This window comes from Nitrospirillum guanabarense (assembly GCF_034653355.1).
Taxonomy (GTDB): Bacteria; Pseudomonadota; Alphaproteobacteria; order Azospirillales; family Azospirillaceae; genus Nitrospirillum.
On the sequence record NZ_JAYEER010000004.1, the window covers coordinates 1,946,061 to 2,003,731 of the forward strand.

The 57,671-nt window shown below is 68.1% G+C and carries 45 protein-coding genes and 6 pseudogenes (2 of these 51 cut by a window edge); 17 read left to right on the plus strand and 34 right to left on the minus strand.

The features are described 5' to 3' along the window. From UAA55_RS27045 to UAA55_RS27055, 3 genes are all read right to left on the minus strand, one after another. On the minus strand, window positions 1–68 hold the start of the coding sequence (locus tag UAA55_RS27045) for an RT0821/Lpp0805 family surface protein (RefSeq protein ID WP_322956723.1). Its footprint begins 310 nt before the window's first position; the window shows 68 of its 378 coding nt (coding positions 1–68); the start codon lies at window positions 66–68; its stop codon lies beyond the left edge, outside the window. Between the two features lie 2 nt (window positions 69–70). Continuing rightward, the gene (locus UAA55_RS27050; protein WP_322956724.1) at window positions 71–400 is read right to left on the minus strand and encodes a hypothetical protein; all 330 of its coding nucleotides are present in this window, start codon (window positions 398–400) and stop codon (window positions 71–73) included. A gap of 170 nt (window positions 401–570) precedes the next feature. Then, complete coding sequence (locus UAA55_RS27055; RefSeq protein WP_322956726.1) at window positions 571–2,811, minus strand: primosomal protein N'; 2,241 nt, start codon at window positions 2,809–2,811, stop codon at window positions 571–573. Between the two features lie 204 nt (window positions 2,812–3,015). On the opposite strand from UAA55_RS27055, the gene fsa reads away from it, so the two are divergent. From fsa to UAA55_RS27080, 5 genes and pseudogenes are all read left to right on the plus strand, one after another. Beyond that, the gene (fsa, locus tag UAA55_RS27060) at window positions 3,016–3,696 is read left to right on the plus strand and encodes a fructose-6-phosphate aldolase (protein WP_322956728.1); all 681 of its coding nucleotides are present in this window, start codon (window positions 3,016–3,018) and stop codon (window positions 3,694–3,696) included. Window positions 3,697–3,808: 112 nt separating this feature from the next. Next, window positions 3,809–4,519 (plus strand): DUF484 family protein, encoded by a 711-nt coding sequence (locus UAA55_RS27065; RefSeq protein WP_322956729.1) that lies wholly within the window; start codon window positions 3,809–3,811, stop codon window positions 4,517–4,519. Between the two features lie 103 nt (window positions 4,520–4,622). Next, window positions 4,623–4,932: pseudogene (locus tag UAA55_RS27070) on the plus strand (IS630 family transposase); the annotation flags it as partial. A 291-nt stretch (window positions 4,933–5,223) separates the two neighbouring features. Beyond that, window positions 5,224–6,186, plus strand: coding sequence for a tyrosine recombinase XerC (locus UAA55_RS27075; RefSeq protein WP_322956731.1), 963 nt, complete (start codon window positions 5,224–5,226; stop codon window positions 6,184–6,186). A gap of 11 nt (window positions 6,187–6,197) precedes the next feature. Then, window positions 6,198–7,100, plus strand: coding sequence for a DUF2167 domain-containing protein (locus UAA55_RS27080; protein WP_322956732.1), 903 nt, complete (start codon window positions 6,198–6,200; stop codon window positions 7,098–7,100). Between the two features lie 68 nt (window positions 7,101–7,168). Here the strand turns inward: UAA55_RS27080 and lpdA are convergent, their stop codons facing one another. From lpdA to zapE, 8 genes and pseudogenes are all read right to left on the minus strand, one after another. Beyond that, on the minus strand, window positions 7,169–8,584 hold the full coding sequence (lpdA, locus tag UAA55_RS27085; protein WP_322956734.1) for a dihydrolipoyl dehydrogenase: 1,416 nt from the start codon (window positions 8,582–8,584) through the stop codon (window positions 7,169–7,171). 229 nt (window positions 8,585–8,813) lie between these two features. Then, window positions 8,814–10,055: a 2-oxoglutarate dehydrogenase complex dihydrolipoyllysine-residue succinyltransferase gene (odhB, locus tag UAA55_RS27090; protein WP_322956735.1), complete on the minus strand. Its 1,242-nt coding sequence runs from the start codon at window positions 10,053–10,055 to the stop codon at window positions 8,814–8,816. Window positions 10,056–10,139: 84 nt separating this feature from the next. Next, window positions 10,140–13,078: pseudogene (locus UAA55_RS27095) on the minus strand (2-oxoglutarate dehydrogenase E1 component). A 469-nt stretch (window positions 13,079–13,547) separates the two neighbouring features. Then, window positions 13,548–14,423, minus strand: a complete 876-nt coding sequence (sucD, locus tag UAA55_RS27100) for a succinate--CoA ligase subunit alpha (RefSeq protein WP_004274388.1) — start codon at window positions 14,421–14,423, stop codon at window positions 13,548–13,550. Between the two features lie 2 nt (window positions 14,424–14,425). Then, a complete protein-coding gene (gene sucC / locus UAA55_RS27105) occupies window positions 14,426–15,622 on the minus strand; it encodes an ADP-forming succinate--CoA ligase subunit beta (protein WP_322956736.1) in 1,197 nt (398 codons plus the stop codon). A 225-nt stretch (window positions 15,623–15,847) separates the two neighbouring features. After that, the gene (gene mdh, locus UAA55_RS27110) at window positions 15,848–16,807 is read right to left on the minus strand and encodes a malate dehydrogenase (protein WP_088871985.1); all 960 of its coding nucleotides are present in this window, start codon (window positions 16,805–16,807) and stop codon (window positions 15,848–15,850) included. A 375-nt stretch (window positions 16,808–17,182) separates the two neighbouring features. Next, on the minus strand, window positions 17,183–18,436 hold the full coding sequence (locus UAA55_RS27115; protein ID WP_322956737.1) for a DUF2336 domain-containing protein: 1,254 nt from the start codon (window positions 18,434–18,436) through the stop codon (window positions 17,183–17,185). An 81-nt stretch (window positions 18,437–18,517) separates the two neighbouring features. Then, window positions 18,518–19,642 (minus strand): cell division protein ZapE, encoded by a 1,125-nt coding sequence (zapE, locus tag UAA55_RS27120; protein ID WP_322956739.1) that lies wholly within the window; start codon window positions 19,640–19,642, stop codon window positions 18,518–18,520. 322 nt (window positions 19,643–19,964) lie between these two features. On the opposite strand from zapE, the gene leuD reads away from it, so the two are divergent. Both leuD and leuB read left to right on the plus strand, forming a co-directional pair. Then, entirely contained in the window at window positions 19,965–20,579 is a 615-nt protein-coding gene (gene leuD / locus UAA55_RS27125) for a 3-isopropylmalate dehydratase small subunit (RefSeq protein ID WP_322956741.1), read from the plus strand. Between the two features lie 209 nt (window positions 20,580–20,788). Beyond that, the gene (gene leuB / locus UAA55_RS27130; protein ID WP_322956742.1) at window positions 20,789–21,898 is read left to right on the plus strand and encodes a 3-isopropylmalate dehydrogenase; all 1,110 of its coding nucleotides are present in this window, start codon (window positions 20,789–20,791) and stop codon (window positions 21,896–21,898) included. A gap of 177 nt (window positions 21,899–22,075) precedes the next feature. On the opposite strand, the gene UAA55_RS27135 is transcribed toward leuB, so the two are convergent. The 5 genes and pseudogenes from UAA55_RS27135 to UAA55_RS27150 all read right to left on the minus strand — a co-directional run bounded on the left by UAA55_RS27135 (window position 22,076) and on the right by UAA55_RS27150 (window position 24,173). Next, on the minus strand, window positions 22,076–22,270 hold the full coding sequence (locus UAA55_RS27135; protein ID WP_322956743.1) for a pentapeptide repeat-containing protein: 195 nt from the start codon (window positions 22,268–22,270) through the stop codon (window positions 22,076–22,078). Between the two features lie 67 nt (window positions 22,271–22,337). Further along, window positions 22,338–22,577, minus strand: a pseudogene (locus UAA55_RS31430) (pentapeptide repeat-containing protein); the annotation flags it as partial. A gap of 88 nt (window positions 22,578–22,665) precedes the next feature. Beyond that, window positions 22,666–23,367, minus strand: a pseudogene (locus tag UAA55_RS31435) (pentapeptide repeat-containing protein); the annotation flags it as partial. Window positions 23,368–23,513: 146 nt separating this feature from the next. Further along, a complete protein-coding gene (locus tag UAA55_RS27145) occupies window positions 23,514–23,774 on the minus strand; it encodes a hypothetical protein (RefSeq protein ID WP_040844662.1) in 261 nt (86 codons plus the stop codon). 57 nt (window positions 23,775–23,831) lie between these two features. Beyond that, window positions 23,832–24,173, minus strand: a complete 342-nt coding sequence (locus tag UAA55_RS27150) for an Mpo1-like protein (RefSeq protein WP_322956745.1) — start codon at window positions 24,171–24,173, stop codon at window positions 23,832–23,834. Between the two features lie 187 nt (window positions 24,174–24,360). On the opposite strand from UAA55_RS27150, the gene UAA55_RS27155 reads away from it, so the two are divergent. Further along, on the plus strand, window positions 24,361–25,380 hold the full coding sequence (locus UAA55_RS27155; protein WP_322956746.1) for an aspartate-semialdehyde dehydrogenase: 1,020 nt from the start codon (window positions 24,361–24,363) through the stop codon (window positions 25,378–25,380). A gap of 172 nt (window positions 25,381–25,552) precedes the next feature. On the opposite strand, the gene UAA55_RS27160 is transcribed toward UAA55_RS27155, so the two are convergent. Beyond that, entirely contained in the window at window positions 25,553–26,077 is a 525-nt protein-coding gene (locus tag UAA55_RS27160) for a hypothetical protein (RefSeq protein WP_322956747.1), read from the minus strand. Between the two features lie 223 nt (window positions 26,078–26,300). Here UAA55_RS27160 and UAA55_RS27165 point away from each other — a divergent pair, with 223 nt between their 5' ends. Beyond that, window positions 26,301–27,188, plus strand: coding sequence for an HpcH/HpaI aldolase/citrate lyase family protein (locus UAA55_RS27165; RefSeq protein WP_322956748.1), 888 nt, complete (start codon window positions 26,301–26,303; stop codon window positions 27,186–27,188). Window positions 27,189–27,215: 27 nt separating this feature from the next. Here UAA55_RS27165 and UAA55_RS27170 read toward each other — a convergent pair whose 3' ends face one another. The 3 genes from UAA55_RS27170 to UAA55_RS27180 all read right to left on the minus strand — a co-directional run bounded on the left by UAA55_RS27170 (window position 27,216) and on the right by UAA55_RS27180 (window position 30,133). Beyond that, window positions 27,216–28,232 carry a hypothetical protein gene (locus tag UAA55_RS27170; protein WP_322956749.1) on the minus strand — a complete coding sequence of 339 codons (1,017 nt, stop codon included), beginning with the start codon at window positions 28,230–28,232 and terminating at the stop codon, window positions 27,216–27,218. 54 nt (window positions 28,233–28,286) lie between these two features. After that, window positions 28,287–29,312: a hypothetical protein gene (locus tag UAA55_RS27175; RefSeq protein WP_322956750.1), complete on the minus strand. Its 1,026-nt coding sequence runs from the start codon at window positions 29,310–29,312 to the stop codon at window positions 28,287–28,289. Between the two features lie 65 nt (window positions 29,313–29,377). Then, complete coding sequence (locus UAA55_RS27180) at window positions 29,378–30,133, minus strand: GNAT family N-acetyltransferase (protein ID WP_322956751.1); 756 nt, start codon at window positions 30,131–30,133, stop codon at window positions 29,378–29,380. 351 nt (window positions 30,134–30,484) lie between these two features. Here UAA55_RS27180 and sdhC point away from each other — a divergent pair, with 351 nt between their 5' ends. From sdhC to UAA55_RS27215, 7 genes are all read left to right on the plus strand, one after another. After that, window positions 30,485–30,883, plus strand: a complete 399-nt coding sequence (sdhC, locus tag UAA55_RS27185; RefSeq protein WP_198924759.1) for a succinate dehydrogenase, cytochrome b556 subunit — start codon at window positions 30,485–30,487, stop codon at window positions 30,881–30,883. Between the two features lie 16 nt (window positions 30,884–30,899). After that, a complete protein-coding gene (gene sdhD, locus UAA55_RS27190) occupies window positions 30,900–31,298 on the plus strand; it encodes a succinate dehydrogenase, hydrophobic membrane anchor protein (protein WP_322956752.1) in 399 nt (132 codons plus the stop codon). Between the two features lie 12 nt (window positions 31,299–31,310). Next, entirely contained in the window at window positions 31,311–33,098 is a 1,788-nt protein-coding gene (sdhA, locus tag UAA55_RS27195; RefSeq protein ID WP_322956753.1) for a succinate dehydrogenase flavoprotein subunit, read from the plus strand. Window positions 33,099–33,124: 26 nt separating this feature from the next. After that, window positions 33,125–33,907: a succinate dehydrogenase iron-sulfur subunit gene (locus UAA55_RS27200; protein ID WP_040844278.1), complete on the plus strand. Its 783-nt coding sequence runs from the start codon at window positions 33,125–33,127 to the stop codon at window positions 33,905–33,907. Window positions 33,908–35,284: 1,377 nt separating this feature from the next. Beyond that, complete coding sequence (locus tag UAA55_RS27205) at window positions 35,285–36,901, plus strand: hypothetical protein (protein WP_322956754.1); 1,617 nt, start codon at window positions 35,285–35,287, stop codon at window positions 36,899–36,901. A gap of 86 nt (window positions 36,902–36,987) precedes the next feature. Then, complete coding sequence (locus UAA55_RS27210; RefSeq protein ID WP_322956755.1) at window positions 36,988–39,660, plus strand: hypothetical protein; 2,673 nt, start codon at window positions 36,988–36,990, stop codon at window positions 39,658–39,660. A gap of 8 nt (window positions 39,661–39,668) precedes the next feature. Beyond that, entirely contained in the window at window positions 39,669–42,320 is a 2,652-nt protein-coding gene (locus UAA55_RS27215; protein WP_322956756.1) for a hypothetical protein, read from the plus strand. Here the strand turns inward: UAA55_RS27215 and UAA55_RS27220 are convergent. After that, on the minus strand, window positions 42,304–42,630 hold the full coding sequence (locus UAA55_RS27220; RefSeq protein ID WP_145620540.1) for a hypothetical protein: 327 nt from the start codon (window positions 42,628–42,630) through the stop codon (window positions 42,304–42,306). The genes UAA55_RS27215 and UAA55_RS27220 overlap by 17 nt on opposite strands. A 255-nt stretch (window positions 42,631–42,885) precedes the next feature. Here UAA55_RS27220 and UAA55_RS27225 point away from each other — a divergent pair, with 255 nt between their 5' ends. Next, window positions 42,886–45,573, plus strand: a complete 2,688-nt coding sequence (locus UAA55_RS27225; protein WP_322956758.1) for a hypothetical protein — start codon at window positions 42,886–42,888, stop codon at window positions 45,571–45,573. Here UAA55_RS27225 and UAA55_RS27230 read toward each other — a convergent pair. The 13 genes and pseudogenes from UAA55_RS27230 to UAA55_RS27290 all read right to left on the minus strand — a co-directional run. Continuing rightward, complete coding sequence (locus UAA55_RS27230) at window positions 45,570–46,589, minus strand: hypothetical protein (RefSeq protein ID WP_322956759.1); 1,020 nt, start codon at window positions 46,587–46,589, stop codon at window positions 45,570–45,572. The two genes, UAA55_RS27225 and UAA55_RS27230, sit on opposite strands and share 4 nt — an antisense overlap. Window positions 46,590–46,591: 2 nt before the next feature. After that, window positions 46,592–47,164: a septation protein A gene (locus tag UAA55_RS27235; RefSeq protein ID WP_145611286.1), complete on the minus strand. Its 573-nt coding sequence runs from the start codon at window positions 47,162–47,164 to the stop codon at window positions 46,592–46,594. Further along, window positions 47,164–48,672, minus strand: a complete 1,509-nt coding sequence (locus tag UAA55_RS27240) for an AMP nucleosidase (protein WP_145611285.1) — start codon at window positions 48,670–48,672, stop codon at window positions 47,164–47,166. The genes UAA55_RS27235 and UAA55_RS27240 overlap by 1 nt, the downstream gene beginning before the upstream one ends. A gap of 199 nt (window positions 48,673–48,871) precedes the next feature. Continuing rightward, window positions 48,872–49,840 (minus strand): catalase family peroxidase, encoded by a 969-nt coding sequence (locus tag UAA55_RS27245; protein ID WP_322956760.1) that lies wholly within the window; start codon window positions 49,838–49,840, stop codon window positions 48,872–48,874. Window positions 49,841–49,889: 49 nt separating this feature from the next. Continuing rightward, on the minus strand, window positions 49,890–51,038 hold the full coding sequence (gene ftsY, locus UAA55_RS27250) for a signal recognition particle-docking protein FtsY (protein WP_416235249.1): 1,149 nt from the start codon (window positions 51,036–51,038) through the stop codon (window positions 49,890–49,892). Then, a complete protein-coding gene (gene mtaB / locus UAA55_RS27255) occupies window positions 51,035–52,363 on the minus strand; it encodes a tRNA (N(6)-L-threonylcarbamoyladenosine(37)-C(2))-methylthiotransferase MtaB (protein ID WP_322956762.1) in 1,329 nt (442 codons plus the stop codon). The genes ftsY and mtaB overlap by 4 nt, the downstream gene beginning before the upstream one ends. Beyond that, window positions 52,360–53,205 (minus strand): diaminopimelate epimerase, encoded by an 846-nt coding sequence (gene dapF, locus UAA55_RS27260; RefSeq protein ID WP_145611283.1) that lies wholly within the window; start codon window positions 53,203–53,205, stop codon window positions 52,360–52,362. The genes mtaB and dapF overlap by 4 nt, the downstream gene beginning before the upstream one ends. An 88-nt stretch (window positions 53,206–53,293) precedes the next feature. After that, complete coding sequence (locus tag UAA55_RS27265; protein ID WP_145611282.1) at window positions 53,294–53,761, minus strand: GtrA family protein; 468 nt, start codon at window positions 53,759–53,761, stop codon at window positions 53,294–53,296. A 4-nt stretch (window positions 53,762–53,765) separates the two neighbouring features. Further along, complete coding sequence (locus UAA55_RS27270; protein ID WP_145611281.1) at window positions 53,766–54,734, minus strand: glycosyltransferase family 2 protein; 969 nt, start codon at window positions 54,732–54,734, stop codon at window positions 53,766–53,768. A gap of 24 nt (window positions 54,735–54,758) precedes the next feature. Next, on the minus strand, window positions 54,759–56,447 hold the full coding sequence (locus tag UAA55_RS27275) for a hypothetical protein (RefSeq protein WP_322956763.1): 1,689 nt from the start codon (window positions 56,445–56,447) through the stop codon (window positions 54,759–54,761). Window positions 56,448–56,549: 102 nt separating this feature from the next. Beyond that, the gene (locus UAA55_RS27280; RefSeq protein ID WP_322957773.1) at window positions 56,550–56,924 is read right to left on the minus strand and encodes a pentapeptide repeat-containing protein; all 375 of its coding nucleotides are present in this window, start codon (window positions 56,922–56,924) and stop codon (window positions 56,550–56,552) included. A gap of 57 nt (window positions 56,925–56,981) precedes the next feature. Then, window positions 56,982–57,074, minus strand: a pseudogene (locus tag UAA55_RS27285) (pentapeptide repeat-containing protein); the annotation flags it as partial. 203 nt (window positions 57,075–57,277) lie between these two features. Next, window positions 57,278–57,671, minus strand: a pseudogene (locus tag UAA55_RS27290) (pentapeptide repeat-containing protein); its annotated part runs 230 nt beyond the window's last position; the annotation flags it as partial.

Sequence of the window (57,671 nt, forward strand, 5' to 3'; positions counted from 1 at the left end):
TTGCCGCCGCCATGGCCGAACTGCGAACCGGCCAGACCGCCCAGCAGGGCGCCCACCACCGTGCCCACGTTCAGGCCGACGGCGCCACGGTCGCACCGCCCCTGGTCGATGCCGACATCGGCGGCGTAGAACTCGCGGTAATGGGGGAGCGGCGGTCGACATAGCGGGGCGGCGGGCCCCGGCGATCGTCGCGCCAATGGTCGTCCCCGCGGTGATCGTCCCGCCAGCGGTCGTCATCCCGCCGGTCGTCCCCACGGTGGTCGTCATGCCAATCCCGGTCCTGGTAGCGGTAGCCCGACGCCTCCGCCCAGGGCGGCGGATCGGCCCAGGCCGGCAAGGTGGCGCCCAAGGCCACGACGGCGGTCGCGGCGGCGGCGATGAGACGGGAAGAGCGCTTCATGATGGCCTTCGTTTCTTCCGATGCTTGGGTGACGGCAAGTCACCGATAGTGGTCGTACCAGCGACATTATGACGCCGATCGTGGCGACCATGGGGCACCGACGACCGCCCCGCCATCTGGCTTTCCGGATTACGCGGAAAAGCCAGGTAAGCCGCCCGAGAAGCCGCGCCTTACATGAAGCTATACGGGTCGACATCCACCTGCACCCGCACCGCTGCCGGTATGGGCACGGCCCCCAGCCAAGCCTGCAGCAGCGGCTGCACCGCCACGCCACGCGCCGTCTTCAGCAGCAGGCGGCGACGGTGGCGTCCGCGCAGCAGGGCCAGCGGGGCGGGGGCCGGGCCCAGCACCAGCACGTCGTCGCCCTGGGGTGCCGCGCGGGCCAGGTCGCGGGCCAGCTTGTCCACCTGGCGCTCATCCTCGCCGGAAATGATCAGGGCCGCCAGCCGGCCGTAAGGCGGCAGGTCCATGGCCCGGCGCTGGTCCGCCTCCGCCGCCAGGAAGGCGTCGCGGTCGTGGGCGGCCAGCGCCCGCATCACCGGATGCTCCGGCATGTGGGTCTGCAGGAAGACGCGGCCCGGCCGGCTTTCGCGGCCGGCGCGCCCCGCCACCTGGTGCAGCATCTGGAAGGTGCGCTCCGCCGCGCGCAGGTCGCCGCCGCCCAGGCCCAGGTCGCCATCCACCACCCCCACCAGGGTCAGCATGGGGAAATGGTGGCCCTTGGCCATGACCTGGGTGCCGATCAGGATGTCGACCTTGTGGGCGCGCACCTCCTCGATCACCGTCTGGATGGCGTGCGGGCCGATCAGCGTGTCGCTGGTCATCAGCGCCACGCGCGCCTCGGGGAACAGCTGCGCCACCTCCTCCGCCACCCGCTCCACGCCGGGGCCGCAGGCGACGAAGGAATGCTCCGCCTCGCAGGACGGGCAGGTCTCGGGCAGGCGGTCGGTGTAGCCGCAATGGTGGCATTGCAGCCGGCGGCTGAGGCGATGTTCCACCAGCCAGGCGGTGCAGTTGGGGCATTGCAGGCGGAAGCCGCAGCTGCGGCACAGGGTCAGCGGCGCGTACCCCCGGCGGTTCAGGAACAGCATGCTCTGCTCCCCCGCCGCCAGCGTTTCCGTCATCGCCTGCGTCAGGATGGGGGACAGCCAGTGGCGGGCCGGCGGCCGGCTGTCGGGCCGGCGCAGGTCGATCAGGGTGACCTCGGGCAGGCTGGCGCCACCATGGCGGGCCGGCAGGTCGATGCGGCCATAACGCCCCGTCTCCGCGTTCGTCAGCGTCTCCAGCGACGGCGTGGCGGACACCAGGGCCACGGGGATGCCGCCGAGGAAGGCGCGGGCCACCGCCATGTCGCGGGCATGGTAGATGACGCCGTCCTCCTGCTTGAAGGCGGCCTCATGCTCCTCATCCACCACGATCAGGCCCAGATCGGGATAGGGCAGGAACAGGGCGGAGCGGGCGCCCACCACCACCGGCGCCTCGCCATTGGCGATCGCCCGCCAGGCGGCGCGGCGATGGGTGCCGGCAAGATCCGAATGCCATTCCACCGGCCGCACGCCGAACCGCCGGGTGAACCGGTCCAGCCACTGGCTGGAAAGGGCGATTTCCGGCAGCAGCACCAGGGCCTGGCGCCCCAGGCGCAGGCAGGTGGCGATGGCCTCGAAATACACCTCGGTCTTACCGGAGCCGGTGACCCCGTCCACCAGGGTGGCGGAATAGGCGCGGGCATCCACGGCGGCGCGCAGCGCGTCGGCCGCCGCCGCCTGGTCCGATGACAGCTCCGGCCCCGCCATGTCGGCGTCGGGGATGGGCGGGCGCGGCTGGGCGCGCAGGACCACGGGCGTCAGCAGACCTGATTCCGCCAGGCCGCGGATGACACCGATGCCGCAGGCGGCATCGCGCGCCAGATCGGCCGGGGTCCGGGGCGGCCCGTCCTCCTCCATCAGCGCCAGCACGCGGCGGCGCGCATCCGTCATCTTGAAGCCCGGCGGCGGCGATTCGCCGGATGGCAGATAGGCCAGCAGCTGCTTGGGTTCCTCCAGCGCCGCCGACACGCTGATCGCCATGCGCAGCACGGAGCCGGGTGCCGACAGGGTGTAGGCCGCCACCCAGTCGACGAAACGCCGCGACACCTCCGGCATGGGCGGCAGGTCGAAGCGGCGGATGACGGGCTTCAGGCGGTTGGCCGCCACACCCGCCTCCCAATTGTCCCCTGGACCGCCCACGGCCCAGACGACGCCGAAGACGTGGCGGGGGCCCAGCGGCACCTCGACATAGGCGCCGGCCTCCAGCTCCATGTCGTCGGGAACGCGGTAATCGTAGGGGCTGGCCAGGGGCAAGGGCAGCAGGACGCGTACCCGCCGCACCGGTGGGGCCGCCGTCTCCATCCCGCTTGCCGTCAACAGATCCATGGCCTTGCTGTTACCACCGGGCACCCCTTGGGCGCCACCGTTCCCTATATGATCTTATATAGGGAACACGCCTCCAAGCGCGCATGCCCCCCATCCCCTGGCCCGCCATTTCAGCCCGTGCACCCCGGTGCGGCCTCCGCTAGAGTGCCGGCCAACCCGGGGGCGGGCCCCGGTCCTTGATCCAGATCTTGAGGGCATTCCCCCATGAAGTTCTTCGTCGATACCGCCGACATCAACGATATTCGCGAGCTGGCCTCCACCGGCTTGCTGGACGGCGTCACCACCAACCCGTCGCTGGTCGCCAAGTCCGGTCACAGCAGCTTCATCGACCTGATCGCCGAGATCTGCGACGTGGTGAAGGGCCCCGTCAGCGCCGAAGTCGCCTCGACCGATTTCGAGACCATGCTGAAGGAAGGCAAGCACCTGGCCAAGATCGCCCCCAACGTGGCGGTGAAGGTGCCCCTGACCCCGGCCGGCCTGAAGGTCTGCCACCACCTGTCGCAGGAAGGCACCATGGTCAACGTGACCCTGTGCTTCTCCGCGGCGCAGGCCATCCTGGCCGCCAAGGCCGGCGCCACCTTCGTGTCGCCCTTCGTCGGCCGCCTGGACGACATGGGCCAGGACGGCCTGGGCCTGATCGAAGAGATCGTCACCATCTATGACAATTACCCGGACTTCACCACCGAGGTCCTGGTCGCCTCCATCCGCAACCCCATCCACGTCACCCAGTCGGCCAAGATGGGCGCCCACGTGGCCACCATGCCGCCCTCCGTCATCCGTCAGCTGTTCAACCACGTGCTGACCGACAAGGGCCTGGCGCAGTTCGTTGCGGACTGGGCCAAGACCGGGCAGACTATCCTGGATCAGCCGCTGCCGACCCGCTGATCCCTGTCGCGTTCCAGCGGATGCCGAGACCGGCCCGCCCAGCGATGGGCGGGCCGGTTCGCGTTTGAGCCATTGGGACGCCGGGCGACCGGCCTGAAGGGAAGAGCAGCATATGGGCGGCAAGACACCGCACAGCGCCTTGGGCGACGCCCTGACCGCGGAGGATGTGGCGACATACCTGCGTGAGACGCCGGATTTCCTGCAGCAGCATCCCGACGTGGTCCACCACCTGATCCCGCCCGCCGAGAACCGGGGCAACGGGGTCGCCGACCTGCAGCACTTCATGCTGCTGAAACTGCGGCGCGAGGTGGCCGACCTGACCGCCCAGCAGGAGGAACTGATCGCCACCGCCCGCGCCAACATCAACAACCAGAACCGGGTGCATGCGGCGGCCCTGTTCCTGATGGACGCGCAAAGCTTCGACCAGCTGATCCAGACCATCACCACCGACCTGGCCGTCCTGCTGGATCTGGACCTCGCTTGCCTGGTGATGGAGCAGCCGGAGGACAACCGCCTGGTGCTGCATGCCGAGCGCAACGGCCTGCAGCTGGTAGAAACCGGCGCCATCAGCCAGTGGATAGGCAAGCGCGACATCATCCTGCGCGGCAACATCCAGGGAATGGCCGAGATCTACGGCCCCGCCGCCCCCATCGTGAGATCGGAAGCGCTGGTACGCCTGCAGATCGCCCCCGACGCGCCCGCGGGCCTGCTGGCCTTCGCCTCGCGCGACGCCGACCTGTTCCACCCCGGCCAGGGTACCGAACTGCTGAGCTTCCTGGCCCGGGTGGTGGAACGGTGCATCAAGGGTTGGTTGGCTCTTTGAGTTGCCTCAAGCGCCGGCGGGGCAACCGCCCCTTGGCTTATCCTCCCTTTCCGGTTCACTTCGCTTCCCGGAAAGGTCCGGCGGCCCCAGTCGGGGCCTATAAGGGGAGGTGATCGGGCGCCGCATGCAACGCCACCGGCATCAGGCGCTCATCCGCTTCCTCAACGCCATCGAGACCGAGGTGCCAGTCGGCAAAGGCGTCCACGTCATTCTCGACAACTACGGCAGCCACAAGCACCTGAAGGTGCGCGCTTGGCTCGACCGGCATCCGCGCTTAGTGTTCCATTATAGGCTGCCATCAAACGCTTCCCTGCCGAAACCAACGAAAATCCCCGCCCTTTTTCATGGTTCCCGACCCGGATAAAATCATCGTCGCAGTGCGATGCGGGGTCATAGTTAGAGAAAACGATTAAACGAGAACAGTGGGAAAAAGATGAAGTTGCGGCATTTCCTTCGAGGGATGGCAGGGCTTTTGATCGGAGGTCTGCTCGGCACAACATTGGGCTTTTTCGGGCCTATATTATTTGGGCTTTCAATAAGTTACATGGAAAATGACTATACTGACAATGGGGCGGGGTTCCTCGTTATATTGACGATGCCGCTGGGCGCAATCTTGGGCGCGGTATCCGGTCTGTACTTCACCACATCGCGAGCGCCCTGCAATGGGACACATCCGTCAGATTCGATTCACTAGAGAGATCATCATGACCAAGCCCCCCGCCTTGGGATATTCCTGCGCGCCCGACGTGGCGGCGGTGCTGGAGGAGTGGCGGCGCTGGCTGACGTCGGAGAAGACGGCGTCGCCCCACACGCTGCGTGCTTATCAGGGTGATGTCGCGGCCTTCCTGTCCTTTCTGACGGAGCATCTGGGCCGGGCGCCCAGCCTGAATGATTTGGGCGGGGCGCAGCTGGGCGACTTCCGCGCCTGGCTGGCGGCCCGCGCGGGTGAGGGCGCCATCGCCGCCAGCCGGGCCCGCGCCGTTTCCGGCGTGCGCAACCTGTTCCGTTGGCTGGACCGGTCGGGCCGGCTGCACAACCCCGCCATCGGCCTGCTGAACGCGCCCAAGGTGAAGCGCCCCATCCCCCGCCCCCTGACGGTGGACGACGCCGGCATCCTGCTGGCGGAATTGTCCGACATCCCCCAGGCACCTTGGGTCGGCCTGCGCGACCGCGCCTTGTTCACCCTGCTCTACGGCTGCGGTCTGCGCATGGATGAGGCCTTGCGCCTGACGAGGGCCGAAGCGCCGCTGGACAGCGACACCCTGCGGGTCACCGGCAAGGGATCGAAACAGCGCGACGTGCCCGTCCTGCCCGCCGTGCGCCAAGCACTGGCCGCCTATATCGAGGCCTGCCCGCACCCCCTGCCCGCCAGCGGGCCGCTGTTCGTGGGGGTGCGCGGCGACCGGCTGAACGACCGAGTGGCGCGCCTGGCCATGCAGACCCTGCGGCAGCTGTTGGGCCTGCCCGACACCGCCACGCCGCACGCCCTGCGCCACAGCTTCGCCACCCACCTGCTGGGCGGCGGCGCCGATTTGCGCGCCATCCAGGATCTGCTGGGCCATGCCAGCCTGTCCACCACCCAGCGCTACACCGACGTGGATGCCGAGCAGCTGCTGTCGGTCTATGAGACGGCGCACCCCCGGGCCCGACGCGGCAACCGCTCTTGAGGACTGGCCCCATGCGGCTGATGAGATTGCTGGCCCCGCTGCTGTGCGCCGCTCTTTTGAGCGTCACCCCGCCGGCCGCCGCTACGGATGAGACCCCGATCTCGCTGGCGGACAAGGCCGTCACCCTGACCCCCAGCCCCGCCTTCCAATACGTGGCCGGTGCCGACACCCAGGATTTCCTCAGCCGGCATTGGCAGGGCCGACCCCTGGCCGGCGGTGCCGGGCTGGGCCTGCTGGTACCCGCGGGAGCTGACGCCAATCCCGCCTGGCTGGTGGCCTTGAGCTATGACGGCGGCGGCCATGTCAGCGACCTGGACGCCGGCCGGCTGGACGCCGACGCCCTGCTGGCGGCGCTGAAGTCCGGCGACGCCGGCGGGCTGCCCCTGGCCGGTTGGGCCCGGCCGCCCCTGTACGACAGGGCCAGCCACACCCTGATTTGGGCCGCCCGGCGCCAAGCGGACGGCGGTGCGGTGGACGGACTGGATTATCACATCCGCCTGCTGGGCCGGCGCGGGGTGCTGGGCCTGGACATCGCCGCCCGCATGAACGACCTGCCCGCCATTGAAGGCCAGATGCCGGCGCTGCTGTCGATGGTTCGCTTCACACCAGGCAACGGCTATCGCGATTACGTGCCTGTCGCCGATCGGTCCGTCACCCTGGGGCTCGGCGGGTTGGTCGCCGGCGACGCGCTGGTGAAGGGCGGCCTGCTGGACCATCTATGGAATGGCATCCGCAGCCAGAACTTCATCTATCTGCTGGCCGTGCTGGTGGTGATGCTGCTGGCGCCGCGCCTGCGCCATCGCTTGGGTCCCAGGACACCGGCTCCGCCGCAGGCGCGGCAGCCCCCCGCCCCACCGCCACCGCCATCGCCCAGGCCGGCGGACCATGATGGGCCCAAAGGCCCTTGGTCCTGAAGGCAAAACGGCGCCGGGGTGAGCCGGCGCCGTTTCCGCATTCCCACAGGAGAAGGCTTACATAAGGCTTACATGTGGATGGTGCGGCCCAGTACGCCCAGGGCCGCTTCCTTGATGGCCTCGGTCAGCGTGGGGTGGGCGTGGCTGGTGCGGGCGATGTCTTCGGACGAGGCGCCGAATTCCAGGGCCAGCGCCAGCTCCTCGATCATCTCACCGGCCGAGGCGCCGATGATGTGCGCGCCCAGCAGCTTGTCGGAGTGGGCGTCGGCCAGCAGCTTCACGAAGCCCTCGGTGGCCTGCATGGAGCGGGCGCGGCCGTTGGCGGTGAAGGGGAACTTGCCGACCTTGTAGGTCACGCCCTCGGCCTTCAGCTGCTCCTCCGTCTTGCCGACGGCGGCGATTTCCGGCCAGGTGTAGACCACGCCGGGGATGGCGTCGTAGTTGATGTGGCCGGACTGGCCCGCCATCACCTCGGCACAGACCACACCCTCTTCCTCGGCCTTATGGGCCAGCATGGCGCCGGCGATCACGTCGCCGATGGCCCAGATGCCGGGCACGTTGGTGCGGAAGTGGTGGTCGGTCTTCACGCGGCGGCGCTCATCCAGTTCCACGCCGACCTTGTCCAGGCCCAGGCCCTCGGTGTAGGGGCGGCGGCCGATGGCCACCAGCACCACGTCGGCCTCGATGGTCTCCGACGTGCCGCCGGCGGCCGGCTCGACCGTCAGGGTGACGCCGGTGTCGCCGGCCACGGCCGAAGTGACCTTGGTCGACAGCTTGAAAGTCAGGCCCTGCTTGCCCAGGATGCGCTGGGACTGCTTGGAGACCTCACCGTCCATGCCGGGCAGGATGCGGTCCAGGAACTCCACCACCGTGACCTGGGAACCCAGGCGCTGCCAGACGGACCCCAGTTCCAGGCCGATGACACCGCCACCGATGACCACCAGGCGCTTCGGCACGCCGGCCAGCTCCAGGGCGCCGGTGGAGGAGACGATGCGCTTCTCGTCGATGGTCACGCCCGGCAGGGGCATGACGTCGGAGCCGGTGGCGATCAGGATGTTCTTGGCGGTGACGGTCTCGGTGGAGCCGTCCTCCTTGGTCACCGTCACCTGGCCTGGGGCGGCGATGCTGCCCCTGCCGGTGTAGCGGGTGATCTTGTTCTTCTTGAACAGGAATTCCACGCCGGTGACGTTGGACTTAACCACGTCGTCCTTGTGCTTCATCATCGTCGGCAGATCGAGCTCGACGCCCGAGACCTTGACGCCGAAGTTGCCCAGGGAGTGGGACGCTTCCTCGAACTTCTCGCTGGCCACCAGCAGGGCCTTGGAGGGGATGCAGCCCACGTTCAGGCAGGTGCCGCCCAGGGTCTTGCGCATCTCGACGCAGGCGACCTTCATGCCCAGCTGGGCCGCGCGGATGGCCGCGACATAGCCGCCGGGGCCGCTGCCGATGACGACGAGATCGAATTGGGTAGTGATGGTGGTCATGTTCGTGTTCCCTCAGGCGCCGGGCGAAGTCTGTCCGACCTCAAACGCCGGCGGGGCATCCGCCCCTTGGCTCATCCTCGTTGCGCCCTTCGGTGCTCGCTGCGGCGGCCGCGGTCGCGGCCTAGTCGCTACGCTCCGGGTGAGGTGCTTGAGGCGTTGGCGGTGATTGTTGATCTGAGCGGTCAGGCAGTCAGCAAACGGGGGGCCGAGAGGCCCCCCGTCCGTCGGATCAGACATCCAGCAGGATGCGTTCCGGGTTCTCGATGCATTCCTTGACACGCACCAGGAAGGTCACGGCCTCGCGGCCGTCGATGATGCGGTGGTCGTAGGACAGGGCCAGGTACATCATCGGACGGATGACGATCTGGCCGCCGACGACCATCGGACGCTCCTGGATCTTGTGCATGCCCAGAATACCGGACTGCGGGGCGTTCAGGATGGGCGAGCTCATGAGCGAGCCGTACACGCCACCGTTGGAGATGGTGAAGGTGCCGCCGGTCATGTCCGCGATGGACAGCTTGCCATCGCGGGCCTTCTTGCCCAGCTCGTTGATCGTCTGCTCGATCTTGGCGAAGCCCATCTGGTCGGCGTCGCGCACCACCGGAACCACCAGACCGGTCGGCGTGCCCACGGCCACACCGATGTCGTAGTAGTTCTTGTAGATGATGTCGGTGCCCTCGATCTCCGCGTTGACCGCCGGCAGCTCCTTCAGGGCGACCAGGCAAGCCTTCACGAAGAAGGACATGAAGCCCAGCTTCACGCCGTGCTTCTTCTCGAACTGGTCCTTCAGCTCGCCACGCAGCTTCATCACGTTGGTCATGTCCACCTCGTTATAGGTGGTCAGCATGGCCGCGGTGTTCTGGGCGTCTTTCAGGCGGGCGGCGACCGTCTGCCGCAGGCGGGTCATGCGCACCCGCTCCTCAAGGTCGGCGCGGGCGCGCGGGCCGGCCGGGGCCTTGGCCACGGGATTGGGGGCGGCGGCGACCGGGGTCGGGGCGGCCTTCGGCGCGGCCAGGTGGTCGATCACGTCGCCCTTGGTGACGCGGCCGTCCTTGCCGGTGCCGGCGATGGTGGCCGGGTTCACGCCGGCGTCGGCGGCGATCTTGGCGGCGGCGGGCATCACGCCGGCGGCGCCGTTGGTGGCGGGGGCGGCAGCCGGGGCAGCGGCGGGGGCCGGCGCGGCGGTCTTGGCCGGAGCCGGAGCCGCGGCGGGAGCGGCCGCGGCGGCGACGCCACCCTCGGTGATCACGCCCAGGACGGCGCTGACACCCACGTTGGCGCCTTCGGCGGCGCGGATTTCGCCCAGCGTGCCGGCGGCCGGGGCGTTGACTTCCAAGGTGACCTTGTCGGTCTCCAGCTCCACCAGCGTTTCATCCGCCTTGACGCTGTCGCCAACCTTCTTCAGCCACCGCGCGACCGTCGCTTCCGACACGGACTCGCCGAGGGTGGGCACCAGGATTTCCGTCGCCATGTTTTTGGGACCTTGGTTCGTTTCTAACAGAGGGTTTCAGAATAAAATCATTCCGGGGCCGCAACGGGCCCCGGAACGTCTGGATCAAGCGATGGTCAGCGCTTCGTCCAGGAACTTGGCCAGTTCCTGGTTGTGGCGCTTCAGCTGGCCGGCGGCCGGCGAGGCGGCCTCGGCGCGGCCCACGTAGGACGGACGGCCCGCCTTGTGGTTCAGTTCCTTCAGCACGCCCTCGATGCGGCGGTCGACGAAGCTCCAGGCGCCCATATTGGCGGGCTCTTCCTGGCACCACACCACCTCGGCGTTGGGGTACTTGGCCAGTTCCGCCTTCAGGGCGTCGTGCGGGAACGGGTACAGCTGCTCCAGGCGCAGGAAGGCCACGTCCTTGACACCCCGGTTCTCACGCTCCTGGAACAGGTCGTAGTAGACCTTGCCCGAGCAGAGGACGACGCGGCGGATCTTCGCCGGCTCGACCAGGTCCACGCCAGTCTCATACAGGACGCGGTGGAACGACTCGTTGCCGGTGAACATGGCCAGGTCGCTGACGCACAGCTTGTGGCGCAGCAGCGACTTGGGGCTGAAGACCACCAGCGGCTTACGGAACTCGCGGTTCACCTGGCGGCGCAGCACATGGAAGTAGTTGGCCGGGGTGGTGCAGTTCACGATCTGCCAGTTGTCCTCGCCGGACAGCTGCAGGAAGCGCTCCAGACGGGCGGAGCTGTGCTCCGGGCCCTGGCCCTCATAGCCGTGCGGCAGCAGCATGGTCAGGCCGGACATGCGCAGCCACTTGCTTTCGCCCGAGCTGATGAACTGGTCGATGATGGCCTGGGCGCCGTTGACGAAGTCACCGAACTGGGCTTCCCAGAGGACCAGGGCGTGCGGCTCGGCCAGCGTGAAGCCGTATTCGAAGCCCAGCACGGCCGCTTCGGACAGCGGGCTGTCGTGCACCTCGAACCGGGCTTGGTCGCCACGGATGTGGTCCAGGGGAACGTACTTGGCCTCTGTGGTCTGGTCGACCAGCACGCAATGGCGCTGCGAGAAGGTGCCACGGCCCACGTCCTGGCCGGACAGGCGCACCGGCACGCCTTCCACCAGCAGGGTACCGAAGGCCAGCGCCTCGGCCGTGGCCCAGTCCAGGTCCTTGCCGGTGGCGAACATCTCCTGCTTGGCCTTGAGCTGGCGCACCACCTTGGCGTTCACGTCCACGCCTTCCGGCACGGCGGAGATGGCCTTGCCCACTTCCTGCAGCAGGTCCATGGACGCGGCGGTCTTGCCCTTGCGGTCGTCGTCCTTGGCGGCGCTCAGGCCCTGCCACTTGCCTTCCAGCCAGTCGGCCTTGTTCGGCTTGTAGGTGGTCGACGCCTCGAACTCCACTTCCATGGCCTTGTGGAAGTCCTTCACGAAAGCGTCGGCCTCCTCGGGCGTCACCACGCCCTCGCGCACCAGCTGCTGGGCGTACAGCTCACGGGTGGTGGGGTGGCTGCGGATCGCCTTGTACATCAGCGGCTGGGTGAACGCCGGCTCGTCGCCTTCGTTGTGGCCCTGACGGCGATAGCAGACGATGTCCAGCACCACGTCCTTCAGGAACTTCTGACGGAACTCCACGGCGATGCGGGTCACGTGGATCACCGCCTCGGGATCGTCGCCGTTGACGTGGAAGATCGGCGCCTGGATGGCCTTGGCCACTTCCGTCGGGTACGGGCCGGAACGGGCGTACTGCGGGGCGGTGGTGAAGCCGATCTGGTTGTTGGTGATGATGTGGATGATGCCGCCGGTGCGGTAGCCCTTCAGCTCGGACAGCAGCAGCGTCTCCGGCACCAGACCCTGGCCGGCGAAGGCGGCGTCGCCGTGCAGCAGCAGGCCGATGACCTCGGCGCGCGCCTCATCCGTCGGCGGCATGGTGGAGCGCTGGACCTGCTTGGCGCGAACCTTGCCGCAGACGACGGGGTTCACCACTTCCAGGTGCGACGGGTTGGCCGTCAGCGACAGATGGATGGAGTTGCCGTCGAACTCGCGGTCAGCCGAGGTGCCCAGGTGGTACTTCACGTCGCCCGAGCCCTGCACGTCCTCGGGATTGGCGGCGTTGCCCTGGAATTCGGAGAAGATGGCCTTGTACGGCTTGTTCATCACGTTGGCCAGCACGTTCAGGCGGCCGCGGTGCGCCATGCCGATCACCAGTTCCTTCAGGCCCAGCTGACCGCCGCGCTTCAGGATCTGTTCGATGGCCGGAATCCAGACCTCACCACCCTCCAGGCCGAAGCGCTTGGTGCCGGTGTACTTCAGCTGCAGGAAGCGCTCGAAGCCTTCGGCGGCGGTCAGGCGCTGCAGGATGGCCTTCTTGCCCTGGACCGTGAAGTCGGTCTGGTTGCGGATGCCCTCGATGCGTTCCTGGATCCAGGCCTTCTGCTCCGGATCCTGGATGTGCATGAACTCCACGCCGATGTGGCCGCAATAGGTGCGCTGCACCGCGTCCACGATCTGACGCAGGGTGGCGGTCTCCATCCCCAGCACGTTGTTGATGAAGATCGGGCGGTCCAGGTCGGCGTCGGTGAAGCCGTAGGTCTTGGGGTCCAGCTCCGGGTGCTCGCTGCGCTTTTCCAGGCCCAGCGGGTCCAGCTTGGCCATCAGGTGGCCGCGGACGCGGTAGGCGCGGATGAGCATCAGGGCGCGGATGCTGTCCAACTGGGCCTGGCGCAGCTGCTCGGGCGTGATGCCCCCCCAATGGCGTTACTGGCCACGGCGCCGTTGGCGGCCGGGGCGGCGGCGCCATTGGCACCCTTGGCGCCCTTTGCCGGAGCGGCCGGTTTGGCATCGGGATCGGGCACGCCGATGACGGCGGCCTTGTTGGGCGCCCAGCTCGCCCCCTGGATTTCGCCCAGCACGACGCGGGCATCGTCATCCAGCCCGGCGAAGAAGCTGCTCCAAGAAGGATCGACGGAGGCCGGATCCTGCAGGTAGCGGGCGTAAAGCTCGGCGACGAAGGTCGCGTTGCCGGCGAAAAACAGGGAGCTTTGATCGGTTACCATGGCGCTCTGCGCTTGATCTGGGAGGGATAGGGCGCCCGCGTCTATGTGGCAGGCGTCCCGATGGGACCGAAATTCGCGTTCTTTTACGCCATGATACCTGCGCCTTCAATATGCGACGGCGGTGGGGCCGTTGCCACGAAAACGCCTACCACGCATAAGAAACGCCCAGTTCCCGCAACAAAAGCATCGGGCTCTGGAAAACCCTGAACCTTTGTTGCGCAACGCTGGGCAACGTGACCATCACGACGTCGGCACGCACCCATCAAAATTATCGATGTGCACGCTAACAATGAGGTGGCACCAGCATCCCACGGGGTCAAGCGACGCAGGGGAGGCGATGCCTCATGCCAGCCATGGAAAAACGGCGGCCCCGGGTGCCAGACATGCGCTGGGGCCGGTGCCGCCGTTCCTCCTCGGGGGCGGCCCGGTGACCCGGAGCCGGCCCATCATTTCAACCGAAAGGCCGGTATCAGCCCTTCAGCGCCTTCAGCATGGTGGAACCCAGGCTGGCGGGGCTGTCGGCGACATGGATGCCGGCGGCGCGCAGGGCCTCGACCTTGAAGTCGGCCGTGTCGTTGCCGCCGGAGATCACGGCGCCCGCGTGGCCCATGCGGCGGCCCGGGGGGGCCGTGCGGCCGGCGATGAAACCGACGACCGGCTTCTTCGTCTTGCTGTCGCGGATGAACTCGGCGCCGTCGACTTCCGCCGAACCGCCGATCTCACCGATCATGATGATGCCCTCGGTCTCCGGGTCGTCGAGGAACAGCTGCAGGCTGTCCACGAAGTTGGTGCCGTTGACCGGGTCGCCGCCGATGCCGATGCAGGTGGTCTGGCCCAGGCCGGCCGCGGTGGTCTGCGCCACGGCCTCATAGGTCAGGGTGCCGGAACGGCTGACGATGCCGATCTTGCCACGCTTGTGGATGTGGCCCGGCATGATGCCGATCTTGCACTCGTCCGGGGTGATGACGCCGGGGCAGTTCGGACCGATCAGGCGGGTCTTGGACCCGGCCAGGGCGCGCTTCACCGTCACCATGTCCAGCACCGGGATGCCTTCGGTGATGCAGACCACCAGCGGGATCTGGGCGTCGATGGCTTCCAGGATGGCGTCGGCGGCGAAGGGCGGCGGCACATAGATCACCGACGCGTTGGCGCCGGTGGTGTGCACGGCCTCGGCCACGGTGTCGAACACCGGCAGGTCGAGGTGGGTGGTGCCGCCCTTGCCGGGGGTCACGCCGCCAACCATCTTGGTGCCGTAGGCGATGGCCTGTTCGGAGTGGAAGGTGCCCTGCGCGCCGGTGAAGCCCTGGCAGATCACCTTGGTGTTCTTGTCAACCAACACGGCCATGATTACGCGGCCTCCTTCACGGCCTTGACGATCTTTTCAGCGGCGTCGGCCAGGTTGTCGGCGGACAGGATCGGCAGGCCGGACTCGGCCAGGATCTTCTTGCCCAGCTCGACGTTGGTGCCTTCCAGGCGGACGACCAGCGGAACATGCAGGCTGACCTCACGGGCCGCCGCCACCACGCCCTCGGCGATGACGTCGCAGCGCATGATGCCGCCGAAGATGTTGACCAGAATGCCTTCGACATTCGGATCGGACAGGATGAGCTTGAACGCGGTGGTCACGCGCTCACGGGTGGCGCCGCCGCCCACGTCCAGGAAGTTGGCCGGCTCGCCGCCGTACAACTTGATGATGTCCATGGTGGCCATGGCCAGGCCGGCACCGTTCACCATGCAGCCGATGTTGCCATCCAGCTTCACATAGTTCAGGCCGTGCTTCGTGGCCTCGGTCTCCGACGCCTCTTCCTCGCTCTCGTCACGGAGCTCTTCGATGTCCTTGTGACGGTAGAGGGCGTTGTCGTCGAAGTTCATCTTGGCGTCGAGGGCGATGATGTCACCGGCGCCGGTCACGACCAGCGGGTTGATCTCGACCTGCGAGGCGTCCAGTTCCACGAACGCCTTGTACATGGCGGACAGGAACTTCACGGCGGCGCCGACCTGCTTGCCTTCCAGCTTCAGGCCGAAGGCGATCTGGCGGGCGTGGTAGCCCTGCAGGCCGCCGACCGGGTCGATGGCGACCTTGACGATCTTCTCGGGGTGGCTGTGGGCCACTTCCTCGATTTCCATGCCGCCCTCGGTCGAGGCGATCACGGTCACGCGGGAGGTGGCGCGGTCCAGCAGCAGGGACAGGTACAGCTCGCGCTTGATGTCGCAGCCTTCCTCGACATAGAGGCGCTTGACCTCCTTGCCTTCCGGACCGGTCTGCTTGGTCACCAGCGTGTGGCCCAGCATTTCCTTGGCGTTGGACACGACGTCGTCGATCGACTTCACGACGCGGACGCCGCCCTTGCCCTCGGGGTTCTCCTTGAACCGCCCGGCGCCACGGCCGCCGGCGTGGATCTGGGACTTCACGACCCACACGGGGCCGCCCAGGTCCGTGGCCACGGTCTTGGCCTCTTCGGGGGTATAGGCAACGCCGCCGCGGGGAACCGCCACGCCGTATTTCTTCAGCAGGCCCTTGGCCTGGTATTCATGAATGTTCATTCGGGGATCGCCCGCTTCCGGTTGGGAAACGGCCTCGCATGATTGCGGCCGATCGCGGGGCCAACCCCGCGCCGCGGGCACTGTAGAGAGCAATGCCGGGGCGATCAACCGCGTAAAGTGACGGAAGGATGGCTGCGGACGCTATTCCGGTATCTCTTTGCCAAATGGCCCCGCCTGCGAGAGGCGGGCGGGGCCATCCACACCGTCATACCGGAACCCGAACGATCAGCCGGCGACCTTGGCGGTGACTTCGACCAGCTGCTGCACGGCGGCGACGGACTTCTCGAAGTTGGCCTTCTCCTCGGCGTTCAGCTCGATCTCGATGATCTTCTCGACGCCGCCGGCGCCGATGATCACCGGCACGCCGATGTACAGGCCGTCCACGCCGTACTGGCCGGTCAGCTTGGCGGCGCAGGGCAGCACGCGCTTCTTGTCCTTCAGGAAGCTCTCGGCCATGGCAATGGCGGAGGCGGCCGGGGCGTAGAAGGCGGAACCGGTCTTCAGCAGGCCGACGATCTCCGCACCACCGTCACGGGTGCGCTGCACGATCTGGTCCAGCTTCTCCTGTGTGGTCCAGCCCATCTTCACCAGGTCGGGCAGCGGGATGCCGGCGACGGTGGAGTAGCGGACGGAGGGAACCATGGTGTCGCCGTGGCCGCCCAGCACGAAGGCGGTGACGTCCTCGACCGAGACCTTGAACTCGTCAGCCAGGAAATGGCGGAAGCGGGCGCTGTCCAGCACGCCGGCCATGCCCACCACCTTGGCGGGGTCGAAGCCGGTGACCTGCTGCATCAGGCCGACCATGGCGTCCAGCGGGTTGGTGATGACGATGACGAAGGCGTCCGGAGCATGCTCCTTGATGCCCGCGCCGACGCTCTTGATCACCTTGGCGTTGATGCCAACCAGGTCGTCGCGGCTCATGCCCGGCTTGCGCGGCACGCCGGCGGTGACGATCACCACGTCGGCGCCGGCGATGCCGGCATAGTCGGAAGCACCGGTCAGGGTGCTGTCGAACCCTTCCACGGGGGCGGCTTCGGCGATGTCCAGCGCCTTGCCCTTGGCGACACCCTCGAAATCAGGGATGTCGAACAGGACGATGTCGCCAAGCTCCTTCAGGCCGGCCAACAGGGCCAGGGTGCCGCCGATCTGGCCGGCGCCGACCAGCGCGATCTTCTTGCGTGCCATGGTTGGGTTCCTCGAACTTTGGGTTGCGAATTTGGGTTCAACAATAAGGCGCTAACGAAACAGGGGACCGCGCCGCCCAGGGCTGAAGGCGTCGGGCGGAAGTCCCGGAAATTCGCCGTGCGGGGGTCCCAGGCGCCCAGGCGCCCGGCCTTCGGGGCCCGAGGAACGAGGGAACCCGCAGGCGGGCTGATTAGCCTGAATCCGCCTGCCGGGCAAGGCGCCCCGTACACGATCAGGCGCGCGCGTCGCCCATGGCAGGCTCCCTGCAAAAGGTATGGTTCGGAACCAAGGGCCGGGCGCACGATCGCCAACCCCAGGTGCAGCTTGCTGCGGCGCACCGCCGGGGCCCCCGTCGCGGCGGGCGGCCTGCGGCAATCACTTCGGCGCGATATCGAACAGCTCCAGGTGCCAGTGCATCTCGACGTCGGTCATGGGGTAGTCCGTACCCAGCCGCGCGTTCAGCAGCTTGCGCGGGGCGATTCCAGCGCCCCGAGCCTGCAGGGTGCGGGCGCCGCGCATGGAAAAGCCCGCCCGCCAGGCCAGCGCCGTCACCGCCTTGGGGCTTTGCGTCGCCAGGATGCGGCGCACGGCGTCCACCGGCACCCGCGCCATCAGCGCCACCGCCGCTTGGGCGAAGTCGCGATCGCCCCAGCTGAGGGCGTCGCACACCACATCTTCGTTCAGGCCGCCGGAGGCCGCCAAGCGCGCCGCCTTGTCCCCCGCGCCCTCCGGCTTGCCGTAGCCGGCCGCCCAGTCCAGCCGACGGGAGGCGGCGGCCACCACCGCCTCCACCCCCGCCTTGTCCAGCCCCTGCCCCGCTAGGCCGTCGCGCAGGGCATCCTCCACCGCGCTGGCCAGGCGCTGCGACACCTCCGCCGGGCCGGCGGGCGGGGGTGGCGGCGCATTTGGATCAGGTACCTCTTCAGGGGGCACGCCGCCAATGGGCATGTGGCCCCGCTCCGCCAGCAGGCGGCGGGCCTTGGGCGACAGGTCGGCGCCGGGGTTGCCGGCAAGGGTGGCCCAGGAGCCGTGGTCGCCCATCGCCACCACGGCGTCGCCCACCGGCCGGGACACGGTGCGCCGGCCGGCCACCGCCTCCACCACCCATGGCTCGGGCCGGCGGGACAGGATATCCAGCAGTTCCTCGTCCGACAGGGCCATGCACCAGCGCAGCACCGGGCCCGCCACGTCGCTGGCCACGTCGCGGGCCAGGGTGACGGCCAGCTTGGGCGGGGCGCATTCCACGTCGGCCAGCGCGCTGGACAGCGCCGTGCGTACGCGGATGACCTGGTCGGCGGCCAGCAGTTCCAGGGCGGCGAAAGCGACGTCGCGCACCGCCCCCACCTCGGGCCGGGAAAGGTCGGGCAACAGGCGGGTCAGTTTGTCCGCCAGCAGCGCCCGCACCCGGTCGCTGGGGTCGCGGGCCAGGCGGCCGAAGGCGCGCACCGGCGTCATGGCGTTGGTCACGACGGCGCCGCGCACCCGCTCGTCATCATCATCGGCCAGGTAATAGAGGAGTTCGGGCCGGGTGTCGGGGTTGTTGGCCAAGGCCACGCGCGCCGCCACATCGCCCCCGGTGGCCACCGTCTTGGCGGTCTCATAGTCGATGGACGGCTTGGACGGCGACACAAGCTGCCTCCGGCTGGATCACGGGGTGGAAGCCCACCTTACCATGTCGGTCGGGGAACCGTCAGATCCGGTGGATCGCCCTTAAGTGAGATGCCCAGCCGCCAGATAATCCTCTGACTGCATTTCCATGAGGCGGCTGACGGTGCGCTGGAATTCGAAGGCGTGCTGGCCCTCGGGGTAGAGCTGCCCGGGGGCGGCCTCGGCCGCCATGATCAGGTGCACCTTGTGCTCATAGAGGGCGTCGATGAAGGTCATCAGGCGCTTGGCCTCATTGCGCAAGGACGGGTCCAGCATGGGCACGCCGTCCAGCAGCACGGTGTGATAGTGCGTGGCGATGGCCAGATAATCGCCGGGGCCCAGCGGTTGGCGGCACAGCTCGTCAAAGGTGAACCAGGCGACACCCTTGGCCTGGCGCGGCACCGGCAGCTTGCGCCCCTGCACCATCAGGTGGGTGGCGGTGGGCTGGGCGTCCGTCAGCTCCCCGAAGGTCTTCTCCAGCGCCGCCGTCGCGGCCGGGCCCAGCGGGTCGAAATAGACCTGGCGGCCGCGGATGCGGGCCAGACGGTAGTCGCGCGCCCCCTCCAGATGCAGCACGTCCAGCTTTTCCTTCAAGAGGGCGATGAAGGGCAGGAACAGGTCGCGCTGCAGGCCGTCCTTGTACAGGTCGTTCGGCGCCCAGTTGCTGGTCGCCACCACCACCACGCCCAGGTCGAACAGGTGGGTGAACAGCCGGCCCAGGATCATGGCGTCGGCGATGTCGGTGACATGGAATTCGTCGAAACACAGCAGCCAGGCCTGGTCGGCGATGGTGCGCGCCAGTTCCGGCAGCAACTCATCCGCCCCGTTCCGGCGCAGGTCAGGACGCTGCCGCAGGCTGTGCAGGGATTGATGCACCTCCTGCATGAAGGCGTGGAAATGGACGCGGCGGCGGCGCAACACGGGCGCCGTCTCATAGAACAGATCCATCAGCATGGACTTGCCCCGGCCCACGTCGCCGTAGATGTACAGGCCCTGGGGCGCGGGGTCCGGCCGCCGCGCCAGGCCGAAGCGGGCGCGCCAGCCGGACTGGCCCTGGGCCGGGCGGTAATCCCGCAACGCCTGGTACAGGCTCTGCAGCTTTTCCGCCGCCAGTTCCTGGGCGGGGTCGTCCTTCAGCGTGCCGGTGCCGCGCCGGGCGCGGTAGACGGACAATGGGCCTTCAGACATGGGGGCCTTCAGACATGGGGACCACCGGATTGCTGGGACAAGGGGCGGTTCCTCATAGCGAAACTGCCCGTGGCCAGCAACCGGCCGGCTATCAACGCACCCCTGCGCCGCCCGGCCCTGGCACCGAAGCGCCCCGGTTCCCACGGCATGCAGGCGCAATATAAGTTCGCAAATCGACCCATTGCCGTACTTCCCTTGCGTTTCGGTGGGGGCTGTCGCGCGTTAACGCGTCATCGCGGGTGGTTGTTGGCCTCATCCGCCTTGTGGCAGAAAGGGACAGCGTCACCCGTATTCCCGTATTGTAGTCACCGGACGAGAGCCCATGGACAAGTTCACCATCCTGACCGGCGTCGCCGCCCCCCTGCCGATCCAGAACATCGACACGGACATGATCATTCCGGCGCGGTACCTGAAGACCATCAAGCGCACCGGTCTGGGCAGCGGGCTTTTCTCCTCCCTCCGTTTCAACGAGGACGGCAGCGACCGGGCGGACTTCATCCTGAACCAGCCGGCCTACCGCAAGGCCAGCATCCTGGTGGCGGGCGACAACTTCGGCTGCGGCTCATCCCGCGAGCATGCGCCCTGGGCCCTGCTGGACTACGGCATCCGCTGCGTCATCGCCCCCAGCTTCGCCGACATCTTCTTCAACAACTGCTTCAAGAACGGCATCCTGCCCATCGCCCTGCCGCAGGACGTGGTGGACCGGCTGATGGGCGAGGCGGAGAAGGGCGCCAACGCCACCTTCACCGTCGATCTGGAAAAGCAGACGATCACCACCCCGGATGGTGAGAGCGTGGGCTTCGATGTGGAGCCGTTCCGCCGCCACTGCCTGCTGAACGGCCTGGACGATATCGGCCTGACCCTGCAGCAAGTCAGCGCCATCGACGCGTTCGAGGCGCAGCAGCAGACGGGCCAGCCCTGGCGCTGGGCGCGCTGAACGCCCTCGTGATCATCCTGTGACGGCGGGAGGCCCGACGCCTTGGCGTGGTCTCCGGTTGAAACGGGGGGTTGGCAGGATGCCGGCCCACCCGTATTTTCGCTAACCAATATCCGAAGGCCGCATACACGGCCGGCCGCCGGCCCAATCCTGAAAGGGAACCCGGCAGCCGCGGCGACGCCGCCCCATCCGACAAAAAGGGTTCATCCATGGCCGCTTACTCTCTTCTCATGCTGCCGGGCGACGGTATCGGGCCGGAAGTCATGCGCCAGGTCCGCCGTGTCATCGACTGGATGGCCCGTCGCCGCGGCCTGGAGTTCACCGTGTCGGAAGGGCTGGTCGGCGGCTGCGCCATCGACGCCCACGGCGTGCCCCTGTCCGACGAGACCATGGCCCAGGCCCTGGCCGCCGACGCCGTGCTGCTGGGCGCCGTGGGCGGCCCGAAGTGGGATGGCGTCAGCTTCGACAAACGTCCCGAGGCGGGCCTGCTGCGCCTGCGCAAGGAGATGGAGCTGTTCGCCAACCTGCGCCCGGCCGTGGTGTTCGACGCCCTGGTCGACGCCTCGACCCTGAAGCCCGAGGTGGTGCGCGGCCTGGACATCATGATCGTCCGCGAACTGACGGGCGGCGTCTATTTCGGTGAGCCGCGCGGCATCGAGGATCTGGGCAACGGCGTCCGCCGGGGCGTGAACACCCAGGTCTACACCACCCCGGAAATCCACCGCGTGGCCCGCGTGGCCTTCGAGCTGGCGCGCAAGCGCGGCAACAAGGTCTGCTCCTGCGAAAAGCGCAACGTCATGGAATCCGGCCTGCTGTGGAACCAGGAGGTCACGGCCCTGCACACGGCGGAGTACAAGGATGTGGAACTGAGCCACATGCTGGCCGACGCCGCCGCCATGCAGCTGGTGCGCAACCCGAAGCAGTTCGACGTCATCGTCACTGACAACCTGTTCGGCGACATCCTGTCGGACGAGGCCGCCATGCTGACCGGTTCCATCGGCATGCTGCCCTCGGCCTCGCTGGGTGCCGCTGACGCCGGCGGCCGCCGCAAGGCCCTGTACGAGCCGGTGCACGGCTCCGCCCCCGACATCGCCGGCCGCGACGTCGCCAACCCCATCGCCTCGCTGCTGAGCTTCGGCATGGCGCTGCGCTACTCCTTCGACCGGGGCGAGGAAGCCGACCTGCTGGACCGGGCGGTGCAGAACGTCCTGAAGGGCGGCATGCGCACGGCCGACATCATGTCCCCAGGCATGGCCCGCTGCTCCACCAGCGTCATGGGCGACAGCATCCTGCGCGAGTTGGACAAGCTGGTCGGTTAAACCAGCCCCAAACCGAAAAGGCCCGGAGCGGCGACGCCCCGGGCCTTTGTCCTTTCAGCCCTTCCCGCCGTTGCAGCCTGCGACCGCCGGCGCCGGGGATTTTGGGGCCGAGGCCCCTGGATCGGGGATGAGCCGAGCCACCGGATGGCCACGCCCGGCATCCGAGGGAACGGCGAACTACCGGGATCGAACCTGGCCCGTGTTGGCCCCGTCCAGGACGATGCCGTCCAGCTGGGCGTCGCGCATGTCGGCACCGCTCAGGTCCGCTTCGCGCAGCACGGCGCCGCGCAGGTTGGCCCCCCGCAGGTTGGCGCCCCGCAGGCGGGCCCGGGTCAGGCGCGCCGGCCATTTGCGGGTCCGGCTGCTCGGCACTTTCCAGCAAGCCCAGGTTGGCGTTTTGCAAGTCGGCGCCGTTCAGGTGGGCCCGTTCGAAATTGGCGCCACGGGCGTCCACGCCCACCAGCACCGCGTCCTGCAAGTCGACGCATTCCAGATCGGCCATGACCAGGGACGACCCCGTCAGCACCAGGCGGCGGGCCACGGCGTAGGCCATCTTGGCCGCCGTCAGGTTGCGCCCCGAAAGGACCAGCCCGGTCAGGTCGCGGCCCGACAGATCCGCGCGGGCGCCGGAGCGGCCAGCGGCGGCCACCCAGGTCGCATGGTCCTCCACCACCTCCATCACGGGCCGGACGGTCTCCCCCCTCGCCCGGCAGGACGGCGCCCTTGCCGCGCAGCCGGCCGATCAGGCTGGATTCCATGATGGCGCCCCGGAAATTGGCGTCTTCCAGAATGGCGTCGGTGAAGATGGTGTCGGTCAAGAGCGCGCCGGCGAAGGAGGTGCCGTGCAGCTTGCTTTCCGAAAGGTTGGCGCCCTGCATGTTGGCGCCCTTGAAAACGGCGCCCCGCAGGTCGGCGCCTCGCAAATCCACCCCCGCCAGGTTGGCGTCGGTGAAATCGGCGTTCAGGGTCCAGGCGCCGTTCATGCGGCTGTCGGCCATGTCGGCGCCGATGGCGATGGCCGAGGTCAGGTCCGGGATGCGGCCGTCGAAGGTTTCCGGCAGGGGCTTGCCGCCGCGATAGACGGCCAGCACCGCCTCGCGCACGTCCGCCTCGCGCATGCGGGCCTTGGTCAAATCGGCGCCGCGCATGCTGACCCCGCGCAGGTCGGATTTCGAAAGGTCGGCCTGGCGCAGGCAGGCGAGGCGGAAATCGCAGGCGAAGAGGGACGCGTTGCGCAGCCGCGTGCCCACCAGTTGGGCCTGGTCCAGGCGGCTGCCCGTCAGATCCGCGTCGGTCAGGTTCAGGGTGGACAGGACGGCGCCGCGCAGGTCGTGCAGGACGAAGGCGAAACGGGCGCCACCGATGCGCCCCTCGATCAGCCGTTCATGCTTGCGGGCCGCCTCCATGACCTCGGCCGGGGTGGCCCGCCGGAACTCAAACCCGTCCTGGTACTGGCGTTCAGGATGCATGCGGCCTAGCCACCCGACTTACCTCTATCGCCCCCAGGAGCAGGTGCGTTGACTACATTGTTGCACCGGCGCCGGAGTTTTTAGAAGCGGATTCACCCGGTATTTACAAAAAGAAACCGTCTTTAGCGCGCAACAAACTTACCGTTTCACGAGACGAACTTGCGGCAATTCTCGACCATTGTGCCATATAGTGCCCTAATCAACTCTGACGGGCGTAACCGGCCGAAAGGGATGTTCTCCACCGCGTACTCCACCAGCACTTCTGGCGGTTTGACCGGCACGATCTCAAAGCCCGCCTTGCGCAAGCCGTCGACTACAGCTTGGGCCTGCTTCGTATAATTTTCGTTAAAGAAGGTCTTGTCCGCGCGCTTGATGGCTTGGGCGATGGTATCGACGATCTGAGCCAAGGCGGCTTATCCTTTGGTGGCGGGCCCGGAGTGAGGGGAAGATTGTGTGAAGGGCCGTCAGCGGTCGATGCCGTGGCGGCGCAGCTCGGGGCCCAGCCGCCCGGCCACGAACAGGAAGAACATGCGGAAGTCGCTGACCATTGACCACAGCGGATAGCTGAAGGTGGCCGGCCGGTTGTGCTCCACGAAGAAGTGGCTGATCCAGGCGAAGAGATAGCCGCAGACGGGGGCGGCGGCGAAGAAGCGCCAGTCGCCCGATACCACACCGGCCAGCAGCGCCAGCAGCGCCAGGCCGGTGCCAACGAAGTGCCAGGCCCGCGTGGCCGGCAGGGCGTGTTCACCCAGGTAAAAGGGCCAGAACGCGTCATAGGTGGCGATGTGGGGTTCGTGTACCGTCATGGTCTTTCCTCCCTGTCTTCGGGCCTAATCTCCGGACGCGCGGGCCCGCGCGGGGCGGCACTGACGCCTGCGCGCTTGCAAAGCCCGCCGGCCCGCCTTAAGTCTCCGCCGAATTAGACCAGAGGGGGCCCCGCCCCCGCAAGCGGCCCGCCCCCTGGTCCCCGCCAGAGATATGAGGAGCATGGCCATGGGCTATAAAGTCGCCGTCGTGGGCGCCACGGGCAATGTCGGGCGCGAGATGCTGCAGATCCTGGCGGAACGGGAATTTCCGGTGAGCGAGGTGGTGGCCCTGGCGTCGGAACGTTCCATCGGGTCGGAAATCAGCTTTGGCGACGATGACCTCCGCGTCCAGGATCTGGCCAAGTTCGACTTCACCGGCACCGACATCGTGTTGTCATCGGCTGGCGCCAAGGTGTCCGCCCAGTTCGCGCCCAAGGCCGCCGCGGCCGGCGCCGTGGTCATCGACAACACCAGCCACTTCCGCATGGATCCGGACGTGCCCCTGGTGGTGCCGGAGGTGAACCCCGAGGCCATCGCGGGCTACAAGAAGAAGGGCATCATCGCCAACCCTAACTGCTCCACCATCCAGATGGTGGTGGCGCTGAAGCCCCTGCACGACCTGGCCCGCATCCGCCGCGTGGTGGTGTCGACCTACCAGTCCGTGTCGGGCGCCGGGAAAGAGGCGATGGACGAGCTGTTCACCCAGACCCGCGCCATCTATGTGAACGACCCCGTCGAGAAGAAGCAGTTCACCAAGCAGATCGCCTTCAACGTCATCCCCCACATCGACGTCTTCATGGAAGACGGCACCACCAAGGAGGAGTGGAAGATGACGGTGGAGACCAAGAAGATCCTGGACCCGTCCATCAAGGTGACGGCCACCTGCGTGCGCGTGCCCGTGTTCATCGCCCATTCCGAGGCGATCAACGTGGAGTTCGAGAACCCCATCAGCGCCGACGAGGCCCGGGCCGCCTTGCGCCGGGCCAAGGGGGTCTCCCTCATCGACCACCAGGCCGACGAGGGCTATGTCACCCCGGTGGAGGCGGCCGGCGATGACCTGGTGTTCATCAGCCGCCTGCGCGAGGACTTCACGGTGGAGAACGGCCTGAACCTGTGGGTGGTCTCCGACAACCTGCGCAAGGGTGCGGCCCTGAACGCCGTGCAGATCGCCGAGCGGCTGGTCAAGGATCACTTGGGCAAGAAATAGGGTTTGGTCTCCGGACCAGCAAAAAGGGCGCCGCCTCGACGAGGTTGGCGCCCTTTTTTCATTGGCTGGGTGCCTTCAGACGTGTGAACCCGCCGACCTGTCGCCCCAGTCCGTGAGAAAGGCCGCCGCCAGGGACGGCGCGATCAACTGGGAACGCCTGGGGCTTCTCCTCTCAGGACTGCTTGGCCGTCACTTCCAGTTCGCAGACGGGCGAAGCCATGCCGCGCGCCGACAGGCGGACATGCATGCCCTGGGCGTCACGCACCTTCAGCGTGGTGGCGGCGCCGGCGGCCAGGTCCATGGTGCGGCCGGCCGTGGCCACCGTGCTGTCGGTCAGGATGTATTCCAGGGTGCAGCGACGGTTGCCGATGTTGCGGAACAGGGCGTCACCCGGGCCGCTGATCTTGAAGCCGAAGCTGCGGCCGTCATTGAAGTCCAGCCGGCCGGCGCAGGGACTGCCGGCGCCCACCACGCATTCCACGTCGCGCGGCGGCGCCTTGGCGTTGCCCACCAGGCGCGGGTCGCGCAGCAGCGGCTGGTTGGCGGTCACAGGCTCCCCCGCCCCGGGCGCGCCTTCCTGGGGCGGAGGAGCGGCTTGGGCCAAGGCGCCGCCGGCGGCCAGGCACAGCAGGCCGCCCAGCAAGGCGCCACGATGCATTGCGGAAAGGGCGGGCGGACGGCGGGTACGCGACAGCATCGGGGAACGGCTCCTCGTGGCAATGGACCGTGCCCCAGGGACGGGAGCGGACGGCCTGTCCTAGGGGTAGCCCCGCCGCAGCCTATGGGCAAGCCGCATGACGCGGGACAAAGGGACGCGAAGCCTGTTACCACGGATGGCAGGCCGCCAGCCGTCGCCTCCATCACAGGCTGGCGTCATGCTGCCCCATTCCCACCGCCCTTTCTTGTACGAGCCGCCTCCCATGTCCCCGACCGCCCGCCCCCGCCGCTCCGCCCTGTACATGCCGGGGTCCAACGCCCGCGCGCTGGAGAAGGCGCGCGACCTGGACGCCGACGTGCTGATCCTGGATCTGGAGGACGCGGTGGCGCCGGACGCCAAGGAGCTGGCGCGCCGGCAGGTGCTGGCCGCCATCGCCGCCGGCGGCTTCGGCCGGCGTGAAGTGCTGATCCGCACCAACGGCCTGGACACGCCCTGGGGCCATGCCGATTTGGCCGCCGCCGCCCGGTCCGGCGCCGACGGCGTGCTGATCCCCAAGGTGGAGTCGGACGAGGCGGTGCGCCAGGCCGACCGGTTGCTGGCCGCCCATGGCGCACCCCGGGAACTGGCCCTGTGGGTCATGATGGAAACCGCCCTGGGCATGCTGAACGCCAGGGAGGTGGCGGGGGCCAGCCCGCGCCTGGCCGGCCTGGTGCTGGGCACCTCGGATCTGGCCAAGGAGTTGCACGCCCACCACACGCCCATGCGCCTGCCCATGATCACGGCCCTAGGCCTGTGCCTGCTGGCGGCCCGTGCCCACAACCTGGCCATCCTGGACGGCGTGCACCTGAACCTGGACGATGACGCCGGCCTGGAGGCCAGCTGCCGTCAGGGGGTGGAACTGGGCTTCGACGGCAAGACCTTGATCCATCCCAAACAGCTGGCGGCCGCCAACGCCGCCTTCGCCCCCGACGCGGCATCCCTGGACCACGCCCGCCGCATCATCGCCGCCCATGCCGAGGCCATGGCCCAGGGCAAGGCCGTGGTGCTGGTGGACGGCCGCCTGGTGGAAGCCCTGCACGTGGCCGAGGCCCATCGCCTGGTGGCCCTGGCGAAGGCGATTGAGGCCGGCATAGACCTACCCGCTCCTTGATCTCTCCCGCTCAGAAAACCCGTACGCTCAGGTGTCCCCCTTCGTGGCGCGGCGTTCCACAGTCACCGGCTGGATGGCGTAGCCGCCGAAAGCCGTCAGCGCCGCCCGCATCGTCGACCAGGCCCAGTTCTCGGGTTTGCCGTCGTTCAACCTGAACCACCCGATGTAGTTCATGGAATAGCCCGGCTCGCGGAACCCCATTTTGTTCAGCTTGCGGCCCACCGCCGCCGTGATCACGCGGCGCAGGGCTGGATTGGCCTCCGCGGACTCGATCTCGCACGGGATCACGGGCTCATTCGTCTTACTGCATTGGATATGAAACTCGCCCCAATTGAAGGTGACGGCCCGGCGACCGGGCCCGGTCACCCCCAGCAGCCACATGTAGGCATCACTGATCTCCTTGATGTTTTGCCTGGCCAGGGCCTCGGCCTTTCCGGCATCCATGGGTATCGATTTCAACGGCGCGGGCAGCTGTGACTCATCCTCGGTGTCCGCGCCCTCGACTTCGCAACCTTCCTGCAGATCCTTCTGGGAACGGTCGTTGAACGCGATCTCCCCGCCGTAGTCGCGGCCGGCGGGGTTGCGCGGGGGGCAGGCCACCGCCGGGTAAGATCCGGTCACGGTCTCGATATCCCCCAGTCCCACGTCGTAACCACCGACCAGCGTGGCGACCATGAAACCGGCCAGCTTGTCGTTGGGCCATTCCGACGGGTCCAGGCGCGCGACGAAATTGCCGGTCTTCCGGTCGGGGGCGTAGCCCAGTTCCTTCAGGTTCGCCCGCCGCCTCTTGGTCAAGGCATGCCGCATCCAAGGCTGCCCCCGGGGACCCGCCGCCTCGCAGGTGACGACCGTTTCATGAGGCGCCCGCCGGCACTGCACGAACTGGTCGCCGTCGTGCGCCTCCACCGCGGCGCCGCGCCCATCCATCTGGTCGGCATGCGCCAGGACGGCGACCGCCTTGGCCAATGTCTGCTCAGGCGCTTCCTTCGCCCGAACTTCCGACGTGATCGCAAAAGCCATCATCAGGCCCGCGACGACGATCATCACGCCCTTCATTGAAATCCCCTTTGATCGGTCTGACCATTAACGAGCGGGCCATTAACGAGCGGGTTTAGAGGTGAGGCGCTCCACCTGCAGCGGCAGGAAGGCATAGGTGCCGAACGCCGTCAGCGCCGCCTGCGCCAGCGTCTCCGCGACGGCCTTGGTGCCGTCACCGGCGGCGCCTGCCTTGAGGGGAAAGACCTGAGCGTAGTTCAGGGAGTAGCCGGGCTCGAGGAACCCCAATTTCTTCAGCCGCCGTCCGACAGCCGGTGTCAGCACGGGCTTGAGCCGGGGATTGATGTCGGCGGACACCACCTCGCACTGCATCGAGGGATCCTCCGCCTTCAGGCACTGAATATAAAAGTCGCCCCAGGAAAAAATGGCGATGTGATGCTCCGGCCCGGTGCCTTCAGCCACCCAGTCCACCGCCTCGGCGATGGCCTTGTATTGCCGGGAGATGACATCCGGCGCGTCGTCCGGCATGGCCGGCGGTCGCGGCAAAGGCTTCTGATCCCCTTCATCCTGCGCCTCCAGACGGCACCCCTGCGCCACGTTCTTGACCTTGGTGCCGAGGAGCACGACAGCCCCGCCATATGGATTCCCGGAAGCGACGCGCGCCGGGCACTCGGCGGCGACAAACCAGCCATATTGCATTTCAGTGTCCTGGCCACTGCTGCCATAACCGACATCCAGGGCATGAACCATGAAGGCCATCAACAGCTTGGGCTCGGGTGGCGCGTCCCATCGCCGGATGAAGTTTCCCGTCTGCCGGTCGGCGGCGAAGCCCAGCTCCTTCAAGGCCGCCCTGCGTTCCTTGGTCAGGACATGCCGCATCCAGGATTGCCCGCGGGTTCCCGCCGCCTCGCAGATGATGGCCGTCTGATGCGGCAGGTGCCGACATTGGACGAACTTGTAGCCGTCATGCACTTCCACCAGCCCGCCGCGCCCCGCCGAATCATCGGAAAAGAGCTGGGTCTGAACGATCCTGGTCAACGACTCCATGGTGGGCTCTTCCGCCTGCGCCAGGACTGGCCCCAGCAGGACCAAAGCCAAGCCCACAAAGACGCCCCTGATCGTCACCATGCCACACCCGGTAGGTTGCCATAGGGGCAATCTACTTCCGGACGTGACATGCATCAACTATGCAACTAATTTTGCTGGCGATATTGATAGCGATAAACGGTCTGGAACCCCATGCGGGCGTACGTCGCCAGTGCCGGCTGGTTGGCGCCGCCCACCTGCAGATAGGCGCGGGCGGCACCCGCGTCCGCCCCCGCCGCCAGCAGGCGGGTCATCAGGCGCCGCGACAGGCCCCGGCCGCGCCGCTCCGGCGCCACCAGCACCTTGTAGACGCCCAGCCAGCCGCGATCGGCGACTCCAAGCGCGCTGCCGGCGTAGCGCTCACCGTCCCAGGCGCTGACGTACAGGGTGGGAACGGCGATGGCGTCCAGCAGGCGGCGCATGGGCTCCCCTTCCCGGGGTGGCAGCGGCAAGGCCGCCGCGTAGCCGGCCAGCAGGTCAGGGGCCGGCGCCGCCTCCACCCGCCAACTCAAGTCATCGTCCGCCGCGGCCAAGCTGGCGGCAACGATATCCGCCGCCTGCACCAGGTTCTCCTCCTGCCGACGGTAGCCGCGCCGATCCAGTTCCGCCGTCAGGTCGGGCGGGGCCAGGGGCGTGATGCGGAAACGCGGGGGCAGGCCTTCGCGGATGTAGGCCGCCTCCGCCCGGTCCACCTTTTCCGCCACCGGCAGCACGCCCGCCGCGAGGCAGGTGACCGAGTTGGACCGGCCGGAGTGTCCCCGTGAAAACCGGAGCAGCCAGCCGTCGTCATGGATGGTCTTCAAGGCGGGCCAGGCGGTCAGGCACAGATCTTCCAGCAGGCGGCACAAGTCGTTGGCGGGCAAGGTGGAAACTTTCGGCGAGCGGGGGCGTTGACCGCACGACTGTAGCCGCCGGCCCGGCGGGCGGCAACGCGACGGGCCGACGGCTGGTCCCTGGAATTCCCATGGCGAGGACATTCCCCTGGCCATGCCGAAAAAATCACGGCACCCATGCGCCGCCCCCCTTGCATTCGCAAAAGTCCGTCCCAGACAGGGCGTTGACGGACAAGGGGCGGGGGCGTAATTGACTTCACATCCTATCCGCCCCCGGCGGTGCAACAATTCGGCCGGCGTCGCGACCCGCATGTCGCGGGCGCCATATGGCCGGTGCGGCACCGGCACCTGATAATCCAAAAGGACGAGGACGCGCGAATCATGAGCGAGACCAGCGTGGCCAAAAAGGCACGGCCGCTGTCGCCCCACCTCCAGGTCTATCGCCTACCCCTGCCCGCCGTGTCGTCGATCACGCACCGCTTCACCGGCATCGCCCTGACCGTTGGCACCCTGGTGCTGACCTGGTGGCTGGTGGCGGCCGCCAGCGGCCCCGACGACTTCGACACGGCGCAGCATGTGCTGGGCAGCCCCATCGGCCTGCTCTGCCTGCTGGGCTGGACCTGGGCCTTCGGCTACCACCTGCTGAAGGGCATCCAGCATCTGATCTGGGATACCGGCACCGGCATCACCAATGCCAGCGCGCAGCGCAGCTCCGCCCTGGTGTTCGGCGGTTCCTTCGTTCTGACGGCGATCGTCTGGATCGCCGCTTTCGCCCTCTGACGGGAGCGCGCATTCCATGGCTTCTACGTCCGACAACGGCTTCCGCACGCGCCTCGGCCGCGTGCGCGGCCTCGGCTCCGCCAAGAGCGGCGGCGCCCATTGGCTCGCCTACCGCATGGTCGCGGTCCTGCTGGTCCCGCTGACCGTCTGGTTCCTGATCTCCATCGTCCGCCTGGCCAAGGCGGAGCATGCCGACGCCATCGCCTGGCTGCACCAGCCGGTGAACGCGGTCCTGTTGCTGATCACCCTGATCGCCACCTTCCACCATGCCGCCGCCGGCATGCGTGAAGTGTACGAAGACTACATCCACGGCAAGCTGGCGCGCCTGGTCGCCATCGGGCTGACCAACGGCGCCGCCATCCTGCTGGCCGCCGCGAGCGTCTTCGCCGTGCTCAAGATCGCCTTCGGGGCGTGAGGAAGGACTGTCATGGCTAACGCCTATCCCATCATCGACCATCAGTACGACGTCGTCGTCGTGGGCGCCGGCGGCGCCGGGCTGCGCGCGACCTTCGGCATGGCCGAAAAGGGCCTGAAGACGGCCTGCATCACCAAGGTGTTCCCCACCCGCAGCCACACCGTGGCGGCCCAGGGCGGCATTTCCGCCGCGCTCGGCAACATGGGCGAGGACGACTGGCGCTACCACATGTACGACACCGTGAAGGGGTCGGACTGGCTGGGCGACCAGGACGCCATCGAGTACATGGTGCGTGAGGCCGTCCCGGCCATCATCGAGCTGGAACACTACGGCGTGCCTTTCTCGCGCACCCCGGAAGGCAAGATCTACCAGCGCGCCTTCGGCGGCATGACCACCCGCTACGGCGAGGGCCAAGCCCGGCGCACCTGCGCCGCCGCCGACCGCACCGGCCACGCCATCCTGCACACCCTGTACCAGCAGAGCCTGAAGCACGAGGCGGAGTTCTTCGTGGAATACTTCGCGCTGGACCTGCTGATGGAAGACGGCGAGTGCAAGGGCGTCCTGGCCTGGAACCTGGACGACGGCACCATCCACCGCTTCCGCGGCCACCAGACGGTGCTGGCCACCGGCGGCTACGGCCGCGCCTATTTCAGCTGCACCTCGGCCCACACCTCCACCGGCGACGGCGGCGGCATGGTGCTGCGGGCGGGCCTGCCCCTGCAGGACATGGAGTTCGTGCAGTTCCACCCCACGGGCATCTACGGCTCCGGCTGCCTGATCACCGAGGGCGTGCGCGGTGAAGGCGGCTACCTGACCAACAGCACGGGCGAGCGCTTCATGGAGCGCTACGCCCCGTCGGCCAAGGACCTGGCCAGCCGCGACGTGGTCAGCCGCTCCATGACCGTGGAAATCCGCGAAGGCCGCGGCGTGGGTGAGCACAAGGACCACATCCACCTGCACCTGGAACACCTGGACCCGGCCATCATCCACGAGCGCCTGCCCGGCATCGCCGAGACCGCCAAGGTCTTCGCCAACGTGGACGTGACGCGCGAGCCCATCCCCGTGCTGCCGACCGTGCACTACAACATGGGCGGCATCCCCACCAACTACCACGGCGAGGTCATCAACCCGACGGCCGAGAACCCGGACCAGGTGGTCCCGGGCCTGATGGCCATCGGCGAGGCCGCCTGCGTGTCGGTGCACGGCGCCAACCGCCTGGGCTCCAACTCGCTGCTGGACCTGGTGGTCTTCGGCCGCGCCGCCGCCAACCGCGCCGCCGAGACGGTGAAGAAGGGTGCGGCGCACAAGACCCTGTCGCAGGACGTGACGGACAAGGCGCTGGCCCACCTGGACAAGGTGCGCAACGCCAAGGGCGGCACCCGCGTCGCCCACCTGCGCCTGGAAATGCAGAAGATCATGCAGAACAACTGCGCCGTCTTCCGCACCGGCGAGGTGCTGGAGGAAGGCGTGGAGCTGATGAAGGGCGTGTGGTCCAAGCGTGACGACATCGCCGTCAGCGACCGCTCGCTGATCTGGAACTCCGACTTGGTGGAAGCGCTGGAGCTGGACAACCTGATGCGCCAGGCCGTGGTCACCATCAATTCGGCGGCCAACCGCAAGGAAAGCCGCGGCGCCCACGCCCGCGAGGACTTCCCCGAGCGCGACGACCACGAATGGATGAAGCACACCACGTCCTGGGTGGATGAGAAGGGCGCCGTCACCCTCGGTGACCGTCCCGTCCATATGTACACCCTGACCGGTGACATTGACGTCATCCCGCCCAAGAAGCGCGTCTACTGACGCCTTAGCCGAACGGACCCGATGCCATGGCCGAGTTCTCCCTTCCCGCCAATTCCAAGGTTCACACCGGCAAGACCACGTCGGTGAAGACGTCCGCCACCAAGCGGGCCAAGACCTTCCGCATCTATCGCTATGACCCGGACAAGGGCAGCAACCCCACCGAGGACCGCTACGAGATCGATCTCGACAAGTGCGGCCCCATGGTGCTGGACGCCCTGATCCACATTAAGAACGACATCGACAGCACGCTGACCTTCCGCCGGTCGTGCCGTGAGGGCATCTGCGGCTCTTGCGCCATGAACATCGACGGGCGCAACACCCTGGCCTGCCTGAAGGCCATCGATGACGTGAAGGGCGACGTCAAGATCTACCCGCTGCCGCACATGCCGGTGGTGAAGGATCTGGTGCCGGACCTGAACACCATCTACGCCCAGTACACCTCCATCAAACCCTGGCTGCAGAGCCAGAGCCCGGCGCCGTCGCGCGAGCGGCTGCAGAGCCCGGAGGAGCGTGAGAAGCTGGACGGCCTTTATGAGTGCATCCTGTGCTTCTGCTGCTCCACCAGCTGCCCCAGCTATTGGTGGAACGGCGACAAGTACCTGGGCCCCGCCATCCTGCTGCAGGCCTACCGCTGGATCGCCGACAGCCGCGACGAAATGACGGGTGAGCGTCTGGACAACCTGGAAGACCCCTTCCGGCTGTACCGCTGCCACACCATCATGAACTGCACCCAGACCTGCCCCAAGGGCCTGAACCCGGCGAAGGCCATCGCCGAGATCAAGAAGCTGATGGTGGCCCGCGCCGCCTGACGTCCCCTTGAAGACGGTCCATGGGGCGCCCTTCGTCGCCCCCGCGCCGAAAAAAGAAAAGCCGCGCCGGTTCGCCGTCGCGGCTTTTCTCATATGCGCCGTCACCGGGTGACCATAGGTCGGCGGCGGGCCGGGACGCACGATAGGCGTGTAAATTTGCAAAGGGTTATGCGATAGCAAGCACAGTCTTGCAAAGACACCATCCCCTGGGGCCAATACCCCACGGGGGTGGCGGACAGCATCATTCCCGGAACAGTTGATGGCCCTGAACACCGCCGCCCCCTCGACCATGGCGAAGGACTCCACGTCGCCATCGCCCTCGCCCAGCCCGCGCACCGCCCCGGCGCGCGGGCGCTACGTATGGGCGATGATCGCGGTGCTGGTGGCGCCCCTGTTGGCGAAGCTGCATCTCATCCTGGGGTTCCGCCTCGCGGACCCGCGCCTGCTGCATTCGGGCCTGGGCGTCGATGTCGTGATGCCCAGAGGGTTGGCCACGCTGGACCCTAATGTCGCCATCACCAGCCAGGCGCTGGGACACCGGGCCGCCCTGGATCTGCTGGCCGGTCATATTCCCTGGTGGAACCCTTATGAGGGCGTGGGCGGCCCCATGGCCGGGGAGATGCAGTCCGCGGCCCTGTTCCCGCTGAACCTGCTGCTGGCCCTGCCCGACGGGCAGCTCTACATGCACCTGTCACTGCAGCTGGTGGCGGGCCTGTTCACGGTGTTGCTGATGCGGCGCCTGGGCACCTCGGCCCTGGCCGCGGGCGTGGCTGGGCTGCTGTTCGAATTCAACGGCACGTTCGCATGGCTGGCGAACGCCGTCGTCAACCCCATCCCCTTCCTGCCCACGGTGGTATTGGGCGTGGAGGAGGTCCGGCACCGGGTGGTGGCCGGCCTGCGCGGAGGATGGGCCTGGATCGTGGCCGGGCTTGCGCTGTCGCTCTACGCCGGCTTCCCCGAGGTCGCCTATCTTGACGGCCTGCTGGTCGGGGCTTGGACCCTGGCGAGGCTGCCGCTTCACACCAAGGCCGACCTGACCGCCTACGCGGCCAGGGTCGGATTGGGTGTCGTCGGTGGCCTGGCGCTGGCCGCCCCCATCCTCATCGCCTTCCTGGGTTACTTGCCGTACGCGTTCGTCGGCGGGCATGAGGGCAACGGCTTTCGCGACGCCCATGTCGATGCGCAGCATTTCGTCAACCTGACCATTCCCTATCTGTTCGGCCGGCTGGCTGATCTGCCCGGGGGGAAGGTGGCTGGTTCTGGGGCAGCGTCGGCGGCTACATGCCCATCGGTCTCATGGCCTTGGCCATCGCCGGCTGCTTCGGACGCCCGTTGCGCGGCTTGCGCTGGACCTTGGCTGCCTGGACCGTGGCGGCCTTGGCCGCGATTTATGGCCTTCCCGTCATCGGCCGGCTCATCACCAGCATCCCGGCCGTCGGCAACGCCGCCTTTTTCCGCTATCTGCCGCCATCGGCGGAATTCTCCGCCGCGATCCTGGCGGGGCTGGCGTGCCAGGACATGATCCAGTCCGGCGCGCAAGCGATCGGGCGCCGCCCGGCCCGGACCCTGCTGGCCGGCGTCCTGCTGGCAAGCGCGACGGCGGCGGCCGGTCTCCTCATCGCCGCCCGCTACTATACCGAGATGCCCCACCCCTCGCACTGGTTCCGGAACGCGCTGTGTGTGGCGGCCTTGACCGTCCTTCTCCTTCTCCTGCTCAGCGTCGCGCGCCTACCCGGCCGGCGGCGTGCCCTGGCGGCCGGTGCCGTCGTCGCGGTCGAAGCCGTCCTGATGTTCGTGGTCCCCACGACGTCCAATCCGCCGAAGGGCATCCTGATCGAGGACGGCGTGCGCTTCCTGCAAGCGCACCTGGGTCTGCAGCGCTTCTTCTCCATGGGCCCCGTCGCCCCCAATTACGGCGCCTATTACGGTATCGCCGGCATCAACCATGACGACCTGCCGTTGCCCCGGTCCTGGGTCGATTACGTGGCGGCACACCTGGACGCCAACGTCCACCACGTCGCGTTCGACGGCAAGCAACGGAACTCGGCTGACGGGCCATCCGTCGAGGAGAACCTGCGCGCCAATCTCGCGGAGTATGAGAAGGTCGGCGTGCGCTATGTGGTGACCGCGGCCGCCGGCAACCCCTTCAGATGGACCCCTCGGGAGTTCCGGGTGGACCGCCCGGGCGGCCTGCCCATCCCGCTCTCCGATGGCGGAACGGCGGTCATCGGCTGGAACCGACCGGACCTACCACAGCCCATCGACGGCGTTGGTGTCCTGATCGGCACCTATGGCGGCAAATCCGACGGTGTGCTGCGGGCATCCATCTGCGCCGACGACATGTGCGCCGACCAAGTCCTTGATCTGGCCCAGGCGACCGACAACCAGTTCCTGCCGATCAAGCTGGACCATCCGCTCCCCCCGCCCAAGGACCGCCTGACGGTCACCCTGCGCAAGACGGGCGCCTACCCCGTGGCGCTCTGGTCGTTCCCGTCCTCATCCGACAGCCGCATGACCTTGGCGGTGGATGGCTACACCGGTCCGCCCCACGAGGTGAAAATCAACATCGATTTGGCGGCCGACGGTCGCGGCCCGTCGCGGGTCTATGACGACCGGGCCATGACCATTTTCGAATTGCCCGATCCGGCACCCTATTTCTCCGCCGAGGGCTGCCAATTGCAGGCGGAAGCGCGGGACAGACTGGTCGCCGACTGCGCGGCGGCCAGTATCCTGAAACGCCAGGAATTGTTCCTGCCCGGTTGGACCGCCGACGTAGTCGGCATGCCGCAGCAGGAGGTTCAGCCGGATGGACCCCTCTTTCAGCGGATCTCCCTGCCGGCTGGGCGCTCGGAAGTCCGCTTCAATTACAGCCCGCCCTATATGCCGGCGGGATACGCCTTGTTCCTGCTGGGGATAGGGGTATTGCTGTGGTCGCTGCATCCCGCTGGACGCCCCTCCTTCCCGCTGGAGACCGGCGACAGCGGTCCTCGCTGACGGTCGCGGTGTTTTCCTGGGGCGCCGTTTTGGAGGGCGAGGATGGCGGGCGTCATCGGAACAGGCCGGTTGCAAAAGTGTCCGCCATGGCCGATGAGGAAGGATCAATCCGCCTCTCCACCACCGAGATGGACGCCTTGCCCAGCAGCTTGATGCAACGCCTGCCGCCACAGCCCACCGGCGCGGAAATCCAGGCGCCTCTGTGGCGCTCCAGCGGCTTCCGAGCCATTACCCTGCTCATCCTCGCCCCCATTTTGGCCAAGCTCGGCCTGATCCTGGGCTGGCGCCTGGCGGACCCGCGTTTCGTCGAAGGCTGGCTGGCCAGCGGCGTCACGCGCGACGGGCTGTCCACGCTGGACCCCAACATCGCCTACACCAGCCATGCCTTGGGGCATCGCGCGGCGCTGGACTGGCTGTCCGGCCACATTCCCTGGTGGAACCCTTATTCCGGCATCGGCATGCCGCTGGCCGGCGACATGCAATCCGCCGCCCTGTTTCCACCCACCCTGTTGCTGGCCCTGCCGAACGGCCAGTTGTACCTGCACATCAGCCTGCAGATCGCATCGGGCGTCTTCACTTGGCTGCTCATGCGGCGCCTGGGGGTCGCGGCGCTGGGCGCCTTCGTGGCCAGCCTGCTGTTCGAGTTCAACGGCACCTTCGCCTGGCTGGCCAATGCCGTCGTCAACCCCATCCCCTTCCTTCCCATGGTGTTGCTGGGGGTGGAAGAGGCGCGGGCCCGCGCGCTGGCCGGCCAGCCGGGCGGCTGGGGATGGATCGCCGGCGGTCTGGCGCTGTCGCTTTACGCCGGCTTTCCCGAAGTCGCCTATTTCAACGGTCTGCTGATCGCCCTCTGGACCCTGGCACGGCTGGCTGGGCTGGGGGGCCGCTCCATGGCGTACATGGCGCGTATCGCCACCGGGACGGTGGCCGGCCTGCTGCTGGCCGCCCCCATCCTCATCGCCTTCGGGGAGTATCTGGGCCACGGCTATCTGGGCAACCATGCCGCCGGCGGCTTCCGCCACTCGCATCTCGACATCCAGCGCCTGCTGACCCTGTTCCTGCCCTATGCCCTGGGCGAGCTGGGTCATACGCCGGACGCGCAAGCCTTCATATTCTGGGGCGCCGTCGGCGGTTATACCGGCCTGGTCCTGGTGGTGGTGGCCGCGATGGCGGTCTGGCATCCCTGGCTGCGCGGGTTGCGGCTGACGCTGGCCGGTTGGTGCGTGGTGGTGACCGGCGCGGTCTATGGCCAGCATGCGATGGTGGCCTTGCTCACCGCCATCCCGGCGGTCGGCGACGCGATGTTCTTCCGGTACTTCAACCCGTCGATCTCGTTCGCGCTGGCCGTGCTGGCCGGCCTGGCCTGCCATGACCTGGCGGAACGGGCGGCAGAACGACGGCCCGGACTTGCCTACTGGGGCGGCTTGGCCGCGGGCGTGGCGTGCATGGTGGCGCCGCTCTGGCTGTCCCATCGGCTGTACATGAACGCCCCCTTCGTGCCCATCCTGGCCCGGTCGCTGATTTACGCCGTAGTGGCGCTGCTGGCCGTCCGCGAACTGGGGGGTGGCACCTTCAGCAACCGCACGCGGGCTTGGGTACTGGGCACCGCAGCCGTCGCCGAAGCGGTGGTCCTGTTCGTGCTGCCCCTGCGCAATTATCCCAAAAGCGGCCGGCTACAGACGGCCGGCGTGGAATTCCTGCAGAACAACCTGGGCCTGCAGCGCTTCTACACCCTGGGGCCCATCCAGCCCAACTACAGCGCCTATTACGGTATCGCGGGCATCAATCACAACGACCTGCCGCTGCCCGCGGCCTGGGTGGACCACGTTTTCAACCATCTGGACAACAACACCATCGAATCGGCCTTCGACGGCCATGACCGCAAGGTGGCGGGGGGGGCCACCGCCCTGGAGAATCTGCGCGCCAATCTGGACGCCTACCGGGCCATGGGCGTGAAATACCTGGTGGCGCCCACCGGCCAAAGCCCCTTCGACTGGAAACCGCCGGGCGTGGCCGTCAGCATGACCGAGGTCTTGCGCCTGGACGACGGCGGCAGCGCCAGCCTGGTCCTGCCGCCTGATCCGTCCATGGCCGCCGACCGCGAGGTGCGGTCGGTCGGCGTCCTGGTGGCCACGTATGTGGGGCAGAGCAAGGGCACGCTGGTCGTGCGCTTCTGCGCCGCCGACCGCTGCGCGGAAGGACGCCGGGACCTGGCCACGGCGGCCGACAACCAGTACCTGTCCATCCCCTTGGACACGCCGGTGCCTTGGGCGGGCCCCATGACCATCACCTTCCGCAAGGTCGGGGGCGACTTCCCCGTTGGGCTGTGGACCACGCCGGCACCGGCACGGGATCCGCAGGTGACCTTGCAATTCGCCTCCCCCGTGGCCGGCGATGAGGTCATGGACATCGTCGAGCTGCCCGGCGCCCGCCCCTATTTCACAGCCGAGGGATGCCGGCTGACGCCAGTCAGCCGTGAGATGGTGACCGCCGACTGCCCCGCCCCGGCCACACTGACGCGCCTGGAACTGTTCATGCCAGGCTGGACGGCAACCGTGAACGGGGCGCAGCGGACAGTCGGCCAGGACGGCCCGCTGTTCCAGAAGGTCGACCTGCCCGCCGGCCGGTCGGACGTGCGCTTCCACTATCAGCCGCCCCATATGGCCTGGGGCTATGCCGCCTTCCTTGTCGGGCTTGGTTTGGCGGCAGCCAGCGCCCTGCCCTTCGCCCGTAACCGACGTTCCGTCGCGATACCCTGACGACAACGATGACATCAGATACCGCCAACAGCCGCAGGCCGCTGTTCCTTGTCCTCATCGCCCCCATCCTGGCCAAGCTGCACCTGATCCTGGGCTGGCGCCTGGCCGATGCCCGCTTCCTGGAAAGCGGCATCGCCGCCCGGGTGCTGCGGCGCAGCTTGTCCACGCTTGACCCCAACATCGCCTATACCAGCCAAGCCCTGGGCCACCGCGCGGCGCTGGACTGGCTGTCCGGCCACATTCCCTGGTGGAATCCCTATTCCGGCATCGGCATGCCGTTGGCTGGCGACATGCAGTCCGCCGCCCTGTTTCCGCCAACGTTGCTGCTGGCCTTGCCCAACGGCCAGCTATATATGCATATAAGCCTGCAAATCCTGGCCGGCCTGTTCACCTGGTCGCTGCTGCGGCGGCTGGGCCTGGCGCCGATGGCATGCGCCGTGGCGGCCCTGCTGTTCGAGTTCAACGGGACCTACGCCTGGCTGGCCAACGCCGTCATCAACCCGATCTGCTTTCTGCCCATGACCCTTCTGGGCGTGGAAACCGTGCGGAGCCGCGTCCAGGCGGGCGCGCGGGGCGGCTGGCCTTGGATCATCCTGGGGCTGGCCTTGTCCCTCTATGCCGGTTTTCCCGAGGTCGCCTATTTCAACGGCCTGCTGATCACCGTCTGGACGCTGGCGCGACTGGCGGGCCTTGCCGGGCGGCAGCGTGTGGTTTACCTCGCCCGGGTGGCGCTGGGCGCCGTCGGCGGCCTGCTGGTCGCGGGCCCCATCCTGGTCGCTTTCCTGGGCTATTTACCGGACGCCGACCTGGGCGCTCACAGCGACGGCGGCTTCCGGCATGTGCATTTGTCCGCCGCCCGCCTGATCACGCTGGTCCTGCCCTATGGCCTGGGCCGGCTAAGCGACCCCGGTACGGCGGAAAGCTTCGGCTTCTGGGGGGCGGTGGGGGGTTATACCGGTATTGGCCTGCTTGGCTTGGGCATGATCGGCGCGGTTGGCAGCCACCTGCGTCCCCTGCGTCTGGCCCTGGCCGGCTGGGTAGCCATCGTCACGGGCGCCATTTATGGCCTGCCCGTGGTCAACGCCGTCGTGACCGCCATCCCAGGCGTCGGCTGGGCCGTGTTCTTCCGCTACTTCGCCCCCTCGGTGGCCTTCGCGCTGGCCATCCTCGCGGGACTGGCCTGCCAGGATCTGGCGGAGGCGTCGAAGCCGACACGCCGGCAATGGCTTGGTTTCGCGGCGGTGACGGCCTTCACGGCGCTTGCCCTGGGCTTGGCCGTTCCCCTGTTGGCGCTGAAGCCTTACCGTACGCCCTGGCTGTGGGGGTCGCTGGCGGTGGGCGCCCTAGTCCTGGCGGGTATGGCCGCCATCCTGCGCCGGCCCACTCTGGAAAGCCACCGCCGCGCCCGCTGGCTGGGTGGCCTTGCGGTGGCCGAGGCGATACTATTGCTGCTGATACCCACAGCGTTCTACCCGCGCGCCGGTGTCTTGCGGGAAGACGGCATCGGCTTCCTGCAAAGCCATCTGGGCCTGCAGCGCTTCTACACCGTGGGTCCCATCCAACCCAACTACAGCGCCTACTACGGCATTGCCGGCATCAACCATAACAACCTGCCCGTGCCGGCCGCCTGGGTGGACCATGTTGTTCAGCGGCTGGACGACAACACTTACCCCATCGCCTTCGACGGCCGGGACCGCCGCTCCGCCACCGGGCCCAGCGCGATCGACAATCTGCGGCGGGATATGGACGCCTACCGCGATGTCGGCGTTCGCTATGTGGTTTCCGTACCCGGCCAAGGCCCCTTCGATTGGTTGCCCCCCGGGATGAGCGACCAGGAGCGGCGCCCCATTGCCCTGGCTGACGGGGATGCGGTCATCCTTACCCTGCCGGCGGACGCCCGCCGAGCGCCGTTCCATGCCGAACGCGGCCAGGTGACCGCCGTGGGGCTGAATGTCCGTTCCCTGAAGAACGGCCACGCCGACGGCCGCCTGACGCTGCGCCTGTGCGGCGGCATGACCTGCGTGGAGGGCGAGCGCGAGTTGTCGGACATCACGGGTGGCCGCTACGTCCTGATCCAATTGTCCGGAACCGTTCCGCTGGCGGGCGACACGCCCCTGACGCTGGAGGTCCGCCGTGTGGGGGGACGCAAGCGTTTCGGCCTGGCCGCATGGGCGACGGAAGCCGATACGGGACGAACCCTCACCCTGAACGGCGCCCCCGTCGCCGGGGTGGAACCCCATGTCGCCCTCGCGTTGGCGGCAGCCGCGCCAGCCGATGGCGGCGGCCCTGTCTTTCGCGACGACGTCATGCAGATCGACGCCCTCACAAGCCCCCGGCCATACTTCAGCGCCGACGGCTGCCAGTTGATCCCGGTCAGCCGGGACCGGTTGGCGGCGGATTGTAGCGCCCCGACCTCATTGACGCGTTTGGAACTGTTCATGCCCGGCTGGACCGCGACCGTGAACGGGATGTCGCGGGCGGTCGGTCGGGAAGGCCCGCTATTCCAGAAGGTCGACCTGCCCGCCGGCCGGTCGGAGGTTGTTTTTCGCTATACCCCGCCGCACATGGGCTGGGGCTACGGCGCCTTCGCCACCGGCTTGGCCTTGACCGTGCTTGGCCTGGGCCAGGGCCGGCGACGAAACCTCAGCGATCCTCGCTGACCGAGATCAGGGCCGTGTCCTTGACGACGCAGCGCATGACATGGCGGCCGGCGGCGGCGGTGATGTCGCGGCGGGGCATCAGGGTGAAGGGCTGGACCACAGTCTGGCGCCCATCCGCCTCAGTGGCCAGGACCGGCAGGTCGAAGGCGATCTTGTAATAGTCGTCGTACACATGGTCGACCTCACGCCGGCAGACGGTCGTGGCCGTGCGCGGCATGTCGTAGTGATGGCCGCTGTCGTCGGCGTTGATGACGCAGCCGCTCAAGGACAGGCAGCCGATGGCGGCACCCAAGATCACCCGGTTACGCATGGCCCTATTCTCCCCTTATATGGCGATGGCGCGCGACGGCGCGCCCGCCCTCTCTACAAGGACGGTGGGGAAGGACAAGGCGGCGAAACCAGAAGGTTACCCGAATTTACCGGGCGGTAACGCGGCGGCGCCCCACCGTAACGCGGGAGATTCAAAGGCAGGGGATTCAATCCAGGGCGGTATGGCCTTGCGGGACTTGAAATCCACGGACCATTGAGGGATCCAGTCCCCAGACCTCAAGCCGCAGGACCGCCAATGCCCCAGACGCCCGCAGCCGCAGGCATGCCCCCGGACCAGAACAGGCGCAACGGCTTTCGCACGGCGTTCATCCTGGCGGTGCTGACGCCCGTACTGGCCAAGCTGCACCAAATCCTGCATCTGCGCCTGGCCAACCCGGCCCTGATGAACAGCGACCTGGTCACCGGGCTGAACGCCGACGGGGTGTCGTCCCTGGACCCCAACGTCGGCTTCACCAGCCAGACGCTGGGGCATCGCGCGGCCCTGGACCTGCTGTCCGGCCACCTGCCCTGGTGGAACCCGTATGAAGGCGTGGGCATGCCGCTGGCGGGGGAGATGCAGTCGGCGGCGCTGTTCCCCCTGACGCCGCTGCTGGCCCTACCGGACGGCCAGCTTTACATGCACATCGCGATGCAGATCATCGCCGGCATCTTCACCGTGCTGGTGATGCGCCGCTTGGGCACGGGCGCCCTGGCCGCCGGCACCGCCGCCCTGCTGTTCGAATTCAACGGAACGTACGCCTGGCTGGCCAACGCCGTCATCAACCCCATCTGCTTCCTGCCCATGATCCTGCTGGGGGTTGAGGATGTCCGTCTGACTGTGATCGCCGGCCGCGAGGGGACGCGCCAGGGCGGCTGGGGTTGGATCGGGCTGGGGGTGGCGCTGTCCCTGTACGCCGGCTTCCCGGAAATGGCCTACCTGGACGGGCTGCTGGCCGCCGCCTGGACCATGGCCCGCCTGCCCGGCCTGGAGCGCCGCCAGGCCGCGTCGTACCTGGTGCGCCTGACGCTGGGTGTCGGGGCCGGCGTTCTGCTGGCCGCCCCTATCCTGATCGCCTTCCTGGGATATCTGCCGCACGCCTTCGTGGGCGCCCATGGCGGCGAAGGCTATCGTTATGTCCGCCTGGGTCAGGAACGCCTCATCACCCTGCTGATGCCTTACCTCCATGGGCGGCTGACGGACGCCACCACCCCAGACGCCGGCGTCTTCTGGGGGCGGGCCGGGGGCTATGTCGGCGTGATGATGCCGGCCATGGCGGTGATGGGCCTATGGGCGCGGCGGTGGCGCGGCCTGCGCCTGACCTTGGGCGCATGGTCGCTCTTCACCATCGCCACTCTCTACGGCGTGCCCGGCCTGACCCACCTGGTCACCGCCGTGCCCATGGTCACCAACAGCATCTTCACGCGCTATCTGCCGCCCTCTTTCGAATTCGCCCTGGCCGTCCTGGCCGGCCTGGCCTGTCACGACCTGGCCCAGGCCGGTGATATGCGGCGATTGTGGACCCGCCCGCTTTTCCGGAATGGGGCCTCCGCCCTGGCGCTGCTGGTGCTGGCCGCCGCCGTCCTGTCATGGGGCCGCTTCAACGACGCCGCCGTCCTGTCCTGGTACCGGCTATCGATTGGCTGCACCGCGGCCTTGGCGCTTGGTGTCTGCATCCTGGCATTCCCGCGTCTGGATGGCCGGCGCCAGGCCCTGGGCTTGGCGGCCTTCACCGTCGTGGAGGCCATCGCCCTGTTCCTGGTACCGGCGGTGTGGACGGTCAAGGCCGGCACGCTGCAGCTGGGGGGCATCCACTTCCTGCGGCAGAATTTGGGATTGCAGCGCTTTTACACCCTGGGCCCGATACAGCCCAACTACGGGTCCTTTTACGGTGTCGCCAGCCTGAACCACGATGACCTGCCCCTGCCTGCCGACTGGACGCGCTACGTCCACGACCATCTGGACGACAACACCACCGGCGTGACCTTCGGCCCCTATGGGCACCTGGACCCCAGCCGGGGCAGCCAGGCGCAAAACCTGATGCGCAATCTGGACGCCTTCCGCGAGGTGGGCGTCAAATACGTGGTCGCCCCGCCCGGGATTTCACCCTTCGGATGGGATGCCGGCCAGGACCCGAACGACCCTGGCCACCAGCCCCTGCGCCTGGACGACGGCACGCGGGTGACGCTGGCGGTGCCGGATTACCCGGCGGGGAATGAAGTGCATGACGTCAGCGTCATGCTGGGGACCTACGGCGACAAGAGCGACGGGGCTTTGCTGGTGATGGCGTGCCGGGGCGATGTCTGCGCCACCGGGCGCACCGATTTGGCCGCCGCCCGTGATGGCCGCTATGCCCGCATCTCCCTGGACCACCCCCTGCCGCCCGGCAGCGCGCCGGTCACCCTGGAATGGCGCAAGTCCGGCGGCACGGTGCCGGTGGTCATCTGGGCCATCCAAGGCCATGCCGGCCGGCCCCGCGCCCTGGCCCTGGACGGCGTGCCCAAGCCGGGATGGGAAGCCGTCATCGGCCTGGGCTCCCCCGTCCCGGCCTTCATGGACGCACCCGTCTATTCCGATGCCGTCATGGACATTTACGAGATGCGCCAGCCCCCGGCGCCCTATTTCCAGGCTGACGGGTGCGTGGTCGCCGCCACCGTGCGTGCGCAGGCGACCGTGGATTGTCCCGCGCCGGCAACGCTGACGCGGCGGGAACTCTACCTGCCGGGATGGACCGCCACCGTCAATGGCCGGGACAGCCTCGTCCTGCGAGAGGGAGAACTGCTCCAACGGGTCGCCCTGCCCGCAGGCCGATCGGTGGTGGAGTTCCGCTTCCGCCCGCCCTTCATGCCCCTGGGATACGCGGCCTTCGCCGCCGGCCTGTTACTGACGGCCCTGGGATGGCGGACATGGAGGGGGCGGGAGGAAGCGTCCCGCGCTGGCAGCTAGCAGGCGAAATCGCTGATCTTGCCATCGGCATCCAGATGGACCACGCACAGCCAGGTACCGCTGGCGTACCGCGCCTCATAGACGTCATGACTGACGCGGGCGTCGGGCGCGTCCTTCTTGTTCAGGGCGCGCTCGATGGTGCCGATGAAGCGCAGATCCTGCAGCGTTCCCCGCCCGGCGGCGCGGCCGGAGCGGGCCAGCAGCTTGGTCAGGCGGGGCAGCAGGTTGGGAGTGTAGAGGTCAGGCGTCAGCTGGCCACTGTCCCAGTCGGCCAGGGCCTGGCGCAGGGCCGCCAGGCTGGGCGGGGCCGCGTCCGTCGGCGGTTCGAACCGCACGCCGCGCGCCGGCACCTGCGCCGTCACCGGCAGGAAACCCACCAGCCGGCCGGCCGCCTGGCCGGTGAAAGACAGCTGCTGCCCGACCGCGCCCTCCACCTGCGCGTCCACATGGAAGGCGATGCCGCCCGCCAGGCTCCATGACAGGCTGAGATGGCGCTCCTCCAGCTCCCCCTCCCCCACCGAGTCCAGCAGGGGGCAATAGGCCCGCAGGCGGCCGCGCGTCTGCTCGAACCGGCAGATGTGGGTGTCGTTCTCATAGCGCTTGTAGAAAGCCGAATTGCCCAGGCCGAAGGTGGAGCGGGCGGTGATCTTCCAATAGCCGCTGACGTCCAAGGGCGTCACCACCACCTCCTGGATGCCGGTGTCCGGGGGCGGCGCGAACGGCCCGGCGGCCGTGGCCGGCGCAGGTTGGGCGGATCGTGACAGGGCGGCGGCCGGCCGCTTGCCCGTCGTCGCGGCGGATGGCGCGCCAGGGACCGGCGCCACGTCCGGCGCGACTTGGGGATCGGCCCCGTCGGCGCCGGGCTGGCGGGGGCCCTCCACCGGCGGCAGCACCACCCCATCGGCGGGGCCGCCCAGATGATGCAGGGCGGTGCCGTGTTCCTGGGCGTTGTTGCTGGCGCAAGCCGCCAGGCCCAGCATCAGCGCCACCGCAAGTCCGCTGCGCCGCTTGCGCATCCTTACGCTCCGCCGCCCTGGCCGTCCGCACCGCCCCCGGCTTCCGGCACCTGATGCTTCAGGATCAGGGGCACCTGAGCCATGCTGAACAGCACGAACAGCGGAATGACGACGAAGGACTTATAGGCCACCCACTGGTCGGTGGTCAGAAAACGCCACGCCACCTCGTTGGCGCCGGCCAGCACCAGGAAAAAGGCCATCCAGCGCACGGTCAGGCGGCGCCAGCCGGCGGGATCCAGCTCCACGCCCACCAGCACCTGGGCCAGAAGGTTGCGGCGCAGGGCCACGCCCACGGCCAGGGCCAGGGCGAACAGCAGGTAGATGATGGTGGCCTTCACCTTGATGAAGGTCTCATCGTTCAGCCACAGGGTCAGGCCGCCAAACACCAGCACAAAGCCGCAGGTGACCAGCGGCATCAGCGGCCACTTGCCGTCCAGCTTGCGATAAATGGGCAGGGCCACCACCGCCGCCACCATGAAGGCGGCGGTGGCGACCATGATCCCACCCTTGGCGTTGGCCACGAAGAAGACGACCAACGGGCCCCATTCCAGAAGCAGACGGATCAGCTGGGACATTACTGGAACGCCGCCTCGACGAAGCTGCGCAGCTTGCGGCTGTGCAGGCGTTCCAGGCCGTTCTCCCGCATCAGCTCCATGGCGAGCATGCCGATGGCCAGGTGCTGGTCCACCCGGGCGCGGTAGAAGTGGTTGGCCATGCCTGGCAGCTTCAGCTCGCCATGCAGCGGCTTGTCCGACACACACAGCAGGGTGCCATAGGGCACACGGAAGCGGAAGCCGTTGGCGGCGATGGTGGCCGATTCCATATCCAGCGCGATGGCGCGGCTCTGGCTGAAGCGCTGCACCGGCTCGCGGTAGTCACGAAGTTCCCAGTTGCGGTTGTCGATGGTGGCGACCGTGCCGGTGCGCATGAGGCTCTTCAGCTCCCAGCCTTCCAGCCCGGTCACGTGGCCCACTGCCTTTTCCAGGGCCACCTGCACCTCGGCCAGGGGCGGCACGGGGATCCAGGTGGGCAGGTCGGCGTCCAGCACCTTGTCCTCGCGCACATAGCCGTGGGCGAGGACGTAGTCGCCCAGGCGCTGCGTCTCACGCAGGCCGGCGCAGTGGCCCAGCATCAGCCAGACGTGGGGCCGCAGCACGGCGATATGGTCGGTGATCGTCTTGGCGTTGCTGGGGCCGACACCGATGTTGACGATGGTGATGCCGTTCCCGTCCGCCCGCTTCAGGTGATAGGCGGGCATCTGGGGCAGGCGCTTGACCCGCTCCCCCTCAGTGGCGCGGCCGGGTTCCACGGCCTGATTAAAAGTCACGTGGTCGCCGGGCTCGACGAAGGCCACGTATTGCGAGCGGTAGGCCTGCACCTCCGGATCGTCCGACGGCTGCATGGTCTCCAGCCCCCGGCGCACGAACTCGTCGATGTAGAACTGGTAGTTGGTGAACAGCACGTAGTTCTGGAAGTGGTCCGGCGCCGTGGCGGAATAGTGCTTCAGCCGGTGCAGGCTGTAGTCCACGCGCGGGCCGGTGAACAGGGCCAGCGGCTCGGGCGAACCGGGCGGGCATTCATAAGTACCGTTGACGATGCTGTCGTCCATGACCGCCAGGTCGGGCAGGTCGAAGACCTCGCGCAGCTTGCGCAAATGTTCCGGCGGCAAGTCCCCTTCCACATGCATGCCTTCCGGGAAGGCGAACTGGATGGGGATGGGCATGTCGCTCACCCCCACCTCGATGCTGGTGGTGTGGTTGCGCAGCAGCTGCTGGAACTGGTGGCGGTAGTAGTGGGCGTAGAGGTCGGGCCGCGTCAGCGTGGTGCGGTAGGTGCCGGGACCGGAAACGAAGCCATAGGCCAGGCGGCTGTCCACCCGGGGCTCATGGTCCACTGTCACCTGCACGAATGGATAGAAGCGGCGCACCCGGCCGGTGAAACTCTCGCCCCTGGCATAATCCTGGAAGCGGGCCCGCAAATGCCCGACCGCGTCGTTGTACAGCGCCAGCACATGGGTGAAGGCGGCATCCGCGTCGGTGAAGGTGACGACCTTGTCAGCCTGCAGGGAAACCGGTGCGTTCAATCGGAAAACTCCTCTTTTATTCTGGGGTCCTTCCCGCCCACAGCCGGATTGCCGTCGGCAGACCCCTTCGTCAGCAAAGTCTTTTAAAAAATAGAAAAGCCGCACCGGGCTTTCCCCGTGTGCGGCTTCATCCTTCATACTTGGTCAAGGACCGGGCCTCTGTCAAGCGCACCCTGATGACCGTTGCGCGGCGGAACACTCAGCCATCCTCCCCCAGGCGCCGGCGGAAAGAGGCGCCGTAGATGGGGGTGCGGGCATCGACCATAGGGTCGGCGGGTTCGATGCCGGCGGGCAGGCGGCCGGGCAGGAACAACAGGGTGCGCTGCTGGAAGTCCTGGTCGGACGCGATGCCGGTCAGGGTCAGCGTGCCCAGGTCGACCTGCCGCCGCGTCTCCGGCCAGGCGACAGTGGCGTCATCGACCCTGTCGCCGGTCTCCGCCACCTGCAGCATCAGGCGGAAGCGCGCCGGGCCCTGGGCCAGCCGCCGCGCCATCTCCGCCGCCAGGTAGTCGGCCGGCCGGCCCGCCGCCTCGGCGGGAGTTAGCAGCGTCTGCCCCACCTCCGGCACCAGGCGGTAGCGGCCGAGGGTGGCCCGGCCCTGGGCGTTGGTGAAGCGGAAGGCGTTGACGGCGAAATAGCCCAGGGTGGCGTAGCTGGCGGGGATGGGCTTGGGCAACGCCTCGAAGGCACGGGCCCCCGGGTGGGACGCCAGGAAGGTCGGAAGGTCGTGCGCGGCCGCCGCCTGGACCATGGCCAGGAAATCAGCCGCCGTCGCTACCGGGAATCCGTTCACGGAATGGGCGACGATGTCGGTGTCGGTGCCGTCGGCCAGATGGAACTTCAGCGCCATTCCACGAGGGCTGGCCATGGCGTCGCCATCCGCCTGGGTGGGGATGCCGGCGAAGTTGGAGAAACGGATGGTGACGGGCGTCGGGCCCGCCTGGAAGTGCGGCGCCCGGCTGACGCCGGCGGCGGCCGGGGACGGGACGAAGGTCCCCTCCACCACCAGGCCCTTGGCGTGCACGGCGCGGGCACCTGGCTGATGGCCACCGAAGGCCTGGTCCAAAGCATCCAAGGTCGCCTTGGGATCGACGGGCTGGGCCATGGCCAGGGAAGAGATGGCGGCCATCAGGCCAGCCAGCGCCGCGCATCGCGTCAAACGCCGCATCCTTACCCCCCTCCCCCATGCCATCGTTGCGGCCGTTCAGACGCTCACCTCACCGGCCGTCTTCCAACCCCACCAGCGAGGCGGCGAAGGACTGGGCGTCGAAGGGGCGTAGGTCGTCGATGCCCTCGCCCACGCCGATGGCGTGGACCGGCAGGCCGAACTTCTGCGCCAGCGAAACCAGCACACCGCCGCGGGCGGAGCCGTCCAGCTTGGTCAGGATCAAGCCGTTGACCGACACCATCTCCTTGAACACCTCCACCTGCGAATGGGCGTTCTGGCCGGTGGTCGCGTCCAGGGTCAGCAGGGTGGTGTGGGGGGCGGTGGGATCCACCTTCTTGATGACGCGCACGATCTTGCGCAGCTCATCCATCAGGCCCTGCTTGTTCTGCAGGCGGCCGGCGGTGTCGATCAGCAGCACGTCGGCGCCGGCGGCCCGCGCCTTCTCCAGCGCCTCATAGGCCAGGCCGGCGGCGTCGGCCCCCGTCTCCTTGGCCACCACCGGGGCGCCGGTGCGCTCGCCCCAAATCTGCAGCTGGCTGACGGCGGCGGCACGGAAGGTGTCGCCGGCGGCCAGCCACACGGTCTTGCCAGCGGCGCGCAGTTCCCGCGCGTACTTGCCGATGGTGGTGGTCTTGCCCGTGCCGTTCACGCCCACCACCAGCACCACGTGGGGCTTGTGGTTGCCGTCCAGCACCAGGGGCCGGGCCACGGGGGCCAGCACCTTGCCGATCTCATCCGCCAGGAAGCGCTTCACCTCATCGGGCGAGACCTCCTTGCCGAAGCGGCTCTTGGCCAGGTCGCCGGTGACGCGCGCGGCCATGGCGGGCCCCAAGTCCGCCTGGATCAGCAGCTCCTCCAGTTCCTCCAGCGTCTCATCATCCAGCTTGCGCTTGGTGAAGATGCCGCCGATGCCGTCGGTCAGCCGGCTGGTGGATTTGGAAAGGCCGCGCCGCAGGCGCGACAGCCAGCTGCCCTGCGGGGCTTCCTCCACCGGCGCCGCCGGGGCGGCGTCCAAGACCAGGGCCGATTTGGGGGCCGCAATGGGCGCCACCACCGGCTCCTCAGCCATCTCAGGCGGCGTCGGCGATTGTTCCGGTGGCGAAACAGGCTCGACGGCGACTGGAATTTCAGGCGTGGGGGGAACGACGGCCGGGGCTTCGGCGGCGGGCTTCTTACGCTTGATCCAATCGAACATCAGCAGCAACCCATCAGCATGTCGCCATCCAGCCCGGAAATGCGGGCGTCCACGAGGGTGCCCGGCGCGAAATCGCGATCCAGCCGCACCTCGGCGAATTGTTCGGTACGGCCGATATGGCCCTTTTCCACCAGCACCGTGACGGTGCGCCCCTGCTGGCTGGCCAGGTGCCGGCGCACCGCCGCCTCGCCCGCCGCACGCAGCTGGGCCGCCCGTTCCTTGCGCACCGCTCTGTCCACCTGCGGCATGCGGGCCGCTGGCGTGCCGGGACGCGGGCTGTAAGGGAAGACGTGCAGCCAGGTCAGGCCGCAATCGGCCACGGCGTCCAGGGTGTTCCGGAACATCTCATCGGTTTCCGTGGGGAAGCCGGCAATAAGGTCGGCGCCGAACACCATGTCGGGCCGCAGGTCGCGCGCGCGCTGGCAGAAGGCGACGGCATCGGCGCGGCTGTGCCGGCGCTTCATGCGCTTCAGCACCATGTCGTCGCCGGCCTGCAGGCTGACGTGCAGGTGGGGCATCAGGCGCGGCTCCTCGGCGATCAGGCGCCAGAGGTCGTCGTCGATCTCCACCGGGTCCAGCGAGGACAGGCGCAGGCGCGGCAACTCGGGCACCAGGGCCAGCAGGCGGCGGATCATCTGGCCCAGGGTGGGCGCGCCCGGCAGGTCGGGGCCGTAGCTGGTGACGTCCACGCCGGTCAGCACCACCTCACGGTAGCCCTGGTCCACCAGGGTGCGCACCTGGGTCACGATCTCGCCCATGGGGACGGAGCGGGAATTGCCCCGGCCATAGGGGATGATGCAGAAGGTGCAGCGGTGGTCGCAGCCGTTCTGCACCTGGATGAAGGCGCGGGCGCGGCCTTCCATGCCCTGGATCAGGTGGCTGGCGGTCTCGCGCACCGACATGATGTCGTTGACGATCACCCGCTCCGCCTGGCCGGTGCCGAAGCTGGTCCAGCTGTCGGCCTTCAGCTTCAAATCGTTGCCCAGCACCTGGTCGACCTCGGGCATGGCGGCGAAGGTGCCGGGGTTCACCTGGGCGGCGCAGCCGGTGACGACGATGCGGGTGTCCGGGTTCTCGCGCCGGGCCTTGCGGATGGCCTGGCGGGCCTGCCGCTCGGCTTCCGACGTCACGGCGCAGGTGTTGAAGATCAGCACGGGGCCCAGGCCGGCGGCGCGCGCGTGGTCGCGCATCACCTCGGATTCATAGGCGTTCAGGCGGCAGCCGAAGGTGACGACCTGCGGCCCGCCGGCCTCGCCGGAGATCTCCGGACCGGAGCCTTCCTGGCGGTGCTCGTGCCCATGATCAGTGTCAGCGTGCTCGGCACTCATCGCGCGGCGCCCGCCAGCAGACTGTCATCAAGCGTCCCGCTGAAGGCCGTGGCCACCGGCCCGGTCATCAGCACGTGCCCGTCCTCGCGCCACTCGATGGTCAGCGCGCCGCCATCCATCACGATCTCGGCCTTGCGGCCCGTCAGGCCGCGGCGGGCGGCCGCCACCAGGGTGGCGCAAGCGCCGGAGCCGCAGGCCAGGGTGATGCCGGCGCCGCGTTCCCACACCCGCATGCGCACCTGGCCGGGTGTCACCACGGTCGCCACCTCGATATTGGCGCGCTCGGGGAAGGCGGTATGGTGTTCCAGCTGGGGACCCCACTGCGCCAGGTCCACAGCCTCCGCATCGTCCACGAAGAAGACGGCGTGGGGGTTGCCCATGTTGACGGCGCAAGGGGCCGACAGCGGTCCGGCGGCCACCTCCAGCGACAGGGTGTCGGCCGGTTCAGCCAGCGGGATCTGCCGCCAGTCCAGGCGAGCGGGGCCCATGTCGACCGTCACCGTGCCATCGGCATGGTGGGTGGCGGGCAACAGGCCGCTGATGGTTTCCACCGTCAGGCTGTCCCGCCCAGCCCCCTCGGCCGCCACCAGCGAGGCGACGCAGCGCGTGGCGTTGCCGCAGGCGCCGGACTCGCTGCCATCCGGGTTCAGGATGCGCATGAAGACATCGGCGCCAGCCGACTGCGGCGGTTCCAGGATAATGATCTGGTCGCAGCCGACGCCGAAGCGGCGGTCGGCCAGGACGCGCGCCTGCGCGCCCGTCAAGGACAGGGGGGTGTGGCGGGCGTCCAGAACGACGAAGTCGTTGCCAAGCCCGTGCATCTTGAGAAACCGGCGCGCCATGATGCCCGGTTATATGGCGACGATCCGCCCCCTGTCCATGGGCGTGCCCGGCAATGCCGCCCCGCCCCCACCGCAGGTTGGGGAAAGACTATTTCCGGCCGAACACCAGCATCTTGGACAGGACGAAGTTGAAGCCCATGCCGGCCAGGGAGCCTGCACCCTTGGCGCCGTAGGGCCACAAGGTGGGCAGCCAGGGCAAGACGGCGACGGCGAAGGCAGGCGCGTCCAGCCAGACGATGAGGTTGTATGTCGCCAGGTTGACGACGCCGCCCACGGCGTTGGCCGCCAGGAACTTGGCCCACTGGCGGATCGCGCCCCGCCGGCTGGCGCCGGTGAAGGTGAACTGCCGGTTCATCCACCAGGTGAAGGTGGCGGCCACGAAGTAGGAGAAGAAGCCGGCGCTGTGCTTGTCCAAACCTAAGGGGTTCAGGGCCACCCACAGCGCCCCCATGTCCACGAACAGGCCGGCCACGCCGATGAGGGCGAAGGACATGACCTCCGCCTTCACGTGTTTCGGCTTGCCATCCGGCAGATCGCCCTTTGGCAGATCAGCCACGCCCTCAGCCCCGGCCCAGCGGGGCGAAATCCGGCGCCGGGATTTCCAAATAGCGCAGGCGCTTCATCTCGCGACGCCCGCGGGTGACCGTGTCCAGGATCAGGCCGCAGGTCAGCGACAGGAAGGCCAGGGTCATGAGGCCGGTGGCCAGCACCGCCGTGGGCAGGCGCGGGACCAGGCCCGTCTCCACGAAGGTGATGAAGATGGGAATGCCCAGGATGATCGACAGCAGCGCCAGCAGGATGGCGGCGACACCGAAGAACAGCATGGGCCGCTCTTCCTTCACCAGCTTGGTGATCATCCACAGGATGCGCATGCCATCCTTGTAGGTGGACAGCTTGCTGACCGACCCGGGGGGACGGTCCTTGTAGGGGGTCTCCACCTCCGCGATCGGCATGCGCAGTTCCAGCGCGTGCACCGTCAGCTCCGTCTCCGTCTCGAAGCCACCGGCCAGCGCCGGGAATGACTTCACGAAACGGCGGGAGAAGACGCGGTAGCCCGACAGCATGTCGTTGGTGCGCTTGCCGAAAATGAAGGTCACCAGGCCAGTCAGCAGCATGTTGCCGAAGCGGTGGCCGGGGCGGTAGGCAGCCTCGATCTCCGTTACGCGAGCGCCGTTCACCATGTCCAGCTGCTCGGTCACCAGCCGGTCGATCAGGGCCGGGGCGCTGGCGGCGTGGTAGGTATCGTCGCCATCGACCATGACGTACACATCCGCCTCGATGTCGGCGAACATGCGGCGCACCACGTTGCCCTTGCCCTGCAGCGGCTCGGTCCGGACGACGGCACCGGCGGCGCGCGCCACCTCCACGGTGCGATCCTTGGAATTGTTGTCGTAGACATAGACGACGGCATCGGGCAGGGCCGCCTTGAAGTCGGCGACCACCTTGGCGATGGCGGCTTCCTCGTTATAGCAGGGCACCAGCACGGCCACGGTGGGCTTGCCGGGCTGGAGGGCGGTGGTGTCGACCATCGCATGCAGTCCTTGAAATAGGCGTTAGTTCACGGGGTTCATATCACGGTTCGCCGCAGGTTGCAGCGGGATGATGCGGCACAACATCATGGGCTCGTCCAGCGTCGAGGTGACAGGCTGGCAGGGCTCCCCGGCACCCTTGAGGCCATAGCGTGGCAAAATCTGGTCCATCGTCCAGGTCTCCCAATGCGCCAGCAGCAGGTAGAAGTCATCGCCGTTGGCGATGCCCTGGTCGATGCGCCGGCGCATCTGGCGGTTCAGCAGGATGTCGCCCTGGTCCGGATGAATGAAATAGCTCTGCACCCGCAGGAAGGGGATCTGCGGCGGGAAACCGGGGATGAGGAAGCTGGTGGGGGCGTAGCCGGTCATCAGGATGACGGTGTGGTCCGGCCGGGGAAGGACGGGTGCCTGCACCTCGGACACCTTGGCGCCGAAGGGCCGGTCGCCCCAGGGCACGCGGGCCCAGGTGCCCGACTGGCCGGTGGCGGCCAGCAGCAGCAGCAGGACGGCGGTGATGATGCCCCGCGCCCGGGCCGGCGCCGGCCACAGGGCCACGGCCGCCAGGATCAGCACGGGCGCCAGCATCTCCAGCGGGATCAGGTAGCGGTAGATGGCGAACAGCTTCAGCCACACCAGGTAGCTCAAGCTGCCGGCCAGCAGCAGGTAACGCCGGGCGCGGGCTGGGCCGGAGGTGTCCACCACGGGCGGCCCCTCGGCCGCGAACTGTCCGCGCAGCCAGCGGGCCAGGACCATCAGGCCCGTCAGCAGCAGCACGACATAGGCCGCCAGCACGCGATAATCGCGGAAGACGATCTCACCCACCAGCTTGGGATCCAGGGCCCAGGCGAAGGGGAACAGGGCGGCGGCGACGGGCCCCTTGGGGATGAACTTGTCGTCCCGGTAGGGGTCGGGCGTGCCCCAGGGGGAATGGAAGACGTTGTTGAAATAGGGGAACAGCGGATTCTGGAAATGGCTCCACAGGAACCACATCCAGTGGCCGGAGAAGATCGCCATGCCGGCCAGCACGCCCAGCCCAAAGAAGAAGGCCAGGAGCAGGCGGCGCCAGGGCGTGCCGCCTGCTGCCAGGAAGGCGGCGCAGGTGCCCACGGCGAAGACGATGGTGGGCTGTTTCAGCCCCACGCCGCTGCCCACCAGCAGGCCCGCCAGCACCACGCGGCGGAAGGCCGGGCCATTGGGCGCACTCCAGGCCGCCCCTTCCCCGCCAACGGCCACCAGGATGCCGCCAAGGACGAACAGGCTGATGACGTTGTCGTAGAAGGTGGTGCCCAGCAAGCCGACCTGGCCGCCGCCCACCATGCCGCAGACGGCGACGGCCAGAGCCACCAGAACGCGGCGGCGTTCCGGCGTCGCTGAACGCTGCACCGTCCAGGCCAGGCCGTACAGCAGCACCAGGTTCGCGCCCTGGATGCTGCCCAGCAGGAACTCCACCACGCGGGCGGGCAGCACCTGGGAAGCCATGAAGAAGGGCAGGTCCAGGGTGGGGTTGTAGAAGCTGGCCACCTGGGCCGGCGCCACATCCATGCCCCAGCGCCCGGTCAGGAAGGCGTAGGCATTGTACCAATGATAGTTGCGCAAATCCCAGTTGCCATCCTGGCCCAGCAGCACCGCCCACAGGCCGAACAGGAAGGGGCCCGCCAGCAGCAGGCTGAGCGCCAGGCGGCGGGCGGAACGGTCTTGTGTGGGCAGCAGCATGGGCGTCCGGCAGGCAGGAATTGGCGGGCGGCGGATTGGGCTACAGAATTGTCAGGAAACTAGGGCGAAACTAGGTCGGTGACAGCCGATCAGTGCACCATGTCAGTGTACCATACCGACCACGTCGGCCATGTCCGCCCCATCCAGGTCGGTATTGGCCAGGTCGACGTCGCGCAGGTCAGCCCCCGCCATCTTGGCGTCCGACAGTTCCGCATCCTTCAGCACCGCCCCCACCAGCGAGGATTGGGACAGCACCGCCCGCTTCAGCATGGCGCCGGTCAGGTTGGCGCCGTCCAGGCGGGCGCGGTGCAGGTTGGCGCTCCACAACCGCCCCGTGGAGCTTTGAATCAACACAGGCCCCAGATCGGCCCGCACCAGCTGCGCGCCATTCAGGGTGGCGCGCTCCAGCGAGGCGCCGCGCAGGTCGGCGCGGCTGAGGTTGGCGTCGCGCAGGTCGGCCAGCGACAGGTCGGCCATGGGCAGTGAGGTGCCCACCAGGTTGGCCTTGCGCAGGCAGGCGCAGTGCAGCAGGGCGGCCGACAGATTAGCGCCCGCCAGATCGACGCCGCTGAGGTCCAGACTGGACAGATCGGCCCGGGCGCCCTCACGCCCCCCGTCTCCACCCATTCGGAATGCAGGACCAGCATGGCGGACAGGTCCAGGCCGGCGTCCTCGGGCGTGGGGGCGTGAATGCCCTCCAGCACCTCTTCGGCGCGACGCGCGTTGTCGTCCAGGATGGTGCCCATCATCAGGGCGCCGGCGAATTGGGCAAGCCCCAGCTCCGCCCCCGTCAGGTCCGCGCCGTGCAGCTTGGCGCCCGTCAGGTTGGCGCCCGTCAGATCCGCGCCCTTGAGATCGCAGCCGGTCAGGTTGGTGTTGGTCAGGTTGGCGCGCGCCATCTTGGCGCCGCGCATGATGCAATCCGTCAGGTCCGACTGCACCAGGAAGGTGTTGGACAGTTTGGCCCGGCTGAGGTCGGCGCCCACCACGGTGGCGCAGGACAGTTCCGTCTGCACGGGCACGGCGTCGAATTCGTGGGCGGTGATGCTGCCGTCCTTGCGGACGTGCATGATGGTGCCTTCGCGCAGGTCGGCCTCGGCCATGGAGGCCTGGTTCAGCACGGCGCCGCGCATGCAGGCGCCACGCAGGTCGGCCCGGCGCAGGTCGGAGCGTTCCAGGTTGGCCAGGCGCAGGTCGGCGGCGTACAGCGACGCCCCTGTCAGG

What these genes read in the sequence shown, in the direction of transcription:
- UAA55_RS27050 (WP_322956724.1), bottom strand. Translation starts at nt 400, where the DNA reads ATGAAGCGCTCTTCCCGTCTCATCGCCGCCGCCGCGACCGCCGTCGTG.
- UAA55_RS27055 (WP_322956726.1), bottom strand. Translation starts at nt 2,811, where the DNA reads ATGGATCTGTTGACGGCAAGCGGGATGGAGACGGCGGCCCCACCGGTG.
- fsa (WP_322956728.1), top strand. Translation starts at nt 3,016, where the DNA reads ATGAAGTTCTTCGTCGATACCGCCGACATCAACGATATTCGCGAGCTG.
- UAA55_RS27065 (WP_322956729.1), top strand. Translation starts at nt 3,809, where the DNA reads ATGGGCGGCAAGACACCGCACAGCGCCTTGGGCGACGCCCTGACCGCG.
- UAA55_RS27075 (WP_322956731.1), top strand. Translation starts at nt 5,224, where the DNA reads ATGACCAAGCCCCCCGCCTTGGGATATTCCTGCGCGCCCGACGTGGCG.
- UAA55_RS27080 (WP_322956732.1), top strand. Translation starts at nt 6,198, where the DNA reads ATGCGGCTGATGAGATTGCTGGCCCCGCTGCTGTGCGCCGCTCTTTTG.
- lpdA (WP_322956734.1), bottom strand. Translation starts at nt 8,584, where the DNA reads ATGACCACCATCACTACCCAATTCGATCTCGTCGTCATCGGCAGCGGC.
- odhB (WP_322956735.1), bottom strand. Translation starts at nt 10,055, where the DNA reads ATGGCGACGGAAATCCTGGTGCCCACCCTCGGCGAGTCCGTGTCGGAA.
- sucD (WP_004274388.1), bottom strand. Translation starts at nt 14,423, where the DNA reads ATGGCCGTGTTGGTTGACAAGAACACCAAGGTGATCTGCCAGGGCTTC.
- sucC (WP_322956736.1), bottom strand. Translation starts at nt 15,622, where the DNA reads ATGAACATTCATGAATACCAGGCCAAGGGCCTGCTGAAGAAATACGGC.
- mdh (WP_088871985.1), bottom strand. Translation starts at nt 16,807, where the DNA reads ATGGCACGCAAGAAGATCGCGCTGGTCGGCGCCGGCCAGATCGGCGGC.
- zapE (WP_322956739.1), bottom strand. Translation starts at nt 19,642, where the DNA reads ATGTCTGAAGGCCCATTGTCCGTCTACCGCGCCCGGCGCGGCACCGGC.
- leuD (WP_322956741.1), top strand. Translation starts at nt 19,965, where the DNA reads ATGGACAAGTTCACCATCCTGACCGGCGTCGCCGCCCCCCTGCCGATC.
- leuB (WP_322956742.1), top strand. Translation starts at nt 20,789, where the DNA reads ATGGCCGCTTACTCTCTTCTCATGCTGCCGGGCGACGGTATCGGGCCG.
- UAA55_RS27150 (WP_322956745.1), bottom strand. Translation starts at nt 24,173, where the DNA reads ATGACGGTACACGAACCCCACATCGCCACCTATGACGCGTTCTGGCCC.
- UAA55_RS27155 (WP_322956746.1), top strand. Translation starts at nt 24,361, where the DNA reads ATGGGCTATAAAGTCGCCGTCGTGGGCGCCACGGGCAATGTCGGGCGC.
- UAA55_RS27160 (WP_322956747.1), bottom strand. Translation starts at nt 26,077, where the DNA reads ATGCTGTCGCGTACCCGCCGTCCGCCCGCCCTTTCCGCAATGCATCGT.
- UAA55_RS27165 (WP_322956748.1), top strand. Translation starts at nt 26,301, where the DNA reads ATGTCCCCGACCGCCCGCCCCCGCCGCTCCGCCCTGTACATGCCGGGG.
- UAA55_RS27170 (WP_322956749.1), bottom strand. Translation starts at nt 28,232, where the DNA reads ATGATCGTCGTCGCGGGCCTGATGATGGCTTTTGCGATCACGTCGGAA.
- UAA55_RS27175 (WP_322956750.1), bottom strand. Translation starts at nt 29,312, where the DNA reads ATGGTGACGATCAGGGGCGTCTTTGTGGGCTTGGCTTTGGTCCTGCTG.
- sdhC (WP_198924759.1), top strand. Translation starts at nt 30,485, where the DNA reads ATGAGCGAGACCAGCGTGGCCAAAAAGGCACGGCCGCTGTCGCCCCAC.
- sdhD (WP_322956752.1), top strand. Translation starts at nt 30,900, where the DNA reads ATGGCTTCTACGTCCGACAACGGCTTCCGCACGCGCCTCGGCCGCGTG.
- sdhA (WP_322956753.1), top strand. Translation starts at nt 31,311, where the DNA reads ATGGCTAACGCCTATCCCATCATCGACCATCAGTACGACGTCGTCGTC.
- UAA55_RS27200 (WP_040844278.1), top strand. Translation starts at nt 33,125, where the DNA reads ATGGCCGAGTTCTCCCTTCCCGCCAATTCCAAGGTTCACACCGGCAAG.
- UAA55_RS27210 (WP_322956755.1), top strand. Translation starts at nt 36,988, where the DNA reads ATGGCCGATGAGGAAGGATCAATCCGCCTCTCCACCACCGAGATGGAC.
- UAA55_RS27215 (WP_322956756.1), top strand. Translation starts at nt 39,669, where the DNA reads ATGACATCAGATACCGCCAACAGCCGCAGGCCGCTGTTCCTTGTCCTC.
- UAA55_RS27220 (WP_145620540.1), bottom strand. Translation starts at nt 42,630, where the DNA reads ATGCGTAACCGGGTGATCTTGGGTGCCGCCATCGGCTGCCTGTCCTTG.
- UAA55_RS27225 (WP_322956758.1), top strand. Translation starts at nt 42,886, where the DNA reads ATGCCCCAGACGCCCGCAGCCGCAGGCATGCCCCCGGACCAGAACAGG.
- UAA55_RS27230 (WP_322956759.1), bottom strand. Translation starts at nt 46,589, where the DNA reads ATGCGCAAGCGGCGCAGCGGACTTGCGGTGGCGCTGATGCTGGGCCTG.
- UAA55_RS27235 (WP_145611286.1), bottom strand. Translation starts at nt 47,164, where the DNA reads ATGTCCCAGCTGATCCGTCTGCTTCTGGAATGGGGCCCGTTGGTCGTC.
- UAA55_RS27245 (WP_322956760.1), bottom strand. Translation starts at nt 49,840, where the DNA reads ATGCGGCGTTTGACGCGATGCGCGGCGCTGGCTGGCCTGATGGCCGCC.
- mtaB (WP_322956762.1), bottom strand. Translation starts at nt 52,363, where the DNA reads ATGAGTGCCGAGCACGCTGACACTGATCATGGGCACGAGCACCGCCAG.
- dapF (WP_145611283.1), bottom strand. Translation starts at nt 53,205, where the DNA reads ATGGCGCGCCGGTTTCTCAAGATGCACGGGCTTGGCAACGACTTCGTC.
- UAA55_RS27270 (WP_145611281.1), bottom strand. Translation starts at nt 54,734, where the DNA reads ATGGTCGACACCACCGCCCTCCAGCCCGGCAAGCCCACCGTGGCCGTG.
- UAA55_RS27275 (WP_322956763.1), bottom strand. Translation starts at nt 56,447, where the DNA reads ATGCTGCTGCCCACACAAGACCGTTCCGCCCGCCGCCTGGCGCTCAGC.
- UAA55_RS27280 (WP_322957773.1), bottom strand. Translation starts at nt 56,924, where the DNA reads ATGGCCGACCTGTCGCTGGCCGACCTGCGCGACGCCAACCTCAGCCGC.